Annotated in this window: 53 protein-coding genes; 39 read left to right on the forward strand and 14 right to left on the reverse strand. The window is 60.6% G+C overall.

Going from position 1 to position 46,540, the window contains the following annotated elements; translation table 11 throughout:
• From JNL55_RS03690 to JNL55_RS03720, 7 genes are all read right to left on the reverse strand, one after another.
• The coding region (locus tag JNL55_RS03690; protein ID WP_293849421.1) for an FHIPEP family type III secretion protein at positions 1-851 on the reverse strand (851 nt) is incomplete at its 3' end.
• A gap of 12 nt (positions 852-863) precedes the next feature.
• Positions 864-1,979 (reverse strand): flagellar biosynthesis protein FlhB, encoded by a 1,116-nt coding sequence (locus tag JNL55_RS03695; RefSeq protein WP_293849424.1) that lies wholly within the window; start codon positions 1,977-1,979, stop codon positions 864-866.
• Between the two features lie 3 nt (positions 1,980-1,982).
• A complete protein-coding gene (gene fliR, locus JNL55_RS03700) occupies positions 1,983-2,750 on the reverse strand; it encodes a flagellar biosynthetic protein FliR (protein ID WP_293849427.1) in 768 nt (255 codons plus the stop codon).
• Between the two features lie 10 nt (positions 2,751-2,760).
• Entirely contained in the window at positions 2,761-3,030 is a 270-nt protein-coding gene (gene fliQ, locus JNL55_RS03705) for a flagellar biosynthesis protein FliQ (RefSeq protein WP_293849429.1), read from the reverse strand.
• A gap of 13 nt (positions 3,031-3,043) precedes the next feature.
• Positions 3,044-3,796, reverse strand: a complete 753-nt coding sequence (gene fliP / locus JNL55_RS03710) for a flagellar type III secretion system pore protein FliP (protein ID WP_293849432.1) — start codon at positions 3,794-3,796, stop codon at positions 3,044-3,046.
• On the reverse strand, positions 3,793-4,158 hold the full coding sequence (locus tag JNL55_RS03715) for a FliM/FliN family flagellar motor switch protein (RefSeq protein ID WP_415923003.1): 366 nt from the start codon (positions 4,156-4,158) through the stop codon (positions 3,793-3,795). The genes fliP and JNL55_RS03715 overlap by 4 nt, the downstream gene beginning before the upstream one ends.
• Positions 4,159-4,173: 15 nt before the next feature.
• Positions 4,174-5,055, reverse strand: a complete 882-nt coding sequence (locus JNL55_RS03720) for a FliM/FliN family flagellar motor C-terminal domain-containing protein (protein WP_293849436.1) — start codon at positions 5,053-5,055, stop codon at positions 4,174-4,176.
• Between the two features lie 433 nt (positions 5,056-5,488).
• Here JNL55_RS03720 and JNL55_RS03725 point away from each other — a divergent pair, with 433 nt between their 5' ends.
• The 16 genes from JNL55_RS03725 to flgN all read left to right on the forward strand — a co-directional run bounded on the left by JNL55_RS03725 (position 5,489) and on the right by flgN (position 18,110).
• A complete protein-coding gene (locus tag JNL55_RS03725; RefSeq protein ID WP_293849438.1) occupies positions 5,489-5,842 on the forward strand; it encodes a flagellar hook-basal body complex protein FliE in 354 nt (117 codons plus the stop codon).
• Between the two features lie 127 nt (positions 5,843-5,969).
• The gene (fliF, locus tag JNL55_RS03730; protein ID WP_415923004.1) at positions 5,970-7,535 is read left to right on the forward strand and encodes a flagellar basal-body MS-ring/collar protein FliF; all 1,566 of its coding nucleotides are present in this window, start codon (positions 5,970-5,972) and stop codon (positions 7,533-7,535) included.
• Positions 7,519-8,544 carry a flagellar motor switch protein FliG gene (locus JNL55_RS03735; RefSeq protein ID WP_293849443.1) on the forward strand — a complete coding sequence of 342 codons (1,026 nt, stop codon included), beginning with the start codon at positions 7,519-7,521 and terminating at the stop codon, positions 8,542-8,544. The genes fliF and JNL55_RS03735 overlap by 17 nt, the downstream gene beginning before the upstream one ends.
• Entirely contained in the window at positions 8,541-9,257 is a 717-nt protein-coding gene (gene fliH / locus JNL55_RS03740) for a flagellar assembly protein FliH (protein WP_293849446.1), read from the forward strand. The genes JNL55_RS03735 and fliH overlap by 4 nt, the downstream gene beginning before the upstream one ends.
• On the forward strand, positions 9,254-10,564 hold the full coding sequence (fliI, locus tag JNL55_RS03745) for a flagellar protein export ATPase FliI (RefSeq protein ID WP_293849449.1): 1,311 nt from the start codon (positions 9,254-9,256) through the stop codon (positions 10,562-10,564). Before fliH ends, fliI begins: the two co-directional genes overlap by 4 nt.
• Positions 10,561-10,989, forward strand: coding sequence for a flagellar FliJ family protein (locus JNL55_RS03750; RefSeq protein WP_293849451.1), 429 nt, complete (start codon positions 10,561-10,563; stop codon positions 10,987-10,989). The genes fliI and JNL55_RS03750 overlap by 4 nt, the downstream gene beginning before the upstream one ends.
• 79 nt (positions 10,990-11,068) lie before the next feature.
• Positions 11,069-12,418, forward strand: a complete 1,350-nt coding sequence (fliD, locus tag JNL55_RS03755; protein WP_293849454.1) for a flagellar filament capping protein FliD — start codon at positions 11,069-11,071, stop codon at positions 12,416-12,418.
• A gap of 33 nt (positions 12,419-12,451) precedes the next feature.
• Positions 12,452-12,838 carry a flagellar export chaperone FliS gene (fliS, locus tag JNL55_RS03760; protein WP_293849457.1) on the forward strand — a complete coding sequence of 129 codons (387 nt, stop codon included), beginning with the start codon at positions 12,452-12,454 and terminating at the stop codon, positions 12,836-12,838.
• A gap of 25 nt (positions 12,839-12,863) precedes the next feature.
• The gene (locus JNL55_RS03765; protein ID WP_293849460.1) at positions 12,864-13,154 is read left to right on the forward strand and encodes a hypothetical protein; all 291 of its coding nucleotides are present in this window, start codon (positions 12,864-12,866) and stop codon (positions 13,152-13,154) included.
• Positions 13,151-14,260 (forward strand): flagellar hook-length control protein FliK, encoded by a 1,110-nt coding sequence (locus JNL55_RS03770; RefSeq protein ID WP_293849462.1) that lies wholly within the window; start codon positions 13,151-13,153, stop codon positions 14,258-14,260. Before JNL55_RS03765 ends, JNL55_RS03770 begins: the two co-directional genes overlap by 4 nt.
• Positions 14,257-14,721, forward strand: a complete 465-nt coding sequence (locus JNL55_RS03775) for a flagellar basal body-associated FliL family protein (RefSeq protein WP_293849465.1) — start codon at positions 14,257-14,259, stop codon at positions 14,719-14,721. Before JNL55_RS03770 ends, JNL55_RS03775 begins: the two co-directional genes overlap by 4 nt.
• A 35-nt stretch (positions 14,722-14,756) precedes the next feature.
• Positions 14,757-15,467: a FliA/WhiG family RNA polymerase sigma factor gene (locus tag JNL55_RS03780; RefSeq protein WP_293849467.1), complete on the forward strand. Its 711-nt coding sequence runs from the start codon at positions 14,757-14,759 to the stop codon at positions 15,465-15,467.
• Positions 15,468-15,485: 18 nt separating this feature from the next.
• Complete coding sequence (gene motA, locus JNL55_RS03785) at positions 15,486-16,415, forward strand: flagellar motor stator protein MotA (protein ID WP_293849468.1); 930 nt, start codon at positions 15,486-15,488, stop codon at positions 16,413-16,415.
• Complete coding sequence (locus JNL55_RS03790; protein ID WP_293849469.1) at positions 16,396-17,385, forward strand: flagellar motor protein MotB; 990 nt, start codon at positions 16,396-16,398, stop codon at positions 17,383-17,385. The genes motA and JNL55_RS03790 overlap by 20 nt, the downstream gene beginning before the upstream one ends.
• Positions 17,386-17,388: 3 nt before the next feature.
• Positions 17,389-17,685 (forward strand): flagellar biosynthesis anti-sigma factor FlgM, encoded by a 297-nt coding sequence (gene flgM, locus JNL55_RS03795; protein ID WP_293849471.1) that lies wholly within the window; start codon positions 17,389-17,391, stop codon positions 17,683-17,685.
• The gene (gene flgN / locus JNL55_RS03800; RefSeq protein ID WP_293849472.1) at positions 17,682-18,110 is read left to right on the forward strand and encodes a flagellar export chaperone FlgN; all 429 of its coding nucleotides are present in this window, start codon (positions 17,682-17,684) and stop codon (positions 18,108-18,110) included. The genes flgM and flgN overlap by 4 nt, the downstream gene beginning before the upstream one ends.
• A gap of 3 nt (positions 18,111-18,113) precedes the next feature.
• Here flgN and flgA read toward each other — a convergent pair whose 3' ends face one another.
• The gene (gene flgA, locus JNL55_RS03805) at positions 18,114-18,800 is read right to left on the reverse strand and encodes a flagellar basal body P-ring formation chaperone FlgA (RefSeq protein ID WP_293849474.1); all 687 of its coding nucleotides are present in this window, start codon (positions 18,798-18,800) and stop codon (positions 18,114-18,116) included.
• Between flgA and flgB the strand changes: the two genes are divergently transcribed.
• From flgB to JNL55_RS03900, 19 genes are all read left to right on the forward strand, one after another.
• Positions 18,799-19,164 carry a flagellar basal body rod protein FlgB gene (gene flgB / locus JNL55_RS03810; RefSeq protein ID WP_293849476.1) on the forward strand — a complete coding sequence of 122 codons (366 nt, stop codon included), beginning with the start codon at positions 18,799-18,801 and terminating at the stop codon, positions 19,162-19,164. The genes flgA and flgB overlap by 2 nt on opposite strands.
• A 15-nt stretch (positions 19,165-19,179) precedes the next feature.
• The gene (gene flgC / locus JNL55_RS03815) at positions 19,180-19,602 is read left to right on the forward strand and encodes a flagellar basal body rod protein FlgC (protein ID WP_293849479.1); all 423 of its coding nucleotides are present in this window, start codon (positions 19,180-19,182) and stop codon (positions 19,600-19,602) included.
• Between the two features lie 2 nt (positions 19,603-19,604).
• The gene (locus tag JNL55_RS03820; RefSeq protein WP_293849482.1) at positions 19,605-20,252 is read left to right on the forward strand and encodes a flagellar hook capping FlgD N-terminal domain-containing protein; all 648 of its coding nucleotides are present in this window, start codon (positions 19,605-19,607) and stop codon (positions 20,250-20,252) included.
• A 31-nt stretch (positions 20,253-20,283) separates the two neighbouring features.
• Positions 20,284-21,471 carry a flagellar hook protein FlgE gene (locus tag JNL55_RS03825; protein ID WP_293849485.1) on the forward strand — a complete coding sequence of 396 codons (1,188 nt, stop codon included), beginning with the start codon at positions 20,284-20,286 and terminating at the stop codon, positions 21,469-21,471.
• 8 nt (positions 21,472-21,479) lie between these two features.
• Complete coding sequence (locus JNL55_RS03830; protein ID WP_293849488.1) at positions 21,480-22,208, forward strand: flagellar basal body rod protein FlgF; 729 nt, start codon at positions 21,480-21,482, stop codon at positions 22,206-22,208.
• Positions 22,209-22,229: 21 nt separating this feature from the next.
• Positions 22,230-23,018 carry a flagellar basal-body rod protein FlgG gene (flgG, locus tag JNL55_RS03835; protein ID WP_293849490.1) on the forward strand — a complete coding sequence of 263 codons (789 nt, stop codon included), beginning with the start codon at positions 22,230-22,232 and terminating at the stop codon, positions 23,016-23,018.
• 5 nt (positions 23,019-23,023) lie between these two features.
• The gene (gene flgH, locus JNL55_RS03840; protein WP_293849492.1) at positions 23,024-23,692 is read left to right on the forward strand and encodes a flagellar basal body L-ring protein FlgH; all 669 of its coding nucleotides are present in this window, start codon (positions 23,024-23,026) and stop codon (positions 23,690-23,692) included.
• Between the two features lie 11 nt (positions 23,693-23,703).
• Positions 23,704-24,849, forward strand: a complete 1,146-nt coding sequence (locus JNL55_RS03845) for a flagellar basal body P-ring protein FlgI (RefSeq protein WP_293849495.1) — start codon at positions 23,704-23,706, stop codon at positions 24,847-24,849.
• Between the two features lie 19 nt (positions 24,850-24,868).
• Positions 24,869-25,162, forward strand: coding sequence for a rod-binding protein (locus JNL55_RS03850; RefSeq protein ID WP_293849497.1), 294 nt, complete (start codon positions 24,869-24,871; stop codon positions 25,160-25,162).
• A 64-nt stretch (positions 25,163-25,226) separates the two neighbouring features.
• Positions 25,227-26,606: a flagellar hook-associated protein FlgK gene (gene flgK, locus JNL55_RS03855; RefSeq protein WP_293849498.1), complete on the forward strand. Its 1,380-nt coding sequence runs from the start codon at positions 25,227-25,229 to the stop codon at positions 26,604-26,606.
• Between the two features lie 13 nt (positions 26,607-26,619).
• On the forward strand, positions 26,620-27,531 hold the full coding sequence (gene flgL / locus JNL55_RS03860; protein WP_293849500.1) for a flagellar hook-associated protein FlgL: 912 nt from the start codon (positions 26,620-26,622) through the stop codon (positions 27,529-27,531).
• 13 nt (positions 27,532-27,544) lie between these two features.
• Complete coding sequence (locus JNL55_RS03865) at positions 27,545-28,546, forward strand: hypothetical protein (protein WP_293849503.1); 1,002 nt, start codon at positions 27,545-27,547, stop codon at positions 28,544-28,546.
• A 40-nt stretch (positions 28,547-28,586) separates the two neighbouring features.
• Positions 28,587-29,123 (forward strand): GNAT family N-acetyltransferase, encoded by a 537-nt coding sequence (locus tag JNL55_RS03870; protein WP_293849506.1) that lies wholly within the window; start codon positions 28,587-28,589, stop codon positions 29,121-29,123.
• 60 nt (positions 29,124-29,183) lie between these two features.
• Positions 29,184-29,501: a hypothetical protein gene (locus JNL55_RS03875; protein WP_293849509.1), complete on the forward strand. Its 318-nt coding sequence runs from the start codon at positions 29,184-29,186 to the stop codon at positions 29,499-29,501.
• An 11-nt stretch (positions 29,502-29,512) separates the two neighbouring features.
• The gene (locus JNL55_RS03880) at positions 29,513-30,670 is read left to right on the forward strand and encodes a serine hydrolase domain-containing protein (RefSeq protein WP_293849512.1); all 1,158 of its coding nucleotides are present in this window, start codon (positions 29,513-29,515) and stop codon (positions 30,668-30,670) included.
• 133 nt (positions 30,671-30,803) lie between these two features.
• Complete coding sequence (locus JNL55_RS03885; protein WP_293849515.1) at positions 30,804-31,952, forward strand: hypothetical protein; 1,149 nt, start codon at positions 30,804-30,806, stop codon at positions 31,950-31,952.
• A 9-nt stretch (positions 31,953-31,961) separates the two neighbouring features.
• Positions 31,962-33,014, forward strand: coding sequence for a hypothetical protein (locus JNL55_RS03890; RefSeq protein ID WP_293849518.1), 1,053 nt, complete (start codon positions 31,962-31,964; stop codon positions 33,012-33,014).
• Positions 33,015-33,023: 9 nt separating this feature from the next.
• Positions 33,024-33,386, forward strand: a complete 363-nt coding sequence (locus JNL55_RS03895; protein ID WP_293849521.1) for a hypothetical protein — start codon at positions 33,024-33,026, stop codon at positions 33,384-33,386.
• A 65-nt stretch (positions 33,387-33,451) separates the two neighbouring features.
• Positions 33,452-33,742 (forward strand): hypothetical protein, encoded by a 291-nt coding sequence (locus JNL55_RS03900; protein ID WP_293849524.1) that lies wholly within the window; start codon positions 33,452-33,454, stop codon positions 33,740-33,742.
• An 8-nt stretch (positions 33,743-33,750) separates the two neighbouring features.
• Here the strand turns inward: JNL55_RS03900 and JNL55_RS03905 are convergent, their stop codons facing one another.
• Positions 33,751-34,122, reverse strand: a complete 372-nt coding sequence (locus tag JNL55_RS03905) for a hypothetical protein (protein WP_293849527.1) — start codon at positions 34,120-34,122, stop codon at positions 33,751-33,753.
• Positions 34,123-34,216: 94 nt separating this feature from the next.
• Between JNL55_RS03905 and JNL55_RS03910 the strand changes: the two genes are divergently transcribed.
• Both JNL55_RS03910 and JNL55_RS03915 read left to right on the forward strand, forming a co-directional pair.
• Entirely contained in the window at positions 34,217-34,714 is a 498-nt protein-coding gene (locus tag JNL55_RS03910) for a TspO/MBR family protein (RefSeq protein ID WP_293849530.1), read from the forward strand.
• A 19-nt stretch (positions 34,715-34,733) separates the two neighbouring features.
• Positions 34,734-35,345, forward strand: a complete 612-nt coding sequence (locus JNL55_RS03915; RefSeq protein WP_293849533.1) for an alpha-ketoglutarate-dependent dioxygenase AlkB family protein — start codon at positions 34,734-34,736, stop codon at positions 35,343-35,345.
• Here JNL55_RS03915 and JNL55_RS03920 read toward each other — a convergent pair.
• The 3 genes from JNL55_RS03920 to JNL55_RS03930 form a co-directional block, all read right to left on the reverse strand.
• Positions 35,338-35,763, reverse strand: coding sequence for a DUF1398 domain-containing protein (locus tag JNL55_RS03920; RefSeq protein WP_293849536.1), 426 nt, complete (start codon positions 35,761-35,763; stop codon positions 35,338-35,340). The genes JNL55_RS03915 and JNL55_RS03920 overlap by 8 nt on opposite strands.
• A gap of 48 nt (positions 35,764-35,811) precedes the next feature.
• Complete coding sequence (locus tag JNL55_RS03925) at positions 35,812-39,201, reverse strand: AAA domain-containing protein (protein WP_293849539.1); 3,390 nt, start codon at positions 39,199-39,201, stop codon at positions 35,812-35,814.
• 64 nt (positions 39,202-39,265) lie between these two features.
• Positions 39,266-40,657: an HNH endonuclease signature motif containing protein gene (locus tag JNL55_RS03930; RefSeq protein WP_293849542.1), complete on the reverse strand. Its 1,392-nt coding sequence runs from the start codon at positions 40,655-40,657 to the stop codon at positions 39,266-39,268.
• 258 nt (positions 40,658-40,915) lie between these two features.
• On the opposite strand from JNL55_RS03930, the gene JNL55_RS03935 reads away from it, so the two are divergent.
• Positions 40,916-42,871: an InlB B-repeat-containing protein gene (locus JNL55_RS03935; protein WP_293849545.1), complete on the forward strand. Its 1,956-nt coding sequence runs from the start codon at positions 40,916-40,918 to the stop codon at positions 42,869-42,871.
• A gap of 15 nt (positions 42,872-42,886) precedes the next feature.
• Here JNL55_RS03935 and JNL55_RS03940 read toward each other — a convergent pair whose 3' ends face one another.
• The gene (locus JNL55_RS03940; RefSeq protein ID WP_293849547.1) at positions 42,887-43,711 is read right to left on the reverse strand and encodes an SDR family oxidoreductase; all 825 of its coding nucleotides are present in this window, start codon (positions 43,709-43,711) and stop codon (positions 42,887-42,889) included.
• Between the two features lie 102 nt (positions 43,712-43,813).
• Between JNL55_RS03940 and JNL55_RS03945 the strand changes: the two genes are divergently transcribed.
• The gene (locus JNL55_RS03945) at positions 43,814-44,737 is read left to right on the forward strand and encodes an AraC family transcriptional regulator (protein WP_293849549.1); all 924 of its coding nucleotides are present in this window, start codon (positions 43,814-43,816) and stop codon (positions 44,735-44,737) included.
• Between the two features lie 458 nt (positions 44,738-45,195).
• Here JNL55_RS03945 and JNL55_RS37340 read toward each other — a convergent pair whose 3' ends face one another.
• Positions 45,196-45,759 (reverse strand): DUF3800 domain-containing protein, encoded by a 564-nt coding sequence (locus tag JNL55_RS37340; protein WP_415923005.1) that lies wholly within the window; start codon positions 45,757-45,759, stop codon positions 45,196-45,198.
• Positions 45,760-46,540: the final 781 nt, after the last annotated feature.

Raw genomic sequence — 46,540 nt, forward strand, 5'->3', positions numbered from 1 at the left:
AGCTGCGAGCTCACTTGCTTCTCGAAATCGCCGGAGTCGCTGATACGAGTGACGATGATGGCTGCTGCGGAGGACAACAGCAGCGCCGGGATTTGCGCCACCAGGCCGTCACCGATGGTCAGCAGGGCGTACAGCTTGAACGCCTCGCCAAACGACAGGTCGTGCATGATGGCGCCGATCAGCACGCCGCCCACCATGTTGATCAACAGAATCAGGATGCCGGCGATGGCGTCGCCGCGCACGAACTTGGACGCACCGTCCATCGCGCCATAAAAGTCCGCTTCGGCGGCGACTTCACGACGGCGCAGCTGGGCCTTTTCCTGATTGATCAAGCCGGCGTTCAAGTCGGCGTCGATGGCCATCTGTTTGCCGGGCAATGCGTCCAGCGTGAAGCGTGCCGATACTTCGGAGATACGCTCGGCACCCTTGGTGACCACGGCGAAGTTGACGATCATCAGAATGATGAAGACCACCAAGCCGACCACGAAGTTGCCGCCGATCACCACATGACCGAAGGCTTCGATGACGCGACCTGCAGCGTGCGTGCCTTCATGGCCGTTCAACAACACCACGCGGGTCGACGCGACGTTGAGCGCGAGTCGCATCAGTGTCGTGGCCAGCAGCACCGTCGGGAACACCGAGAAGTCCAGCGGCCGTCGGCTGGTGACGCTGACCAGCACCACGATCAACGCCAGCACGATGTTGAACGTGAACAACACGTCCAGCAGCAGCGGCGGCAGCGGCAATATGATCATTGCCAGCAGGGCCATCAGGAACACAGGAATGGCCGCGCGATGCTGGCGTAGCGCGTTGACTGTGCGGTTCAGGAAATTCTCAGGCGCGGCACTCATGCACGGCTCACCTTACATTCGGGGCAACGTTAATTCGCTGGGCAACGCCGGCAGTACACTGCGGCGGCCCTTGCGAAAGGCTTGGATTTGCAGCACATAGGCCAGCACGCTGGCGATGGCTTCGTACAGCGCCGCCGGAATCTGCTGGTTGACCTGGCTGGTGTTGTAAATGGCGCGCGCCAGCGGCGGCAACGTCACGACTTCGATGTCGTGCTCGATGGCCACGGCCTTGATGAACAACGCCATCTCATCGACGCCTTTGGCGATGACGAACGGTGCGTTGGCGCGCTTCTCGTCGTACTTCACGGCGACGGCGTAGTGCTCGGGGTTGACGATGACGACGTCGGCGGTCGGCACGGCTTTACGGACCGCGCCACGCGACATCTTCTGCTGGATCTGCCGGATACGCTGGCGGACTTCCGGTCGGCCTTCGCTGTTCTGATGTTCTTCTTTGACTTCGCGCTTGCTCATGCGCTGTTCGCGCATGAAAACGAACGATTGCACCGGCAGGTCGATCAGCGCGAACACCACGAACACCGCACACAGCGCCATGATGCCGGTGATCATCAAATCGGTGGCGCCGGCGATGGCCTCGGGCAACGGCCGCGATTGCAGCTGCAGGAAGTCGACGATGCTGCCGCGAGTCACCCACCACAACACTACTAACAGGGCGGTGGCCTTGATCATCGACGTCAGCGTCTCGATCAAATGGCGCTGGCCGAACATGCGCTTGAAATAGGACAGGGGATTGAGCTTGTCGAAGCGCGGCTTCATCGGCGTCAGGCTCATCACCCAGCCGCCCGGGAACAGCGAAGCAAGACCCACGAACAGCGGCACCACCAACAATGGCAAGATCATCTTGAACAGCAGCGTCATGCTGGTGGCGAACAAGGTCGAGTTGGCATTCTCCACATCGCCTGATTGGCTCATGGTCACGAAGCTGCGGGCGAACAGTTGCCGAAAGTCGTCCAGATAGCCCGGGACCAGAAAAATGGTCAGCTGCAGACACAGAAAGATGCCGACCGCAGTGGTCCAGTCGCGCGAACGGGCAACCTGGCCTTGTTCGCGACTCTTGCGCAGCTTTTGGGCTGACGCTTTTTCACTCTTGTCGTCTTTGTTCTCGGCCATGCGTCACCCGGTCTTCATACGCAACAGCTCGAGCACCTGCTGCGTCAGCCGCAGGTAATGATCCGGCAGCACGCGCACCAGGTAGCTCAGCATGTACAGGCCGAACACGATGATGGCTGCGAAGCCCAGTGAATACAGGTTGAGTGCCGGCGCGATACGGTTCAGCAGACCGAAACCGATTTGCACCACCAGCGTCGAGAACACCACGGGGATGGCGAGCAGCATCGCGGCCGAGAATACCCACGCGACGTTGTATGCGACGTCACGCAACGTGCTCAGATCCAGTGGCCCACCCACCGGCCAGGCGTGAAAGCTGGCGCCGATGACCTGAGCCAGCACCAAGTGGCCGTCGATGCCGAAGAACACCAACACGCACAGCAGATACAGCATGGTGGCGATGACGTCGGAGGAGGTGCCGCTCATCGGGTCGTTCATCACCGCCATGGACAAGCCCATTTGCGACGACACCACGAAGCCCAGCAACTGCATCACCGCCATGGTCAGATGGAACGCCAGGCCCAGCCCGAAGCCGAGCAATGCCTGATTGATAGTGACCACCAAGGCATGAGCCGACAACGGATCGATGGGAGTGACCGGCTGCGCGACTGGAATGAAGATCACCGCCAGCACCACGGACAGCAACACGCGCACGGTGATGGGCACCATGTTTTCGCCAATGATGGGCGCAGCGTTGAGCATGCCCAGCACTCGGCAGAACGGCCACCACACCGCACTCAGCAAGGTCGGCAGTTGTTGCAGCACCGTTTCCATGGCGGCGACATCACCCGACCAACTGAGTCGCGCCCTTGAAGACGGCGACACAGAAGTCCATGAGTTGTGCCGCCATCCAATGGCCGGTCAGCGCGATGGCCAGCAAGGTCACCAGCAAGCGCGGCAGGAAGCTGAGGGTTTGTTCGTTGATCTGGGTGGCGGCCTGGAACAGGCCGATGACCAGACCGACCAGCATGCCGGGCACGACCAGCACGCTGACCAGCACCATGGTGAGGCGGAGCGCGGAGCCGACCAGGTTGGCGGCGATATCGGCATTCATAGGTATAGGCTCGCTAATACGCTTGAATGCTGCCGACCAGGGTTTGCACCGTGAGCGTCCAGCCGTCCACCAACACGAACAACAACAACTTCAGCGGCAATGAGATCACCAGCGGCGACAGCATCATCATGCCCATGGCCATCAACACCGACGACACCACCAGGTCGATGATCAAGAACGGCACGAACAACATGCAGCCGATCTGGAAGGCGGTCTTGAGCTCGCTCAGCACGAATGCCGACAACTTGACCAGGAAGCCATGTTGAGTGGGATCGGTGATGTGCGACTCGCCGGCCAGCTGCGCCATCTGGGTCAATGCCCCTTTATGGGTCTGCGCCAACATGAAGCGGGACAGCGGCGCCTCGGCAGTCTTCAGCGCCTGTTGTAGCGTGATCTGCTCATTGTCGAACGGCACCAGTGCTTCGGTGTAGATCTGCTCGCCGACCGGTCGCATCACCAACAAGGTGAGGATCAGCGCCACGCCGGTGACGATCCGGTTGGGCAGACCTTGCTGCAGGCCCAGCGCCTGGCGCAACAACGCCAGGATGATCACGAAGCGCGTGAAGCAGGTCATCATCAACGCCATCACGGGCAACAGCCCGAGCAGCGTCATGATGATCAAGACTTGGGTCTTGATGGTGAATTCTGTGGTGTTGCCGTTGGCACTGGCGCCGATGATTTCGATGGGCGCAGCGCTCGCGACCGAGCCGAGTCCGAACAGCAACACCGCGGCCACTAGCCAGGGCCGCGCTTGCCGGAAGGTCATGGCGTCAGCGAGTCCAGATCCAGATCGCTGAGCTCGATCACCTTGAGGCCATAGTTCTCGCCGCTCACTACCACTTCGGCGCGGCCGATGGCGGTGCCATTGACCTTGATGGTGAGCGGTTCGCCGGCCAACGTGTCCAGTTCGACCACGCTGTTGCGTTCGATCTCGGCCAGATCCTGCAAGGACAGTTTGGCGGAGCCGACTTCGAGAGTCAGAGTCACGGGAATCCGGCGCATCATCTGGGCAAAGTTCCTTTTCACAGGGGCGGGAGCAGGCGCGGCGGCGGGCGCCTCGTCCTCGAGCACGTCGTCCAAGTCGGCCAACAAATTGTCGTCGGCGGGGCTAGTTACAGTAGTCACGATGGTCAATCCCTTCCGTCAATCGACGTCGGCTAACGAAGTGAGACACAGCTTGCCGTGGTGTTCGGCGATGCTGGCGGTGAACAGCTTGGAGTCGCCGATCAAGACATCGGCATCGCCCACGCTGATGGGTAGTACGTCCCCCTGTCGCAGATCGAGCAGTGTCCCGAGCGACACTTCCTTTTCCAGCAACCGGGCCCGCAAGGTGAGTTGCAGCCGGGCCGGAAACGGCTTCGTTGCCGTCATTTGCTTTTGTCTGGAGCGTTCGCGCTTGGGTGCCAACGCCTGCAACAGGCGAGTCATCCAAGCCGAGGAAACCTTCAAGAGCACCGTGCCGCTGACGTTCCAGCGCGTTTCGGCGACGTTGACGCTCAACAGCCAGTCGCCATCGCTGGCGTTCGCGCTGTTCAATGCGGCTTCGGTGAAAGCGATGCTGGCTGGTGTCTTGGGCGGCGTGCGTTGCGTCGATTCGATCCGACGCACCAACAACTCGACCAACTGTTGACCCAACATGGTGCCGAGGCGCTCTTCAGTAGCGGTCTCGGGTTCGTCGAGCGTCGGCGTCGCTGCAGGGTTTTCACCATCGATGGGCTCGGGCATTACCGAGCCATATCGATAACGCAGCAGGCATAACAGCAACGGACGTTCGATGGCGAAGTGAATGCGGCCGTCGTTGGCGTGATAGCTCAACCAACGTTGCGAGTCTGCTGACGCAGCGGCGAACGTAATTGCATCGATTTGGAACGAAGCTTTATAGCGTCGATTGATGCGCGTTCGTAAGAAATCGGCAATATCGTCGCGCAGTTGATTGGCGAATGCGCCGAGTAAGTGCACGGGTCGACCCATGGTGCGTGGATCGATCGGCGTGTACGCGCGGACGCTGGCCTGTTTACTCGTCATCGTTGCCACGTCCACTTCACCTCGTCTTCGTCCTTTGATACCGAAGGCGGTTATCGCATGTGTAGTTGAAAATCTTTAGCACCTAACCGCAGCCTGATCGCTACTTGTGATTCGTGTCACTAACTGAGTACACCAACTTAATGGTCAGTGCAGTCGCGTCGCTCACTCAACGTTGCCGCGGCAATAGCGTCTGCGATTCGTGTGTTGTTACACATCGGTTACACGATCATGCTGGATCTGATTTCGCGGTTCGGGTTTGCCCCCAACGCAGCGTGCGCGGATGCGCTGAAAGCATCGAAAAAAGTGTGCGTCGTGTAGCAAAAGATCGGACGCACACTTAACTGCAGCGGCTGCGTGTCCGATGCTGCAGCCTACGGATGGCTCAACGCACTGCGGCGTCTCGAGCGACCATGACGAGTGAAAGGACTAACAGATGCCCGTAACGCAGATTCCACACAGCCAGATGGCTGTCGCCATTGAAGCAATTCAATCGCGTATCGCTGATGACGCCACGTCGATGCGGCAATCGCTGCCGCTCTCCGCAGTCGACGCGCAGGCGCATCGAGTCGATGGTTTCGCCTCGCTATTCGAACGCGCTGTGCACAGTGTCGATGCACAGGATCGTCTGGCTGCCGACAAGATGGCAGCGGTCGATGCGGGTCAAAGCGACGATCTGGTCGGCGCCATGCTGGCCAGTCAACAGGCGAGCCTGTCGTTTTCCATGCTGATGCAGGCCCGAAACAAAGTAGTCGGGGCCATGGAAGACTTGATCAAGTTGCCGCTGTAGGCCCGACCCAGTGACCAATACGTTGAAAGCCGCAGTGGCCAGATTTTGGCCACGCAGTGGTGCTGCGAGCGTGTCTGACACACAAGCCGGCACACCGTTCGAATGGCCGGCATTACTGCGCGGCCTGATGCCGCTCGTATTGCTCGCGACAGTCATCACCGCCGTGGTGTTGATGTTCGCGTGGCGCGATCAGTCCACGTACAAGCCTCTTTTCGGTGCACGCGAGAAAGTCGCAGCCGCGGACATGATGACCGTGCTCGATGGCGCCGGCATCCCGTATCGCTTGCATCCCGACACCGGTCAGGTGTTGGTGCCTCAAGATCGACTCGGCGAAGTGCGCATGTTGCTCGCGTCGAAGGGCGTGGTGGCGCAACTGCCCGCCGGGTTGGAGCTGATGGATCGCAGCGATCCGCTCGGCGTCAGCCAGTTCGTGCAGGACGTGCGCTTCCGTCGCGGTCTGGAAGGTGAGCTCTCTCAGAGCATCATGACCATCGACGCGATCGAGTCGGCGCGCGTACACATCGCTATTGCCAAGTCGTCCTCCTTCGTAGTCAACACGACCGAGCCGAGTTCGGCGTCCGTGGTGCTCGGCCTGAAGCCGGGCCGCAAATTGTCCAACGAGCAGATCGCGGCCATCGTCAAGATGGTGGCCAGCAGCTCGACCGGACTCGATCCGTCGCGAGTAACGCTGGTCGATCAGTCGGGCAACCTGCTGTCGGCGCGAGTCGACCTGACCGACGGCTTCGAAGCGAACCAGGTCAACGACGCTTCCGGTCATTATCGAGATGAGACTCAGCGTAGCGCCGAGAATCTGCTCGCGCCCATCGTCGGCAACGACAACTTCAAGCTCAGCGTTACCGCGGACGTCGACAACGACCGCGTCCAAGAGACCCGCGAGCAGTACGGCGACACGCCGAAAGTCACCAACGAATCGACGCGCGCCGAATCGGATACCGATCCGCTCGCGCTTGGCGTGCCGGGTTCGCTCAGCAACCGACCGGTCGACATCGCGACCACTGCGCAGAACGCCGCCGAGAGCAGCAAACAGCGCAACGCCTCGACGCGCCAGTTCGCCTACGACCGTAGCGTCACCCAGATTCAGCGTAGCCGCGGTCGCTTGAAGAAGTTGAGCGTTGCCGTGGTTCTGAATGACACCGCATCACCGAGCGGTAACGCTTGGACTGAAGCGCAGCTCGCCAACATCGATCGCATCTTGCGTAGTGGTTTAGGCATCGACACCGCGCGCGGCGACAGTCTCGTGGTTTCTTCGCTGGGCTTCCCGAAACCGCTCGCACCGCCAGTGTGGTGGAAGCAGCCTGAACGCATCGTCGATATCGGCATGTGGGTTGTCTGGGCAGTGATCGCGCTGTTCGCCTACTTGCTGATCGCTCGGCCGCTACTGCGAGTGGCCAAGCAGCGCCTGGCGTTGCCGGCGCCGAGCCTGCAACAAGTTGAAGCGACGGCTGTGCCGGCCGCGGCCAGTGCCAGTGTCGCGGCGGCAGCTCTGCCGACGCCGAACGCCGCCAAGGAACCGATCCCGGTCGGTCCGTTGCTGGAGGATTACGACTTGCCGCCGCCGGGTTCGCCGGTGGACGTGATGGTCGATCATCTGCGCGCGTTGGCTGCCAAGGAGCCGGAGCGCGTCGCTGAAGTTGTCAAGCAGTGGGTACAGAAGAATGTCCGACGCGAGTAATGCAGTTCCCGCCGTGGCCGCGTCGGCTTCGCCGCTGGAGCAGGCCGCCATCGTGTTGCTGAGCATGGGCGAGGAGCCCGCAGCTGCCGTGCTTCGTTGTCTATCGCGCGAAGAGTTGCTCGAAGTCACTCAGGTGATGTCGCGCATCAGCGGTATCAAAGTCGAAGCGGTGAAGCATTCGTTGCAGCGGTTCTTCGATGAGTATCGTCAGCAGAGCGGCGTGCACGGTGCATCCCGGTCGTACCTGAAGCGTTCGCTCGATCTGGCGCTCGGCTCCGATATCGCCGACAGCGTGTTGAACAGCATCTACGGCGATGCCATTCGTCCCAAGCTGGCGCGTTTGCAATGGGCCTCGCCGAAATGGCTGGCCGAGCGCATCAGTCAAGAACACGTGCGCATGCAGACCGTGTTCTTGGCCTTCCTGCCGCCGGCACTGGCTGGGCAGGTCATCGGTGCTCTGCCTGCGGGCACGCGCGATCTGGTGCTGGTGAATTTGGCTCGCTTGAACGAAGTGGATCACGAGTTGTTGGTGGAGTTGGACGAACTGGTCGAACGCTGCCTGGCGAGCTTGGGTCTGCAGAGCACGAGCGTCGCCGGCGTGCGGCAGGTGGCGGAGATCTTGAATCGTCTGCCCGACAACCGCGCCAAGATGGTCGAAGTGTTGCGCAGTCACGATGCCGAAGTGGTCGCCGAGATCGAGCGCAGCATGTACGACTTCTTCATTCTGTCGCGTCAGTCCGAAGCCACGCTGTTGCGAATCATGGAAGACGTGCCGGTGGATTTGTGGGCAGTCGCGCTCAAAGGCGCCGAGCCTGCAGTTCGCGACGCAATCATTCGCGCCATGCCGCGTCGTCAGGCGCAGGGCTTCGAAGAGACCATGCGTCGGAGCGGTCCGGTGTCGCGCAGCCGAGTCGAGCAGGCGCGCAACGACATCATGGCGCAGGTCAAAGCACTCGCCGATGCGGGTGAAGTTGAAGTGCAGCTGTTCGCCGAGGCGGTATTGGAATGAGCCGCGTCTGGCGCTCACATCGTTTCATTGCACTGGCGCAGCTGGCCGACTCCACGGCGTGGGCCGGTCCGGGTGCAACGCCGGCGCAAGTTACGTCGGCCATGCACGATGGCTATCAACGCGGCATGGAACGCGGCTATCGCGAAGGTCACGAGAGTGGCTTGCGTGCCGGCACCGAGACTGGTCGCATCCAAGGTCGAGACGAAGGCCGTCAACAGGGCATCGATGCCGGCCGGCAAGAAGCACTGACCCGTTTCGAGCGCCTGGCCGCACCGGCCACTGAGATGTTGGAGCAGTTGCAACGACTGCAGTCGGATTATCAGACGGCCATGCGTAAGGAAGTCATCGAACTGGTGGCCAAGGTGGCCTATCAGGTCATCCGTAAAGAAATCCAGATGCAGCCCATGCAGATGCTGGCGCTGGTCGACGAAGCACTCTCGACCATGCCTCGCGTTACCGCCGATCAGATTGCGGTGTATCTGAATCCCGAGGATCTGGAACGCATCATCGAGCTCGATGCCGTGCAGGCCGAGCGCTGGAATCTGTGGGCCGACGACAAGCTCGAGCCGGGCGAGTGTCGTGTGAAAGCGGGGCATCGCGAAGCTGATGCGGGTTGTCGTCAGCGACTGGCCGCTTGCATGGAGCAGATCGAGGAACGGCTGTTACCGCATGCCGATTCGGCGGATGCCGAAGCAACGGTGGCGAGCGCATGATCGGCGCCGCGCTTCGCGACCTGGAGTTGGAGTCGGTGCCGATTGCGACGCCGACCGGTCGACTCGTAGGTGCTTCGGGTCTGTTGCTGGAAAGCCGAGGCTGTCCGCTGAGCACCGGTCAACGCTGCAGCGTCGAGACTGGCAGCGGCGATTGGATCGACGCGCAAGTGGTCGGCTTTCGCGAAGACATTTCTTATTTGATGCCGTTCAAGCGCCCTGAGGGCCTTGCGACCGGCGCGCGCGTACTGCCACAAACAGATCGCGACGTGCTGCGCATCGGTCCGTCCTGGCTCGGTCGAATCGTCAACGGCTTGGGAGAGCCGGTCGACGGTCGTGGTCGGTTGGGCGGCGAGCACGTGCTCGACATGCAACCGCCGCGGGTCAATCCGCTCAAGAAAAAGCCGGTGAAGGAAGCGCTCGATGTGGGCGTGCGTGCCATCAACGGCATTCTCACGCTCGGTAAAGGTCAACGCGTGGGCTTGATGGCGGGCAGCGGCGTCGGCAAGAGCGTGCTGCTTGGCTTGATCACTCGCCAGACCGTCGCCGATGTGGTGGTCGTCGGTTTGATCGGCGAGCGTGGCCGCGAAGTGCGCGAGTTCATCGACTTGTCGTTGGGTGAAGCGGGTATGAAGCGCGCTATCGTCGTCGTCGCGCCGGCCGATGAGTCGCCGCTGATGCGTTTGCGGGCCACGGAGCTGTGTCATTCCATCGCTGCACACTATCGCGACCAAGGCCGCGATGTGTTGTTGCTGGTCGACTCGCTCACTCGATACGCGATGGCCCGCCGGGAAGTCGCACTGGCTCTGGGCGAGCCTCCTGCAACGCGCGGTTATCCGCCTTCGGTGTTCAGCCTGCTGCCGCAGCTCGTGGAGACTGCCGGCAACGGTGAGCGAGAGGAGGGCAGCATGAGCGCCATCTACACCGTGCTCGCTGAAGGCGACGATCAACAAGACCCAGTGGTGGATACGGCACGCGCCATTCTCGACGGTCACATCGTGTTGACCCGACAGTTGGCCGAGCGCGGTCACTATCCGGCCATCGATATTTCTCAATCGGTCAGCCGTTGTATGTCGTTGGTCGTGAGCCAGCAACATCAACGCGCCGCTCGCGGTTTGCTGGCCCTCGTGGCCAAGCATGCTCAGGTGCGCGATTTGTTGCCGCTGGGCGCTTATGTGCCCGGCGCCGATCCGACCACCGACAAAGCCGTCGAGCTGTATCCACGTATCGAAGCTTTCCTGCATCAGGGCACGCGAGAAGCGGCACCGCTGACCCAAACTATCGCAGCACTCGAAGGATTGATGGCATGAGCGAACGTCAGCGTCTGCGCAGTTTGGGTCGCCTGGTGGACTTGCAGAGTCGCGAAGTGTATCGGCTCACCGCCGATGTCGCGGAGAAGCGTGTCACCCGCGAACGTTATGTTCGCAACTTGACCAAGCTGGAGACTCTGCGCGACAGCAGCGGTCCGGTCGCCGGCCTGCCTGCCTTGTCGCTGAACCGTGCCGGTTACAAGCAAGCCATGATGCGCATGGTCGCGACCCATCGGTTGGATTTGTCATTGCACGATTCGCAGCTGGCACTGACTCAGCGCGAGCTCATCGATGCCGCACGTCGTCACGAGGCTTTGGGCCAAGTCCTGCAACGTGAGCACTCGAATGTGCTGCACGTCACAAAGGTGCAGGAACAGAAACAGCAGGACGAGATGGCTTCCCAGGTCTGGTGGCGTAACAAGTAAAAAAATTCGACGCGGCACTTAATTTCCTCACGGTCTTTGTCGCCTTCCAACGACTGAAGGACTGCCCGAGGACGATTCCATGGCCACACTTGACCCAGTCACCACAGCGCAGAGTCTGGCGACCGCATACACGGAGCCGATGCAGACTCGCTTGACGACGCAGACGACGAATGCGCAGAAGCGCTCGACTGCGTTGAACACGCTGCGTTCGGCGCTGAGTGCGTTCGACACGGCGTTGGCGTCGTTGTCCTCCAGCAAGGGCCTGAAGACCTACACCGCTAGTTTCAATAACAGCGGCATTGCTACCGCCACGACCACGTCGAAGGCGCAGGCCGGCAGCTACCAGTTCCATGTGGAGCAGCTCGCCACCGCGCATCAAATCGTGTTCGAGGATTTGCCGGCGGTGCCGGTGTCGATGGGCGGACCGATTTCGGTGCAGCTCGCCGACGGCAGCTCGATCAACGTCAACCTGGTGGCAGCCGACTCCGATTCCGACGGCACCATCTCGCAATCCGAAATCGCGCGTGCCATCAATCAGGCCAACGACAATCAAGGCAAGGTGGTGGCCTCGGTGGTGACCAGCAACGGCCAGACTCAGTTGTTGCTCACGTCGAGCCAAACCGGCGCGGCCGGCGCGATCACCATCGACACCAGCAGTTTGCCGGCGGGCGATTTGCAGGATGCGTTGAGCACTTCGCGGCAGCTGACGGCTGCTCAAGATGCGGTCGTGTGGTTGGGCGGGCAGGGTGGCGTTCGCATGCAGCAGGCGTCCAACACCTTCAACAGCATCGAAGGCGTCAGCCTCACGTTTACTCGTGCCATGACCACGAGCGAGTCGCCGCTGACCTTGACGGTTGCCGACGATACTTCGGGCACGGCTGCCAATGTGCAGACCTTCATCAAGGCGTACAACACGCTACGTACCGCGCTCGACTCGTTGACCAAGTCGGGCAGCGAGACCACGACGGCCGGCATATTCGCTTCCGATGCCGGCGTGCGCGCACTCAGCAGTCGCCTCAACAGCATTCTGCGCACCGAGTACAGCGGCGTCAGCTTGAACCAGTTGGGCGTGAAAGCCGATCGCAGCGGCCAGCTGTCGCTGGATTCGTCGCGGCTGGAAAAGGCATTGCTGGCCGATCCCACGGCGCTCGACAAAGTGTTCGGCAAGGCCAGCATTTCTGCGCCCACCGGTTTGTTGGGCGACATGAGCAAGTACATGGATCAGTGGCTCACCTCCGGCAGCGGGCAGATTGCCTCACGCCAGAACAACATTCAGATCCTGCAAAAGAATCTCACGGTGCGTCAGACGCGCCTCGATGCCCAATACGACAGTTTTTATCAGCGCTATCTGCAGCAGTTCACCCAACTGCAGACCTTGCAGGCGCAGATGGAACAAACGTCGGGCTTGTTCACGACCAGCAGCTCATAAGCCAGTCGCGAAATCCAAGGAGCAAATTTAGTCGTGAATCACGAAGCCTACCGCAGCTACCACGCCGTCAACCTCGGCTCGCAGGTCGCGCATGCCTCGCCGGTGCAACTGGTGCTGTTGCTCACCGACGGGCTGCTCGAGGAACTGGTGCGAGCCCGTGCACACATCGAAGCGCATCGCTACGAATTGAAAGCGCGCAGCTTGGATCGCTGCGTGGACATGTTGAACGGCTTGTCGAGCGCGCTGGATTTCGAGCAGGGCGGCGAGACGTGCGAGAACCTCGGCCGGCTCTATGACTATTGCGCCGATCGGTTGTATCGCGCCGGTATCGATCTGGACCCGAGCCTGGTCGATGAAGTCACCGGCTTGCTGACCACGCTGCGCCGTGGCTGGCAGGGCATGCACCGCCGCCTGGGTTGATGCCATGGACCGATACGGACAACTCATGAGCATTGCTCGCAACTTGCTGAGCGCTTCCCAGCGCGGCGATTGGACGCTGTTGGAAAGCGTGGACCGCCAGCTTGCCGAACTGCTGACCCGGCGCACCGAGTGGGGGCAATGGTCGCAACAGGAAATGACGGCGCTAGCGACTGTGCAGCGAGCTCATGAGCAAGCTCGCGAACGTTGCGTTACTGAGACGCAAGCCATGCGCACGCGGCTCGGCCAGATGCGAGATCAGAAGGCTGGTTGGCTGGCTTATGCGGTGAACGGCGAAGTCGCTGAGGAGCGCGCATGACCGCCATCGCGTTCGGCGCCGCTGCGTTGGCCAACGACACTCCGATTGCGAGCTCGCAGTCGGCGTCGTCGCAGTTGCCGATTTCGCAGTCGCCGGCGTTGCCGAAGACCGCGCTGCCGGTGACGCCGATTCGCTTCGGCGAACAATTGCGTCAGTCCTTGGGTGCCGACGTGTTGAGCGTTTTGCCGGTGGCCGCACGTGGGCCAAACCAGGCCGCGACGGCTGACGATCTGGCGCTCGAACAGTTAGCCACGACTGACGAGGAAGAGGTCAGCGAAGCGCTGCCGACCTTCCCGGGTTTGATTACGTTCACTCAGCCTATCGCTGTGCCGCTCGAGTACGCGCAGCGTTCTTCGAGCTACTCGCAGCAACAGTCACAAGCCGCCCAGCCGATTGCAACGGTGTCGCAGCTCTTGCAGCCGGCCGTATCTCGCGATCAGCCATCGCTGAGTGTGCTCGCTGCGATTCCTGAAACCTCCGCGCTCGGGGCGATGACCATCAATGCGGCGACGATGTCGCTGGTGTCGAAAGCGACCTCGGCTGCCTTGGCTGCTGAAAACCAGTCTGCGCTGCCGGTGACACAGCTCGCGTCGCTGACTAACGCCGGGCTGGCCCAGGCTTTGGTCGAAGGCATGACTCAGCAGCCAGGCGTGTTGGCGCCGGTGGCCGCACAGCAAGCGCAGTCGTTGAACACTCAGCGCTCTGCGCTGGAAGTGGCGCTCGGCGATCGGCTTCAGCTGCAGATTACTCAGCGTAGCGAGCACGCCGTGATTCGGCTCGATCCGCCGTCCATGGGCAGCATCGAGATCGTGATTCAGCGTGAGGCCGGCACCATTCAGGTTCATCTGCGAGCCAGCCATCCGGAAGTCGCTCGCCAGCTACAAGGCATCGGCGATTCGCTGCGCCAGGATTTGATTCACCGGCAGAACGGCGATGTGTCCGTGCATGTGTCCGATAGCTCGCGTGAGCAGTACGCCAACCAGCAAGGCCAGCGTCAATCGCAGTCACAGTCTCAGCGCGAACAGCCGGGCCGTGCGCTGTCGGAATCGAATGAAGAGTCGGCCAGGACATTCACGCTGGCGGTGGATGAGGAGCGGGGCGCATGAGTTTTGGAAAGATGGCAGCCGCGTTGGTGGCCGTAGCGGTGGTGGCGATTGGCTTGGGTGCCGGCGCCACTTGGTGGTTCATGCATGGCGGTAGCGCTGTGTCCAGCGCCGAGGCAGCTCCAGTCCCGGATCCCGATCCGCGCTCCTATAAATATGTGAGCTTGGAAAAGGTCATTGTGATGTTGCGTGGGGTGGAAGGCGAACCGGCGCCGCACTACCTCGCTCTCGATCTGGTGTTCAAGACACCGTTGGAAGAAGAGAAAACAGCGCGTGAACACTTGCCGCTGCTACGTAGCGTGGCCGTGAAGGCGCTGTCGACGCTCACTATGGATGAAGCCAGCAAGATCACGGTAGATGAGCTGACCGCGACCATGAACAAGGCCTACACAGACAGCTACGCCAAGGACAAGGCAGGCCGTCCGTTCGCCGATGTGATGATCGGTAAGTTGATTGTCGAATAGTCGAAGTTGAACAGTCGAAGTTGAATAGTCGAACCATGCCAGCCGGATACGCCACCACGGAAGAGTTCGTCGCCGCGCCTTTGAGCGCAGCCGACGAGCAGCGTCAGTTGGTGACGTTCGCGCCTCTGGTGAAGCGCGTCGTCAAGCAACTGGAATTGCAGGCCGGTGGCGCGATCGATCGCGAAGATCTGCAGCAGATCGGTCTGATGGGATTGCTGGACGCGCTCCGTCGTTACGGCATGCCCGACGACAAGTTCCCTGCATACGCCAGCGTGCGTGTGCGAGGTGCGATTCTCGACGAGCTGCGTCGGCAGGACTGGCGGCCGCGCACTGTTCGCCAAGAGACTCATCGCGTGCGCGATGGCGTGCGGAATCTGGCTCGAAAGCTGGGTCGTGAGCCGACGGCGGCGGAGACGCAGCAGGCGCTCGGTCTCAGCGTCGAGCAGTATCAGGAATATCAGTTGGCCCAGAGCGCCGAGCAGCTGGCCAACTTCGACGAGTTGTTACAGCAGCTCACCGAGCAGTCCAGCGACCGGCGACATACGCCCGAGTCGCAGCTGCTGCTCCAACGCAGTATCGAGCAGGCGCTGAAGCGCTTGAACGATCGAGAGCAGCGAGTGGTGCAGCTGTATTACGAATTCGATTTGAGCTTGAAGGAGATTGCCCACGTGCTCGACCTGACCGAGGCGCGCGTGTGTCAGATCAACAAGCAGGCTTTGCGAAAGTTACGGGAGCTGCTGCAGTAGCAGCGGAAGGATCGATAGATGCAATCGCTAGTTGGCATTGCCACCATTCTGCTGTGTGTGTTCGGCGGCTTCATGCTGCACGGTGGTGACTTGGGTGTCATCTGGCAGCCGGTGGAACTCATCATCATTCTCGGCGCCGGCTGCGGCACCATCATCTTGGGTAATCCCCGGCACGTGCTCAGCGAAATGTGGCTGCAGGTAAAGGAAGTGCTCGGCCGTCGCAAGGACGGCGGAGAGTTTCAGCGGCAGTTGTTGCTGCTCATGTATGAACTGTTGCAGACCGCTGCCGGCGGTTTGAAAGCGCTGGACGCGCACGTCGAAGCCCCACACGAGAGCGAGCTGTTCAAGCGCTATCCGATGGTGTTGCACGAGCCCAAGCTGATGCATTTCATCGTCGACAATTTCCGCTTGATGGCCATGGGCAAGATCAGCGCGCACGAACTCGAAGGCGTGCTGGAGCAGGAGATCGATGCGATTCACGAAGAGATGTCGCAGCCGGCACGTTCGCTGAGCAAGGTCGGCGATGCCATGCCTGGCTTCGGCATTCTGGCGGCGGTGCTCGGCATCGTGATGGCCATGAACTCGGTGGCCGCCGGCGCCGACACCGGCGAAGTCGCGATGGCCGTGGCCGCTGCGATGGTCGGTACCTTCATCGGCATCTTCATGAGCTACGGCGTGCTCGATCCCATTGCCAACCGGATGCGTCAGTTGGTGGATGAAGAACGCACGGCCCTCGATTCGGTGAAGGTGGTGCTGGTCACGCATGTCGCCGGCAAGCCGCCGCTGTTGGCCATCGACGCCGGCCGCCGCTTGGTGCAATTGAACAGCAAGCCCAGCTTCGCGCGTCTGGAAGGCTGGATCGAGAAGTTGCGTAATCCGGATCAGGCCGAGGAGCCGGCTACGCCGCGACGTCGCAAGGGAGACTTAGGTGCTCAACAAGCAGCTTGATAAAGGCCAACAGGCCGTCGTCAAGCGCGTCACTCGTCGTCATGGCGAGGAGGGGCATGGCGGTTCGGCGTGGAAGGTCGCTTTCGCCGATTTTTGCTTGGCGTTGCTGTGCTTGTTCCTGGTGATGTGGCTGATGGCTTCACGTCAGCAGGAGCATTTGCAGGATCTGTTGAAGGCGGCCGGCGGCAGCTTGCTCGACGAAGGCCGCGGCAAGGTATCCATGTCGATGGGTGGACCGCGCGGCAGTTTGATCGCTCGCGAACCGCTGCCGAGCAATGGCGACACGATTGCCAAACGCAAGGCTGCCACCGGCGACAGCGAGCCCAGAGGCCCGGGCGAGGGCATGCGCTTGTCGAAGGCGCACTATGAGTCGCACGCCGACATGGTCGAGCTGTCGCAGATCCTGGCGCAGTTGGGCGCTGATGTCGGCCTGGCCAACAACATTCGCACCATCATTACTCCGTACGGCCTGCGCGTGCTGCTGCATGACACTGAGAAGCAGGGCATGTTCCAGCGAGGTAGCTCGGCGCCGAACGAACGTTTCCGCCGTTTGTTGAAAAACCTCGGCCCGCTGTTCAGCCAGATCGACAATCAGATGCTGATCGTCGGCCACACCGATTCATTGCAATACGCCGATCAGAGTTACAGCGCGTTCTCCAACTGGACCTTGTCCAGCGAGCGCGCCATGACGGCTCGCAGCTACTTGCTCGCCGGCGGCATGCCGTCGAAGAGCGTGTTGCAAGTGGTGGGTCAGGCCGATAGCGCGCCGATCAATCCGAGCGACACCACGGCTCACGAAAATCGTCGTATCGAACTGCTCATTCTCACTCGCGGCCAGGCACACGCCATCGTGCAGATGTTTGGCGCGCCGACGGACACCCTGCCGTTGCAAGACGATGTGAGCACCAGCCTGCCAAACAGCGAAGCTCTGGAAGAGCTGCGCGGCCAGCTGCACGACAGGGACTCATAAATCATGCGCACCAAGTCTCGAGGCTCGAACATGAAGGTCGTTCCGGGGTCTGCCACCACACCGGTGGCGGGCATTGCTCCAGCAGCGGAAATTCGCACGCCTACGGCGAGCACTACGACGAGCACCAGCACACTGCAGTCGGCCGTCTTGCAGCCGGCGGTGGCGGCTCTGCGTGAGCTGCCTGATATCGATCATGCCAAGGTATCGGCATTGAAGACCGCGTTGGAGCGGGGCGAACTGCCGTTCGATCCGGCCAAGCTGGCGGCATTGATCGAGCGCTATCACCGGAGCAGCAGATGACGGCGCGCGAGGCACTCGGCCGCCTGGTGAAAGGCGTGCATGCGGATCTTGGCGACTATCGCGCGTTGCGCGAGTTGCTGGATGCGCAGTTCGAGGCCGCACTTCAACATCGTTCGGCAGTCATTGGCGACGTTGCCAACCGTATCTCCGAGCTCACGACGCAGTTAGAAACTCGTCGTAAAGAACGCGTCGCGCTCGCCAAGGTGCTGATAGGCAAGCAAGCCAGCGTCACGATTTCAGCGGTTGCCGCTCGGCTGCCGAACAGCGCGCGGCCAGCGTTCAATGAGTGGTGGAACTCGCTCGAGAAGCTGGTCCAGGAGTGCAAGCGGCTCAATCAGCGCAATTGTAACTTGCTGATGAGTCAGCACGAGATCCTGCAGCGAGTGTTGCAGGTGGGCAGTGGAGGGACGTATGCGCCGTCCTGAATCCTATCGCGCCTCCACCGGCTCGACCGTGTCTTGCGCAATGACGCGAGCACGAATGACGGTGCCGTTCGCCGAATTCTTGACGGAGATGACCTCGCCACGCTTGCCGGCTTGCAGTGCTTCAGCGGCGACGTGCACTTCGACGCCGGCGTTGCGGGCGACGATGGTGACTTTCGAGTTACGTTTGACCAGCACGCTGTCGTTGAGCCAGCGTCGATCCACGACTTGGCCCGCTTTCAACACGCGGCGGCTGGTTTTGCCCGCGACATCTTCAATGCCTGCGATTGCGCCCGGTGTGTTGGTCACATCACGACGCTCGCGCTTGAGCGCTGACGCATCGATGGGTTGGCCGGCCTTGAGCTCTTCAGTCGCGACGACGACGTCGGCAGCAATAGTTGCTCGCACCACGACTTCGCGTTTCTCGCCATTACATAGTGCGGCGAAACGCATGCGCGACGGTTGTCGGACGTCGATTGTTTCTATTCGTGGATCGCTCGGACACCCACCGAGATTTGCTGTAGTGAATTTCAGCTTAAGTTGCGGTTCCACCCAGCCGATGGACTCCGCGTATCGATTGAGCTGCTCTCGCGCGGCACGTTCGATGGCACTGTCGAAGGTGCTGGCCGACCACGCACCGGAAGCGGGCAACGACAGTAACAACAGTAACGCGTAACAAGATTTCATAAGCATGGCCATCAACTTCGACAAAGCTCTGGGTATTCACGCCGACGCTCTGCGTCTGCGCGCCGAGCGCACTAAAGTGCTGGCGTCCAATCTCGCCAACGAGAGCACTCCCGGCTATCAGGCTCGCGACATCGATTTCGCCGCCAGCCTGGCGCGTGCCACTGCGGCGAGCGACGACGACGGCTTGGTGCTCGACACTGGTGCACCGGACGTCATGTATCGCGTGCCCAATCACCCGTCGGCCGACGGCAATACCGTCGAGCTGGGCGTGGAGCAGGCTGCATTCTCGCAGAATGCTTCGGACTTCCAAACCTCTCTGACCTTCATCGGCATGAAGTTGCGTGGTTTGGCCAAGGCCATCCAAGGATAAGGAGAGGGTTGAGTCATGTCGTTTCGAGATATTGCCAACATTGCCGGCTCGGCCATGAACGCACAGAGCGTGCGGCTCAACACTGTCGCCAGCAATTTGGCCAACGCCGATACCGCTGCCAGCAGCGAGGTCGAGGCCTATCGCGCTCGCAAGCCGGTGTTCGCCGCCGTGTTCGATCGTAACGCGACCGATGATGCTTTGGCCGGTGCACGCGTGCAGGTGTTGGATGTCGTGCAGAGCACGGAGCCAGTGCGTGAGGCTTACGAGCCGGACAACCCACTCGCCAACGCCGAAGGCGTGGTGTTCTACCCCAACGTCAATTCCGTCGCCGAGATGACCGACATGATGTCGGCCTCGCGCGCCTTTGAAACCAATGTCGAAGTCCTGAGCCGGCTCAAAGCCATGCAACAGTCGTTGTTGCGGCTCGGTGAGGAGTGAGCATGACCACCGCAACGTCCAGCGTCGCCAGCAGCAGCGCCAGTTCGTCCAGCTCGTCGATCGCCGGCAATGGCGAAATGACCCAGCTGTTCACCAAGCTGCTGATCGCCCAGATTCAGAATCAGAATCCGCTCGAACCCACCGACCCGAGTCAGTTCGTCAGCCAGCTGACCCAGCTCACGCAGGTCGAGTCGATGCAGCAGATGGTGACACAGACCAGTGCCAGCGCCGCGATGCTCGAGAGCATGCAAGTGATGGCGCTCGGTGCGCAGGTCGGTTCGGATGTCACCGCTGTGACCGATCGACTCGTGCTGAGCGACAGCGTGGTGTCGGGACAATTCACTTTGGCAGCGAGCAGCGCCTCGGTGGCGTTGGTGCTCGAAGATTCGAGCGGCCAGCAGCGTCGTATCGAGCTGGGCACGCGCTCGGCCGGCGACGTGAATTTCGACATCGATCCGCAAGCGCTGGGTCTCACCGCCGGTTCGTACTCCGTACGGGTCGAGACCGCGACCAGCGAGTCGCCTGAGGTCGAAGTGCAGGGCACCTTGCAGAGCGTGCGGATCTCGGCGACCGAAGGCGCGGTGCTCCAGGTGAGTGGCCTGGGCACCATCAGCGCCAGCGCCATCACGGCCTTCAACGGCCGGTCGTAAGTTTAATTCTTAGGAATTCCAGGGAGCGTCCATGAGCTTCAACATCGCCTTGTCTGGCATCAATGCCATCAACACCGAGCTGAACGCGATCAGTAACAACATCGCCAACGCCAACACCTATGGCTTCAAGTCCAGCCGCGCCAACTTTGCCGCAATGTACGCGGGCTCGCAGGCCATGGGCACGGAAGCGTCGTCACTGACTCAGAGCATCGATGTGGGCGGCGGCATTCTGACCACCGGCCGCAGCCTCGACGCATCGATTCAGGGTCGTGGCTTCTTCGTCACGCGTGATACGTCGGGCGCCGAAGTTTATACCCGCGTCGGCATCTTCTCGGTCGATAAGGACGGCTATCTGGCCGACAGCTTCGGCCGTCGCGTGCAGGGCTATGCGGCTCTCGCCAACAGCACGGCGCTCGGCGCGTTCGGTGACTTGCGCGTGCCGACCGGTCAGATTCCGGCTCAGGCCAGCACCACGCTAGACTACGTGGGCAACTTGTCCGCCGATTGGACGGTGCCGACGGTGACGCCGTTCGATCGCACCGATCCGCAGTCGTTCAACGGCTCGATGGTGTCAGTGGTGTACGACTCGCTGGGTGTTCAACACAGCGTTACGCAGTACTTCGTAAAGAGCGGCACCAACCAGGTCACCGTTCACTACAGCAGCGAAGGCGTCACTCTGCCGACGACCACCGTGCTCGATTTCAACACCAGCGGTCAGCTCACTTCGCCGACCGGCGCTGTGCCACTGGCTTTGGGCACGCCGACGGGCGCAGCAGCTCTGACCATCAACGTGAACTACGCCGGCACCACTCAATCGGCTGGTGAAGCGACTACGACCACCAACGCTACCAACGGCTACGCAGCGGGCACATATCTCGGCCTGCAGCTCGCTGAAGACGGCGGCGTGATGGCTCAGTACAGCAACGGCGAGAAGCAGCGTATCGGCACGATTGCTGTCGCGACATTCCCCTCGGAAGGCGCGCTGATTCAGGTCAGCGATACGGCCTGGACGACGTCGAGCGGGTCCGGTTCGCCGTTGTACTCCACGCCGGGCATCGGCATGGCCGGCACCTTGACGCCGGGCTCGCTGGAACAGTCCAACGTCGATATGACTCAGCAGTTGGTCAATCTCATGACCTCGCAGCGTAACTATCAGGCCAACAGCAAAGTCATCGCCGCCGAGAACGAGATGATGCAGTCGCTGATGCAGGCGGTCTAAGTTAGCTCATGGACGCGCTGATCTACACATTGATGAGCGGTGCCGAGCGCGGCTTGCGCGCTCAGCAGATTCACGCCAACAACCTCGCCAATCTGGAGACGGGCGGGTTCCGCGCCGATTTGGAATTGGCGACCAGCCGGGCTGTGGATACTGGCTACGGTTACGACGCGCGCCACATGAGTCAGCTGCAAGCGAACTCGGTGGCTTCACGCGAAGGTGTGTTGCGTGCGACCGGCCAGGATCTGGACGTTGCCATCGCCGGCCAAGGCTACTTCGCGGTTCAGTACGGCGAGGGTGAGGCTTACACGCGGGCGGGCCACTTCGTCGTCGATCAAGACGGTCAGCTGACGCTCGACGGTCGCGCCGTGCTCGGCGATGGCGGTCCCATCGTGTTACCGCAGTTCTCGAAAGTACAGATCGCAAGCGACGGTGTGATCTCCGTGCAAGCGCCGGGTCAGCAGGAAATGCAGCAGGTCGACAAGCTGCGTCTGGTGAAGCCGGACGCGGATCAAGTCACCAAGAACCCCGCAGGGTTGATCGTCGCGCGTAACGGCCAGCCGTTCGCCGGCGATGAAACAGTCACGGTACGCAGCGGTCATCTCGAAGGCAGCAATGTGTCTGCCGTCGAAGAAATGATCGCCGTCATGAATCTCACGCGTGAGTTCGAGATTCAGATGAAGTTGTACAAGGCAACCGATGCGATGGCCGAAGGCGGCAATCGTCTGGTCGGTGGCTAGTAGAAATATTTTGGAGCTCCCATGAATCCGGCAATGTGGATCAGTAAGACGGGCGTGCAGGCACAGGATGCCAAGCTGCAGGCCATCGCGAACAATCTGGCCAACGTGAATACCGTGGGCTACAAGCGCGATCGCGCCGTGTTCGCCGACTTGTTTTATCAGGTGGAGCGTCCGCCCGGGGCTCGCAACGACGACAACACAGTGTTGCCGTCTGGTGTGCAGCTCGGCAACGGCACGCGCTTGGTGGGCACGCAGAAAGTGTTTACCACCGGCAATCTGCAGACCACCGGCCAGACTTACGACGTGGCCATCGAAGGTCAGGGCTTTTTCCAGGTCGAACAGGCCAACGGCGAGTTCGCTTACACGCGCGCCGGTCAGTTGACCGTGAGCGATGAAGGCCGCTTGGTCACTGCGACCGGCATGCCGATTGCGCCCGAAGTCACCATTCCTGCCAACGCCACCAACGTGGTCATCGGCGAGAACGGCACCGTGTCCGCGACCATATCGGGTCAGACCGAGCCGGCGCAGGTCGGCCAGATCACGCTGGTGAACTTCATGAATCCCGCTGGCCTGCTGGCCTTCGGCGACAACCTGTATCAGGAAACTGTTGCGAGCGGCGTGCCCAACGAAGGCACTCCAGGTCAGGACGCCCTGGGCAAGCTCAAGCAGGGCGCGCTCGAAGGTTCCAACGTGCAGGTGGTCGAAGAGATGGTCGACATGATCGCCGCTCAACGCACCTACGAGATGAACACCAAGGTGCTGACCTCGGCCGACAACATGCTCCAGTACCTCGCGCAGGCCGTGCGGTAATGATCATGAACGTTCGCCGCTCTTGCACTCCGCTGTTCGCGTTGGCTGCGACGCTGCTGTTGTCCGGCTGCTCGATGCTGCCGAGGCAGAAGCCGGCGGAAGAACCGCCTGTGGTTCCCGAGTTCACGGCTTTGCCGAAAGGCACCAGCGGCGGCGTGTTCACAGCAGAGCGGCCTTGGGCGTTGGTAGCAGACGTGCGTGCGTTTCGGCCGGGCGATGTGTTGACGGTGGTCTTGCTGGAAACCACGCAGGCTCGCAAGAGCGCCGACACCAGCCTCGGCAAGAGCAGCAGCGTAGACATTCCCAACTTCACCATCGGCCATAGCAGCATCGATGCGAACACCAGCATTTCGGCGGATCGAGAATTCTCCGGCAGCGCCAGCAGCACTCAACAGAACGCGCTACAGGGTGCGTTGACGGTGATCGTGCAGGAAGTTCTGCCGAACGGCCTGTTGCGGGTCCATGGCGAGAAAAGTTTGCTGTTGAATCAAGGTGAGGAGTTCTTGCGAGTCTCCGGCTTCGTTCGCGCCGAGGATATCGATGCCGAGAACCGGATTTCGTCGCAGCGAGTCGCCAATGCACGCATCGCCTATTCAGGTCGCGGCAGTTTGGCCGATTCCAATCAGGCGGGCTGGCTGACACGTTTCTTCAGCAGTCCGTGGATGCCGTTCTAAGGACCTGACGCATGTTCATGCAACGACTTGCACTTCGACGAACACTGGGGGCGCTGACGTTGGTCTTGTCCATCGGCCTGCTGAGTGTGCCGGCCGAGGCCAATGTGCCGTCGTCGGCCACCAAGCCGTTGCGCTCGCTGGTCAGTGTCGAAGGCGTGCGTGAAAACCAGTTGCTAGGTTATGGCCTGGTGGTCGGCTTGCAAGGCACCGGCGATGGCACTCAGGTGAAGTTTGCCGGCCAGTCGGTCGCCAACATGCTGAAACAGTTTGGGGTGAAGTTGCCCGAAGGCACCGACCCTCGGTTACGTAACGTCGCTACTGTCATGGTCAGCGCGGTGTTTCCTCCCGGATATCGACGGGGCCAGAAGATCGACGTTACGGTCTCTTCCATGGGCGACGCCAAGAGCCTGCGTGGCGGCTTGTTGTTGCTCACACCGCTGCGCGCTGCGGACTCGGAAGTCTACGCACTCGCTCAGGGCAACCTGGTCGTCGGCGGCTTGTCGGCGCAAGGGGCGAGCGGCTCCAGCGTGACTGTGAATTCGCCGACCTCGGGTCGCGTGCCCAACGGTGGCACGGTCGAACGCGAGATCGAGACCGATTTCGACACTCGCCCAACCGTGTTGCTCAGCTTGAAGCTGCCTAGCTTCCAGACGGCCACTAACATCGTGCAAGCCATCAATAAGCGCTATGGCTCTGTCGCCACCACCCGCAATGCTACGAGCGTTGAAGTGATCGCGCCGATGGACCCGACCGCGCGCGTCGCCTTCGTCGCCGGTTTGGAAACGTTGCCGGTCGACACGGGCACGTCCCAGCCCAAAGTCGTGTTCAATTCGCGTACCGGCACGGTGGTCATCTCCGAAGGCGTGCGAGTGCGCTCGGCGGCGATTTCTCATGGTGGCTTGAAGGTGGTCATCAGCGAGACGCCGCAGGTAAGCCAGCCGAATCCGTTCAGCCAAGGTCAGACAGTAGTGACGCCACAGTCCGACGTGTCGGTCACGCAAGACGAAGGTCGCATGTTCCAGTGGCCGGAAGGGGTGAGCCTGCAAGCCATCATCGATACGGTCAACAGCACCGGTGCGACACCGGACGATTTGATGGCCATCCTGCAGGCGTTGGATCAAGTCGGTGCCATCGAAGGCGAGCTGACGGTCATCTGATTTCATTCAAGAGCCCGGCATGAACGTCACCGCCATTGCGTCGACCGCTGCGACTCCGGACGAAGACGCTGTTTATCGCGCCAAAGTTCAGCAGGCCGCCGAGAAGTTCGAAAGCTTTTTCATCTCGCAGATGCTGCGTCAGATGCGTAGCGCCACGCGTGAAATCGCCGGCGAAGACAGCGTCTACAGCAGCAACAGTCACAGCGACATGCTCGACTTTGCCGATACTTCCTTTGCCGACGCGATGTCGCAACAGCGCGCGTTCGGTATCGCCGACGTGATCGTGCGTCAGCTGCTGCCCGCCAGTAAATAACCTTTAAAAAATAACTGGGCAGGCACTTAATTGTTGGGCGCGGCTGGTCGCTTTCCAATCCAGCATGAGCATCATCTATAACGCACTCTCGGGCGCAATGGCGGCACAGGCGGCTTTGGCCACCACCAGCCAGAACGTTGCCAACGTGATGACGCCGGGCTATACGCGCCAGGGTGTCCTGCTGGCGTCCGTGCAGCCACTGCAGTCTGGCGCACTGAGCGCGGGTAGCGGTGTGAAAGTGCCAGCGCTGCTGCGCTTCAGCGACGGCTACAAGAGTTTGCAGTTGTGGAACGCCGCTTCCGAACTTGGCCAGCGCACCACCGCGCAGCCGTACCTGACTCAGCTCGAGCAAGTGATGGGCGATGAGCAGTCAGGTATCAATAGCGGTTTGGATGCGTTCTTCAGCGCGTTGAACGCCGCCAGCGTCGATCCGACGTCGAGCCCGCTACGACAACAGGTCATCACGTCCGCGGATGCGCTGGCGCAGCGCTTCAACAGCCTCACGCAGTTGTTGTCGAATCAGCGCGCGGCTGTCGTTCAACAACGCCAGACCACGATTACCCAGGTCAACGGCCTGTCCAAAGACATCGCCGAACTGAACCGTCAGATCGCCGCGACTCAAGGCACCGGCGTGAATCCGTCGGCGCTCATCGATGCGCGCGACAACAAGATCGATGAGTTGTCCGGCCTGGTGGCTTTGCAAGTCGTCGAACAGGCCGATGGCACGCGTAGCATCTCGTTGCGCGGCGGTCAGCCGTTAGTGGTTGGCGCACGTGCCGCGACGATGAGTGCGGTTACCAATCCCGACGGTTCGCAAACGTTGCAAGTGGGCTTCGCCAACGAAACGTTCATTTTGTCCAAGACCGGCTTGGGCGGTGAGCTCGGCGGCTTGGAGGATTACGAAGCCAACACGCTGGTGCCGATGATCCAATCCATTAGCGACATGGCCGAGCAGTTGGCCGACGCGGTCAACACTCAGTTGGCGGCTGGCTTCAAGCCCGACGGCACGGCTGGCACGCCGCTGTTCGAATTCGATGCCTCCACTTCGACCGGCACGTTGCGCGTTACCAGCGGAATTCTGGCCAGCGATCTGGCTTTCTCTGCGGATGCGACCGCGCCCGGCAACAGCGATAACCTGCTGGAATTGATCGACATCCGCACTCAGTCGGTGACGTTGACCGGACTCGGCTCGGTGTCGCTGGCGGATGCCTCGACACAGTTGGTTGCCAAGCTGGGCATGACCAGTCAGCAGAATCAGGCCGCGATGGATACAGCGCAGACCGTGCGGAATCAAGCGGAAGAAAGCTGGAAATCCACCAGCGGCGTGAATACCGACGAAGAAGCCATCAACCTGATGCAATACCAGCAGATGTATCAGGCCAACATGAAAGTGATCGCAGTCGCCAACGAGCTGTTCGACAGCACGCTGGCGCTACTGGGTTGAGGAGGGCGTCCGCATGCGTATCGCTAGCACCCAATTCCACACCACCATGAACACCGCCTTGCAGAAGGCATCCTCGCGGCTCGAGGACATTCTGCAAAAGATGGCGAGCGGCGAAAAGTATTCGTTGCCGTCGGAGCATCCGGTGACCACGGTGCGCATGTCGCGCTTGTATCGCGAGGAAGCGGCGCTCGATCAGTATCGCGACAACATCGGCGCTCTGCAGGCTCGCCTGACTCAGAATGAGGTTTATCTCAGCAGCATGTCCAATGACATGTTGAGCGCGCGCGATCTGCTGGTTTGGGCTGCGGACGGCAGCAACACTTCGGAGGACGTCTCCGCCATGGCCGAATCCTTGCAACCGCTGCTGGACAGCCTGTTTTACGTCACCAACAGCACCGATGCTGAAGGACGCTATATCTTTTCGGGCACGGCCGTCGCTACGCCGACCGTGACTTACGATGCCACCGCAGCGGTGGGGTCGCGTTATACATACACAGGAAATACTGAGGTTCAACGGGTGGTCGTCGGTCCAGGAGTCACACAGCCCGCCAACGTTTCGTTACCGGAAGTCGCGACGCTGTTGAATCAGCTGGAGCAGGTGCTGGCCACGCTGCAGACGCCGGGTGTCAACGTCAACGATGCGGCGGTACGCACACAAATTACTACCGCAATGGATGGGCTCGACGATGTCATCGAGAGCATCAGCGGTCGCATCGCCGGTCTGGGTGGCTCGCAGAATATTCTTGCGACGCTGGAGACCAGTCACGCCAATGTCAGTCTGTCCAATCAGCAGGCTGCATTGACGCTCGGGCAGCTCGACTACAGCGACGCGGCCGTCAAGTTGAGCGGCTACACGACAGCGGTGCAGGCGACTCAGAAGGCCTATGCCGAAGTCAGCAAGCTGTCGTTGTTCGATGTGATCTAACGGCTAGCGCTGAATGCAACTCTCGGTCGTAGATTCCGGCAGGCAAGTTACTCCGCGCAGCGCCGTCGAAGGCGTTGCGCTGAAGCGCACTGAATTTCCCGCGCCGGTGGGGAAGATTGAAGCCGTTGCGCCGGTCTCGTCACGCGGCGGACTGAAGACTTACGACGGTGAGTTGAATCGTCAGGTCTCCGGCGCACAGCAGGCGCTGCAGTTTCTTGCCGAAGCCGATGCTCGACTGCGTTCGCTACGCAAAGAACTGACCTCCGGCGATGCTGCCGCTGCCATCGAGAAGTTCAGCCAGTTCTGGCAGCAGCGTTCGGCCGCCAGCGCCGGCACGCTGGACGGCAATCTCAAGTTCAACGCCGATACTCAAGGCAAACAAGAGTTCGCGGTCCGCGGCCTGAGTTTCGAAACATTACGCAGTGGCGACACCGAAACCTTGAGTTTCGCGGTGGGGCGCTGGTCGCGTCAGTCCACGTCCATCACCGTGGATCCGAATCAATCCGAGTCTGCCATCGTTGGTGCCTTAGATCGTGCGCTTGCTCCGATGGGCGTACGAGCGACGCGTGATGCGAAGGGTGAGTTGGCGTTCAACGTCGCCGAAGCCGATTGGCCGCAGGTTCGCGATTCGCTGGCCATTCGTGGCGGCGGCCGTCGCTTTCCCACGGGCCAGTTCAATCAGGTGCGCACGGTCGTTGCCGAGCAGGCGATTCAGCCGTCGCAGTGGAGCAGCACCGATCCGCGCAGCGCGCTCAAAGACATCACTCAGGCTCAGCTGCTGATTCGTAAGTCGTACGGTGACGCTCGAGCGGTGCTCGACGAGGCTGCTCAGAACGTCGACGGCCGGTCCACAACGACTGTGCAAGGCGCCTACTGGCAGGATTTCGCCGAAGAGTACGCCGATACTTTGGGTCGCGGCGATGCCGCTGCCATCGCTGCCACTGCGCCCGCCGTTGCAGGGATTTCCAAGCGCACTGTGTCGGCTCTGCTGGCCGCCGCCCCAGCTACCCCGTGACTTTTGCTAGCATCGCTCCTCAGGCGATGAGGCAAGGCCCATGGATTATCGATTACGGGTGGCGACCACCGCCGACGAACCTTTTCTGCACGATTTGATCGGGCGCTCCATTCGAGAGTTGGGCGCGGGCGACTACACGCCGGCGCAAATCGAGGCAGCTCTGCTGGGCGCGTTCGGCGTGGATACGCAGCTGATTCGCGATCAAACCTACTTCGTCATCATCACTGGCACCGATGAGATCGTCGGCTGCGGTGGCTGGAGCCGACGCAAGACGCTGTTTGGCAGCGACACGCGAGAGGTCAGGGATAATTCGTGGCTCGACCCCGCAACGGATGCAGCTCGCATCCGTGCTTTTTTCATCGACTCTCGTCATGCACGCCGCGGCTTGGGTCGAATGTTGCTCGACCGGTGCGAATCCGAAGCTGCTGCCGCCGGTTTCACCCAGTTCGCGCTGATGGCCACGTTGCCCGGCAAGCGTTTGTATGAAGTCTGTGGCTATGTCGGAAACGAAGCTATCGAGCATCCGCTGCCTGGCGGGCTGCACATCACTTTCGTGCCCATGACGAAGGCCAAGTGATAGGATCGATGCGCTCGATATAACGTAGCGCCCGTCCATTCAGGACGGCATGGAGGCCGCATGAAGCGCAGATCGAAGCGCAAGTGGCAGCTGGTCGTCGCAGTGCTGGTGCTGCTGGCCGGTATTGGCGTGTGGAGCGGTAGGGATACATTCGCGACCGCACGCATCGGTACAACCTACCTCGCCAAACAAACTTGCTCTTGCCTATTTGTCGCAGAGCGCCCCTTCGAATCCTGTCGCGCCGACTTCGATCCTGAAGCCGTGCGCTCGCTCGATGTCGTTGCGTCTTCAGGCGCCGTGACTGCCTCCGCTCTGGGCGGACTGATTTCTTCCCGCGCTGTGTTTGAAACAGGATATGGCTGCCATCCGGTGAACTGAGGGAAGTCGCGATGCTGCGCTTTCTGCTGGCGACGACGCTGCTGATTCTGACCGTTGCGAGTGCTCATGCACAGTTGGTGCCGTTGCCGCCGCAGGCGCCGGATGTTCCCTGGCCGACGGTTGAGTGGCCGGTGGGGCCGCTGCCAGAAAAAATGGATGCGGCTGCATTTCGCGCGGCGATGAACGATGCCTTCGACGAACCTGCGCACGGTCTCGGCGAGACGCGTGCTGTCGTCATCATTCGCGGCGGCCGTTTGATTTACGAGCGTGCAGCGCCTGGCTACACGACCAGCATGCGATTGGTGTCTTGGTCCATGGCCAAATCGGTGACCCAAGCGTTGGTGGGTATCGCCGTGAAGCAGGGCAAAGTAAACATCGACAAACCGATGGGTAACCCGCACTGGCCCGCGGACGATTTGCGAGCTCAGATTCCGTGGCGGCAGTGGCTGCAAATGACCGATGGTCAGCACTATCTCGAGATCCAGGCCAAGTCCATTGCTGAGAGCGACGCGTCTCGCAAACTGTTCGGCCCGGGACGCTTGGACGTCGCCAACTATTGCGCCGGGCTGCCGCTGGCAGACGATCCGGGCAAGCACTGGAACTACAACTCTTGCGGCATCGTGCTGACCGCCGACGCGTTGACTCGCGCTGTCGTGCCTAAGCCCAAATCGCCTGACCAACGTCGCGCAGCCATGTCGACCTGGATGCACGCGAATCTGTTCGATGTCATCGGCATGAATCCGCAGCCCGAATTCGATGCCACCGGTCTGCTCTATGGCAGCGCTCTGATCTACGCATCGGCTCGCGACTTTGCCCGATTCGGGCTGCTTTATCTGCGCGACGGCGTCTGGGATGGCCAGAGGGTTCTGCCGGAAGGTTGGGTGGATTTCGCGCGCACACCGGGCACCAGCGTCAACGCGGATATCTATGGAGCAGGGTGGTGGATTGCGCCGAAACAGGGTGCCGGCCGGCCGTATCCCATCTACATCGATACCGGGCCCGAGCGCGACGGCTTCAGTGCGCAGGGTTTTGAAGGCCAATACACTCTGGTGGTGCCATCGAAGGATATGGTGATCGTGCGCTTGGGATTGACGCCCGAAAAGGATCTGCGCACCGGCGCTTTGAAAGATTGGCTGGGCCGCGTGGCGCGCAGCTTCCCAGCCTATTAGTAACAACACGACTCAACGGGCCCAGGAGTTCCATCGTCTCAATAGAGCTTTGAATCCTCACTGGGGGGGGCTTGAAGCCCGCATCGCAGCTGTCTACAGTCGCCGCGCCATAACAAAAACAACGCGAGGCTAGGTGGGCGCTTTCGTCCAAAACAATCTGGGTCTGGTCATCGTCGGCGCGATCATGCTGGTCGCCACGCTGGTGCTGACCGCTATCGGCCTGTTGATGCGCAACGCCGGTTTATCGTTGCGGCCCGTGGTTTTCATCGGTGTGTTCTTCGGGATCATCTGTGTGCCTCAGCTGCTAGGCCATGCGGCGCTGGCCCTTTGGCCTAAGGCAAAGCCCGCGCTCGATGAAACTGCCATTGCGGGTGTCGGTGGCTTTGATCGCCCGGAACTGATCTTCGGCCCTGATGTGGAGCGCGCGCGTTTGCAGGATGCACGGCCGATATTTTTGGCGGCGCTGGGTGGCGCAGAGGTCGCGCAGCTGCTCATTCGTTACAGCGGCGAGACTATCGTTGCCGCTCGCTTCGGCGACGAAGAGGCGGCACGAGTTGGCGGGGCTGCGTTATGGACGATGTTTGCTCCCCGCGGTACCTCGGGTGATGGCACGACGACCTTCGGCACCCGCACGCCCATCGGCGACAAGATCGCCTTGCAACGAGTAGGGCGAGCCGTGTTCATGTGGACGGGCCCTGATCGCGCCAGCATCGAGCAACGCATGCAGGCCGCTCACGTTCTCACCACGCCCGCGGACGTGCGGCCGAATTGGATGACTGCGTTCGACAGCTGGCGTGTGGCCGGTGCCGCCGTCGCTCTGCTGGTGATCCTTGCGTCACTTTGGTTTCTCAAAGGCGCTGCTTGGGCGTCCCGTGTGGAAGCCACTGCTCATGCCACCGCACCGTTGAGTGCAGCCGAACTCGACATGCGTATCGGCGCGCTGGCTTCGTCGTCGGTGCCGCTGACTCGCTTGAGCGATGGCCGATGGGAACTGCTCATTGAATATAAAGCGAGGCTTGAAGCGGGCGCGTACCGCTACGTGCTCGAGCTCGATGAGCCGAATCATCGCGTCAAGGTGCTCGAATATTTGTCGAGCCGGCGTTCGCGTGCCGGTGAGTACAGTTGGAAGCTGCAAATGGGCATCACCTTCTTCCACAAGGATTCAGCGGTCGATTTGCAGCAGGGCACGGGTCCATTGCAGCGGGCCGTGACCGAGGCCGGGTGGACCTGGCAGCCGATGTTGTTCGATGCGCCTCGCGCGCTGGCTTGGTTGGTTTCCTGACGAGGGCTCATGAATCTTTATTGGATCGCAGCCCTGATCGTCGGCAGCATTTCGGTGGCGAGCGCGGGCATCTTTTTCGGCGGCAGCGGCGCCAAGCGTCAACCGCTGGCGGAGTTGGGTTTCATTAGCGTGCCGACGCGCCTCGATCCCTACGCCACCCAAGAGGCGGACGGCTTCGCGGTGTTTTCGTTCGATAGCACGCCCAGCTCGATTTTTTTGATGGGCAGTAGCCGGCCGGTTTCCGAAGTGCTCGCGGTGTCCGTCTGGCGACCCGATGCACGCGCTGCTGCTTTGAAGGCGGTGACTAGCCGTGCAGTGGATCGAACCGACCAGATCACGTGGACCACCCGCGGCGAGTATCGAATCGGCGTAGGTGTGCACGAAGTGAATGCCAGCAAACACGACGCTCGCATCGTGGTGCGTGAGTTCCCGGATCGGCAACTCACGATCGGCCACATGAGTTGGATTAAGCGGTCGCTGTCCGAGGCGCGACAGATCGAGCTGATTGAAGCCAGTTTCACCAGCCTCGAACAGCGCACGCCGGTGGCCGAGTATTTGCTGATCGCTGCCGACCGTCCGCGCATGCTCACCGATCGTCATCGGGCAGCGTTGCGTAAGCTGCTGTCGGTGCGCACGGTTCCTTATAAAGTCGACGGCCCTATCGTCGAGCGGGACGGCACGTTCTACGACTGTTATATCCATTCGCATTGGGGCGAGATGATTACGGCCGTGCACCCTCTGGGTGACCTGCCGGCTGCACGCAGCTTTCGCGAGCTGAACCCAGCGACTCCGCCCGATGTGCCGAATTGGCCGTTCATCGTCACGTTCCAATGGAACGGTACCGAATGGGCCATGGAAGGTTCGCCGGAGCTGTCGACGCGGATGACTGCGCAGCTGAGCGACCGACATCAAGATCGTTCGCGCGCGTATTTCTATGCCGTCGCTTCCGATTCGCCGCAGCCCACTGAGCCGAGCGAGTTTCGTATCGATGTTTTATGGCGCGCGATTCCCGGGCTCAACGATCACTTCAAGCGCGGCACTTTGATTCAGCCGCTGAACTGAGGATTTGACGTGGCCGAGGCTCTCATCACCGATCCCAAAGAATGGCGCGCGGCCTTGAGTCGCGTCGTCGTGTTGGTGCGTGCAGGTGATACTGACAGTGCGCAAGCACAGGTCGCTGTGATGACTCGCTGGACGCCGCCGGATGCTCCGTATGAAGCGTCGGTTGCTGAGGCCTTTCAGGCAGCCGCGTCGGCTGCGGGCGCGGATCGCGATGTTGTTGCCTTCGAGTGGTTGTGGAAGAAGGCATTCAACTACTGGTACGCCTGGGGCTCAGGCGCCAGCAGCGGTGGCGAAGGTGCAGCCCGCGGCGAGCTGATTTCGCAGGCCGACGCTGCGTACCAACGCGAGCGGCGCCAGCTGGGCCTGGGCTAGGTCTGGACAAAGGCGGGTGGGGCGGGTACATCTGTCGTTATCGTAATTTACACGGTCCTACGACCATGAAACCTACCCAGCTGCTGCGTATCGCTGCCTTCGTGGCCCTGTTTGGCCTGGCCGCGCCGGGCTTTGCGGCCGAAGACTCGACCTTGAAAGAGGGCGCTCGTGAAGTCGGCAAAGCCGTCGGCACCGCTGCCCGTGAAGTCGGCGATGGCGCGAAGAGTGCGGCTCGCGAAGTCGGCGACGGTGCGAAGAAAGTGGGTAAGGCCGTCGGCGAGGCTGCTAAGGAAGGCGTCGAAGCGGTGAAGGAAGGCGCCAAAGAAGCCAAGAAGGCCGTGCAGTCGGATAAATAGCTCGGGCGCTACATCGTTGCCAGCAGGCGCTTCGGCGCGGTCATTCGATAGGCTTCGACCAGGCACAACTCGACCTGGCCCCAATCGACCTCGGGCACATCCAGCCACAGCCCGATCCAGCCTTTGCTCGCCACATACTTGGGAATATGGAGCTGCTTCGGCACCAGTGCCTGCAGTTGCCCGGCAAGCAGCGACGGCACTTTGCAACTGATGCTCAATCGGCCATCGCCATGATGGTCGGCCAGGTACCAGCCGAAACGTCGTTTACGCACTTCCAGACTGAGGTGCTCGCCCACGGGCTTCGCCTTACCTTCCGGCAGGCGCTCGACGATGGCGGCCACTCGTGCTCGGGTTTTCTCAGGAGAGAGTTTGCGGGGCATTGGCGTCGTTCCTCTCGGCCGGTTGCGACCTAGCATGGCTCAGTGGTCGGCAAGCTCGCAACTGACGGTGGGGTTCGTGCGTTAAGCCTCTCGAATGCCTTTACCCAAACAACAACAGATCTTCGGTCTCGCTGGTTGGCTTGCTGTCTGCTTCGCGGCGGCGGCCGTAGGTGCGGTGGCATCTGTTCAAGCCGGTTCGTTCTATTTGTCGCTGGTGCGGCCGTCGTGGGCTCCGCCGGCGTCGGTGTTCGGGCCTGTTTGGACGGTGCTTTACGCGTTGATGGCTGTGTCCGCTTGGTTGGTGTGGCGAGAGGGCGGCTTTCGACACGCTCGGACGGCGCTGACATTGTTCTTGGTGCAGTTGATACTGAATGCGTTGTGGAGCTGGCTGTTCTTCGCCTGGCATCTCGGTGCGGCGGCCTTCGTCGATATCGTGTTGCTGTGGGGCTTGATCGTCGCCACCGTGATCGCTTTCTGGCGTATTCGGCCGCTCGCCGGTGCGTTACTGATTCCGTATCTGCTTTGGGTGAGTTTCGCCACGGCCCTTAACTACTCTGTGTGGCAGCTCAATCCCCAAGCGCTTGGCGGCTGATTGAGCTAGCCTGCGAGCCGTGACTCTAGATCTATTTGCCAGCGGCGCCTTGGAGCGCGTCGACCTCCCCGACGCCGAGATTTACTACTCGCCCTCTGTCGACTGGGGCGCGAACCCCGATTTGTTGTTACAAGATCTGATCTCGCAGATTCCCTGGCGTACCGAGGTCATCAACCTCTGGGGCAAGGAGCATCAGCAGCCGCGTTTGGCTGCCTGGTTCGGCGACCCCGACGCGCGTTACACCTATTCGGGGTTGTCCTTGAATCCGCTGCCGTGGACCGATTTGCTGTCGTCACTGCGGAGTCGTGTCGAGGCTTTGTCGGAAGCTTCGTTCAACAGCGTGCTGTTGAATTACTACCGCGACCACCGCGACAGCATGGGCATGCACAGCGACGATGAGCCCGAGCTCGGCAAGAATCCCATCATCGCGTCGGTGAGCCTCGGCGAACGACGCACGTTCGTGCTGAAACATCGCTTCAAGAAAGATCTGAAGTCGGTGCAACTGCCGCTCGATCACGGCAGCCTGCTACTGATGAAAGGCGCGACTCAGCACCACTGGAAACACGGCATCAACAAGCTGAGCCAGCCCTGCGGGCCGCGCGTGAATCTAACGTTTCGGCGGATTATTTGAGTTCGACCGCTGGGTAGTGTTCGGCGTACTGCTCGTCATTGCAGCCGAAGTAGGTGACGGTGCGAGCGTTGAAGTCCACTTCGTAGTTCACTACACCCGCGAGCCAGGTGGCTGAAAGGAACTCGGGGAAGGTGCTTTCGCCGGCTTGATCTTTGCGCAGGGCTGCGATCAGTGCGACTTGGTTGAATGCCGGTATGTCGGCAGCACCGCTGAGCAACGGCGTGCCTTGCATGACGACGGGCCCTTGCTCTGTGTAGTAGCGACTTTCGCAAGAAGGCAGCGACCACACGTTGCGCGACACGCCGGCGCGTCGAAGCGTTTCCGCGAGATATGGGAAGCCGCCGACCTTCGGTCGGCTTGCCATGGCGCGCTGTTGGGCGGCCTGCAAGTTGGCGATGGCTTTGCTGACAGCGGTCATGTCGCTCACTCGTTGGGTGTTTGCGTTATGGGATGAGAGTCAGCCAGCTTACGCAGGATTCTGAGTGTTGGCACGTAGTGTTCCCTTACAGCTGGGATACTTCGAGCATCCCAGGAAGCGGCCGTAGGGGCCCTTCCGCTCGATCATTTGACCGCCGCATTCGGGACAGGTATGCGAGCTTGATGCTGCAGGTGAAGTGTCGACATTTTCCGGCTGCGGCATCTTGCGTCGAGGTGCTCCGCCGAGCGGCCTGCGCCAGCCGCAGAAGTCCTCACATCGGAACTGCTCGACATCGTCCACGCGGTCGAGATAAGTGCGAACGGACGTCTTGCAGCTGCCACAGCGTGGGTTCTCAGCCTTGGTGATGACTTCAAGCGCCTCTTCGAACTGAACACGCCCTTTGGCCAGCAGCGAGGCTACTATCCGCGCGAAGCCGGGGCCGACCGTGCGCATCATCAGTTCGTCAGCGTACTGGGAATAGCTCAGAGCGTTGAGCGAGCCGTGCCACACGATGTGACCGTCGATGATGACCACTTTCTGGTGAATGTGCTTCCGGCAATCGACGACGCAACCGATGGCCTCGAGTTGATTCAGTGCTTTCTTACCCACGCGTCTATCCGGCAGGTTACTGTGCGGTGGCCGTGTTACACAGCGTATTGGCACGCCGGCTTGGATGCGGGCACCGAGTAATTCGGTCAGCTCGTCGGTGCGCTTGGTGCCGATGAACCCAGAGAAAATCGCGATGCTGTGTCTGGCCCGACCGATGTCGACTGCGAGTGCACCGTCGAAGTCGGTTTGATCGAACAAACCGTAATCTCGCGCCAGCGCTTTTATGTCGACGCCGTCGAGCCCCTCCATATAGGCTGGCCCGAGCGCCAGCACATTTCGAGCTTGGATTACCGCGCCATGCGCTTGCATGTCGTGCAACACGCCACGAAGCATCGAAGTCGTCGGTAGCGTCCGGTCGAGATAACTCAGATTGGCGACGACGATCAGATGGCTCTGTGCGCGGCTGACCGCTACGTTGATCAGGCGGGCTCCGGTGTCGTTCGGTGCGGGGCCGCGAATCAGTTGGCCGGGTTGACTCCTGGCGCCGTCGCTCTCAGGTATGTCGAACACGATGGTATGACGTTCATCGCCTTGGAATGCATGCACAGTGCCGACTTGGGCGTGCTCGACTTCTGCGTCCGCTAGGAGAGTGCGTGTGAGATTTACCTGCGCTCGATAAGGGGTGATGATCGCGAGGCGCGTGGTGTCTTGCAAATACCCGCTTTGTTGGAGATGTCGCGCGATGTTTCTGGTCAGCAGGGCGTGTAGCAGATTGAAGCGCGACCCAGTCCGGTCCACGGCCTCGACGGGATGCAGGTCAGAGGTATCGACGATCGTCAAGGTTGCCGACCACGGCTGCGGTTTTGGTTGCGAATTGCGCACGGCCCAGAAGTCCATGTCATCGAGCGTGCGTAGTCGCCCCCCGTACATCGGTCCGGAGATCAGACCGCAAATGGCCGGTTGCATTCGGCGTTGCGTGTTCAACATTACGATGCGTCCGTCAGCCGAGTTCAGTTGAGTAACGCCGGCCGTATCGAAGACATCGGTGCCGATGAGCTCCTGAATCGCAGAATCTTTGGTGCTGAGGATGGGCGGCAGCTGGCGAAAGTCGCCGCAGATGACGACTCGAGTGCTAGCGATGCCTGCGATGAACCAGACGACTGGCAACAACATCATCGAGGCCTCATCGATGATGACTATGTCCACGGGCGAAATGTCCCGAACGCTTAGGTAAGCACGTGTGCCGGTGGCGCCGATGATGCGAGCATTGCGGATGACTTCGGCGTGGAGTTGCGCGACTTGCTTTTCCAGTGCTTGAATCTCGTCAAGGAGAGCTTGCTCGAGCCTCTTTAGCTCACGGCGTTGCTTGCTTTCGTCGATGTGCGCTAGCTCTGCCTCGAGCTGGTAATACTCGGTTTGGTGCTCTTGGTGTCGTAGTGATGCTGCATGATGATGCTGGTGGGCTTTGGCGATATCGCTTTCGCACTTACGAATGTCTTCGTCAGTTCGCTGGATATCAGCCCAGATTGCCTGCTTCGAACGGTGTAACAGCCAACCGATGAAACCTTGCGCTCGACTTAGTTCAGTATGCAGTTGGGCCCGTGAGCGCTGCTCGACTTTGATCTTAGTTTCGGCTTGCTGGCATCGTGTGATCAGACTTGCCAATTCGCGCCATGAATCGGCAGCGCCGCGCCGCTTTCGATCAAGTTCGTTGAAACAAGCGACCCATTCACGAGTCGTGCGGAGTTGAGCGGTCGTGTGCTGCCGTTGTGTCTGTTTCTCCGCAATGCGTGCATCAAGTTCCTGCGCGAGGCGCTTGCTGACAGCTTCGGCGCCGATTGCGTCCGCGAAATCAGTGCGTAGCTGCTCATCGACGATTTGACCCAAGCGGATCACCTGGCCGGCATCCAGGGCCGCCGCATGCCCGGTCTGCAGCTGCTTACATACCCCGTAAAGCACTTGATCCACGGCTTTGTTGGTATTGGAGCAGATCAGAATGCGTTGGCCCGCGACGAATGCCATGCGAACGATTTCAGCCAACGTGAAGGTCTTGCCGCAGCCGGGCGGGCCCCAGATGTAGGTTAGAGGCTGGATTCGCACACGCTCGCGACCGCGAAGTTGCGAGTTATCCAGCGTTGCGGTGAACGCGGAATCGTGGAGCGGTTGAATCTCTGCCAAGCGAGGGGCGCTGCTCACTACCGCGTCGGCCAATGTGACATTGAACCAGAAGTTATTGCCGATTTCTGCGATTCGCTCGCTCAACTGACTGAGCAGGGCGGTGTCATCCATCAATAAGCGCGCTTGTGGCAACTCGGAGCCGAGGTCGGCTGAGGTGCTCAGCAAGACGCTGTCGGGTTGCACGGAGGCGATGACGGCTTCGTGGACTACCTGCTCCACCTCGAGTTGCACCTTGGATTCGTCGACCAGCCCTTTGCTTTCCTCGGTTTCGAACGAATACAGCAGTGTCTGCCCACCGCTGGGTATTTGCCGGCCATTCGTCAAGAGGCGTGAACGTCCCTTGCTGGAGTGCCGAAGCTCGCTGATGTGGGCCTGAAGCGCGGCGACGTATTTTTGCGCCTGCGTTGCCTCGGGGGCGAAGTTCAATTCGGTGCGATTGCTAACTCGCGGCAGTATTGGTGGCGGTAACCCTGGTGCGCCTGGCGGGCGCATGCTGGCGTGATTGGTTGTGCTCGCCCGAGGCACTTCCGGAATCGGAGCGTGCAATTCACCGAGCCGGGCGATTATTTTGCCGCGCAGTTCGCTCGCACGCTGGGATTTGTGTCCGCTGAGGCGCCTCAGCATGTTCTGCAGCTTCACCGGGTCGCTGATGCCGCCTTGAAATGCGGCCTGCAGCTGTTCCACGCTGGCGTTGTCGTCGTTCCGTGGCATGCCCGCTCCGTTTTTCTTGCATGATGCCCGGAGGGAGCGGCTGCGACAATTTCGTTTCTCCGTACTATTGTTTGGTTGCTGAGGATTCTCCACGTGGAGGGTTTGCCGCGGCCCGGGTTCGACGCAACAGGCTGGCTACTGCCATGCCGAAGTCCATCGGGCCGCCGTCCCATCTTGTTACTGCTGTGCGGCTGCTGATGACGATACCTTCCTGTTCATGTTGTCTTGGGAGTTCGCGCCAGTCGCCGACGGGGTGATTGTGATTGGGCGCGACGCTGTCGAAGGTTTTGCCGTTGGGCTGTAGGAAGCGAATCGCACCGTCATCCAGAATGTAAATCTGGACTTTGCCTTCGTGCACGGAGCGGTGATGAAAGCGGCACAACGTCACTAGATTGGATAGTTTTGTCTCGCCGCCGTGTGCCCAGTGATGAATATGATGTGCGTCGGTGTATCGAGTGTTACAGCAGCCCGGGAAACGACAGCCTTTATCGCGTGAGCGGAGGGCGCGCTGCAGGGCAGGTGGGATGCTTCGTGTTTTGCGCCCGACATTGAGGGGTTCGCCGTGCTCGTCTTCAATGATGGCGACCACACTTGAGTCACACGAGAGGCGGCGGGCGGTTTCCGTCGCGATGTGCGTGCCGTCTTCGATCTCGCAGCGACCTGCGCAACCGGTTTGGAGTGCCTCAGCGTCGACGTGCACGACGATTTGATATTTGTCGCCACTGCTCAAGTTCGCGGCACCGTTTTGCAGGAAGCTTTCGGCGAGCAGTTCGAGTGCATCGGCTCGCTTGGTTCGAGTGGGCAGGAATTTAACAGTAGGCGTTCCAGCTGGAGTGTCTGACTCCACGGCCTCTGGCTCGGTCTCCCATAAATCCTCAACGGCTTTGTCGATGGCTTTTTTGAACAACGCGCCGACTTGCGCCGGTAGTCTCGCCTTGACCACCAACGAGCCATCGTGATCGTAGAAATATTGCAGTGTGCGATTCTGTTGCTGTTGTTCCTCTCGCGTGAGTTCTTCTGATTCCTTCGCGTGGCGATAGTAGCGAACCAACTGCTCCACGTGCTGTGCGGTGCCGTGGGTGGCGATCATTAAGAAGTAGTCTTCGGTGGCAGGGCAAGCGACTCGCGAGATCTCTCGCACCTTCGAGTAACTGATCTCGCCTCGCTCCATTGCCGCGGAGATCTTCGGTAAGTTCTCCAGCGCTCGTGCCGTGCGCACCTTCTCGCGCGCCGCGCAAAAGCTGATGCCGCACTTCCAATTCAACCAATGCGCGCATGATTGCGTGGAGCCATCGTTCCAGCCGCTGCGGCGGTCAAACTCGGCGACGAGAGATAAGAATCGATAGGTTCCGGCGTTGATGTGTCCGGCGAGCTCGGTGATCTGATCGCCGAGAGCGCGAGTCTCAGCGATGCGCGCGCTGCGGATAGCCTGATCGTCGGCGATTGAGATTTGCATCGGCACGACCTCGATAGAGGCTTCGAACTGAGGCCAATGCTACTTTCAATTCGCATAACTGTATATAAGATCAGTGCATGGAAATAACCGCTGGTGCCGTGGCACCGTCAACAGTCGGCACTTCAGTCGCTGCGGAGAGACTGACCTGCGCATTACGTCACATCGATAGCTGCGAGGCGTCCATAGAATCCGACGTCGAACGTGGAATTGGACGTCAACAAGATGTCGAGCACTCTCGGAAGAAGAGCAAGAACCCTGATGCGAGCCTGCCTCCCGATAGCGTTACTGCTGTCGCTGGCCGCGTGTAACGACGATACGAAGTCGTATGGCCTGGGTGGCCAGGTGAGTGAGCTGTATGGCAACGGACTGGTGCTGACCAATAGGAACGCGACGCCGTTATCGGTGTCCCCGGGCGCGAACTCGTTCGTGTTCCCGTTCCGCATTCGCAAGGGCAGTCAGTACAGCGTGACCGTTGCGACTCAACCTACGGGCCAGATCTGCACGGTCACTAACGGCTCCGGCACGGTGCGTAGTACGGTCGCCAACATTCGAGTTTCGTGTAGCGCCGAGACACACAGCATTGCTGGCTCCATCACGGGTCTCAGCGCCGGTGGGCTGGTCCTGCAGCTGAATGGCGCGGACGATCTGAGCATTTCCGCCAACGCCAATTCGTTCGAGTTCGCAACGCCGGTGGCGGCGGGCAGCGGCTATCAGGTCACCGTGCTGGCCCAGCCGAGCGGGTTGACTTGCACGGTCAACAACGGCACTGCCAGCAACATCAACGCGGACATCGCCAACGTGCAGGTCGTCTGTAGCGCGACGACACATGGCGTTGGCGGCACCGTCTCTGGTCTGTCTGCGACGGGACTCGTGCTCCAAAACAACGGTGCAGACGATCTCACGGTCGCGTCCGGTGCGTCGTCGTTCCAGTTCGCTTCGCCTGTTGCTGACAGCGGTACGTATAACGTGAGCGTGCTTGCGCAGCCGGCAGGGCAGACGTGCTCGGTCATGAACGGCAGCGGGACGGCGCAGTCGACTATCACGAACGTGGTCGTCACTTGCGCCAACGTTGCGACGTACTTCGTCACGCCAAGTGCGGGTGCGAACGGCTCGATCTCACCGAGCACGGCGCAAGCTGTGAATGAGGGCGGCAGCATCGCCTTCACGGCAACGCCGGACTCAAGCTACGCGGTGTCGCAGTGGCTGGTGAACGGTTCGCTGGCGCAGACGGGCGGATCCGTCTACTCGCTGACGAACGTTTCCGCGAATGCCACCGTGCAAGTTACTTTTGGCACCGTTGCGTTGACGCCCAGCGTGTCGACGCTCGCACTATCCGTGAACGATACGGCGACGAACGCGGCGCTCACAGGTACACCGCGCGTTATCACATTTACCAACACGGGCTCCCTGGCCGCCGACAACGTGAGTCTCAACGTGTCGGCACTGCCTGCGGGCACGTTTGTGTCTCCCGCTTCTTGCGGTACGACGTTGGCGGCGGGCGATTCGTGCGTGCTTACTTTGACGCCTGGGATCAACACCACATCGTCCTGCACCTCGGGCATCGCACCGACGCCGAGTGTGGTGACGCTGAGTGCGGACAATGCGGCTGATGCGGCGGTCGATGTGGTCGTGTTGAGCTACGGATGTATCTATCAGAGCGGTCATCTGTTCGCCGTCGACGATACGACGGCGTGGAGTTTTAGCATCGGTGGCAAAGTCGCGGCGACCGTCGATCAGGCGAATCCTTCCGGGAGCGGCGTCATCTGGAGTTCCAATGGGAATGGTGGATCCATCGGCGACGTTGACTACCAGAATCTCGGCGTAGCGCAATCCAGCACATCACCGTGTACCAGTGCATTCGATGGAGCATGCAATACGACGACGATACTGTCGTACTACGCTTCGACTCCGCGTGCGTACTTCGCTGCCGGTCAATGCGCGGCGACGATCAGCGGCTACTCGGACTGGTATCTGCCTGCAGACTGCGAGTTGGGTACGTGCGGCGTTGGGCAGCAGTCCATCCAAGCCAACTTGGTGGAGTTCAACAACTTGGATCTGTTGCTGGGACTGTATTGGTCGTCCACCGAGCACGACATCAACCCGCAAACAGCGGCTGCGGGCATCAACTTTGCCTCTGGCTATGGCAGCTCGCGCTTGTTCGCTGACAAACGTACTGGACTGGGCGTGCGTTGTGCTCGTGCGTTGAGTCCGTGAGCTGGGAGTGCGCGCTCAGGTTGAGCGCGCGCCGGTCATGATCCGCATGCGCTCCATAAACGCATGCTCCGGTAACGACTGCCGAAGATCAGCAAGCATTGCGCTGTCAGCGCCGGCTGGATAGCGCAGCTTGTCATCGTCGCTGGTTGCAGCGGCGTAAACAGCTGTCGCGACGTCGTCTGCCGTTGTGTATGCGGTGGGATAGTCCTGCATCGATTTCATATATCGACCAGCGAACTCTCCGTAGGCTGCAGGGATCGCACCGGGCGCTATGCCGCCGGATGTGCGAGCGAAGCTAGTGGTGGGCGCGAGGCCAGGCTGCACGATCTTCACTCGCACGCCGAATACTCCAAGTTCATAGGCGAGCGACTCCGAGAACCCTTCGATAGCGTACTTACTCGCTGTATATGCAGCGACGAGCGGCATCGGCGCGATGCCGACGCTCGATGTCACATTCACGATTGTCCCCGCGCCACGATTTCGCATGTGAGGGATGATGGCGCGTGCTGTAGCCATCACACCGAACGTATTCGTTTCGAACACCTGGCGGATCGCGTCATCCGATGTGGCTTCGGCCGCACCGAACAGCCCGACGCCGGCGTTGTTGACCAGCGCATCGAGGCGCCCGAAACGGGCAGCACCCTTTGCGATGGTGTTGGCGATGCTGTTTGGATCGGTGACGTCGAGAGCTGCGACTAGCAACTTCTCGCTTTCATCGAACAACGTTGAGCTTGGCGTTCGCATGGTCGCGATGACATTCCAGCCGCGGGCCAGGAACAGTTTGGCGGTTGCGAGGCCGAAGCCGGATGAGCAGCCTGTGATCAGTACGGTCGAGGTCATGTGTGTCTCCTTGGTGGTCGAAACAGTAGCTGCGCCGGTTCGGACCGGCTATAAGAGCTCGTCTGAGATTCATTCGAGATCGTCCGAACCCATGACCAACCCATGACCATGGATGCTCTGGCTGCCGTCGTTACTTTGCTCAAGCCTCAGACCCTGCTATCTAAGATCGTGCAGGGACGTGGGCGATGGGGCGTGCGTTATCCCGCGTATGGTCAGCCGAGTTTCGCCCTCGTGCTCGACGGATCGTGCTGGCTGGCCGCTGAGGGAATGCCGGCGACGCAGCTGTGTGCAGGCGACTTCATTCTCTTTTCGATCACGCCCGGTTTCACTCTGGCGAGTGATTTGAACGTGAAGCCCAAACCGATGCGCATTCCGCGCCCGGAGGATCACGTCGGTGAGGTCGTGCACGGCGATCCGTCGGCGGAATCGTCAGCGACGTTGCTCGGTGGTGGTTTCGCATTCGATCCGGTCAATGCATCGATGCTCGTGCACCTGCTCCCTAAGATGCTTCACATCCGCGCAACCGACCCTGCAATCGGTGGCGTCGCTCCCATTGTCGAACTGATCAAACGTGAGACGAGCTCGCAGCGCCCTGGACAGGCGCTGGTACTTACACGCCTCATCGAGATCATCCTCGTCGAAGCTCTTCGTTCGGTTCCACCAGATGTTCACTCAACCGGCTTGCTCGCGGGCCTTCGCGACGCTCAGCTTTCGGCCGCGCTGCGGAGCATACATTTGAAGACATCTCATCCGTGGACACTCGAATCGCTTGCTCGTCAGGCTGGCATGTCGCGATCATCGTTTGCTGATCGCTTCGCGCGAGTAGTGGGGGAGACGCCGCTGAACTATCTATTGCAATGGCGGATCGCCCTCGCTAAAAACAAACTCGTCCACGAGGAACTAACGGTCGCTCAGACGGCGCTCGCTGTCGGCTATCAGTCGGCGAGTGCTTTCAGCACGGCATTTAGTAGAGAGACTGGCAGGTCGCCGAAAGAGTTTGCGGAGCAACGCCGGGCGACGAACTGAGCTCAGCAACTGCTGCATTTGGTTGCCGCAGCGGCACGCGCGCGTATCGCCGCGCATTCGCCACGGCACGGACTATGCGAAAAACAAAAACGATAATGGCCCTGTCCTCTAGACAGCGCCAAGCCATCGAGTAGTATTGGCACCGGGCATCGCCCGTGAGGTCTTCGTAAGAGGGCCGCCGCAAAGGCTCAGACATTGTCTGGGCCTTTGTCGTTTCTAGCCGCCGCGCTGGTGTCGATACACGAGTTCGAAGCAACTGTATTTCGAACCGCCCGTCTCAATTTGTTGCCCAGAAAGCCGGTTCTCGATCAAGCGCCCAGAGGCTCGCAATGCGACATATGGTCGATTCCGAGGCTCATAGCCAGCGATAGCGATCGGCCATAAGGTATAGATCAGCGATCTGTGCCATCGGTGACGATTTGGTCTTGAACTGGATTTCATGAAGGGTCTCGCGGAACTCAGCGGCAGTGAGGGGGGAAGTAGTGAGCAGACGAAGCCGCTGCGAATGGCGGCCCGCTGTTTCGAAGATCGTTGTAGTACCGTAGTAGCTTCTCGTCATCTGCCTTGTTACTACACTCAGGCATCACGCGTAACTTGCGATCCGCGCTGCGTGCGTAGTTGGCGGCGCGCTCCACGGCGATGGAGAACGCAGTCCGGCACAGGTGCCACTGCTGGCGACCATACTGCTGGCGATAGCGGGCATCGTATCCGGGGCGATCGATCACACACGCTAGTCCCAAGGCGTTCAGCGAGAGCAGAACTCGACTCAGATCGCTCATAAATCTTTCCCGCTCAAGTCGGTCGCGGTTGAGCCAAGAGAACCGGTCTCTGCGATGTCGAATTTCGACAGACTGCAGCGGATATTTTATGGACCATCTCGAGCAGAATTCCGCGTATATCTTGCGGGCTGCTGCCTCATCCTCCTCATTGATCAAGATACCGCCAAGGGCGAAGAATTCACGGGCGTTGCGGCTATAGGTCAGGGGTTTTCGATTCGGAGAGCGTGTCCCGGAATCATCCATGTAGAAATTGAGAACGCGAGGCACGCAGAACTCCTAAGCTCAGACGGGTTGGTGGGGCCTGTCCAAGAGTAGTCCAGCGTTTAGTACGCACGTTTTCAGTTACGGCGATTTTTCCTGTTTATGTTGGTGTGGAACCGCATCGGATCCGTGTACAGCCCGCGCCATGGCGATACATCGATGCACGCGGTGGAGAGGCGCGCACGTGCCTAGGCCGTCTTGCTCAAGTCAGAAATTCGGAGGCGAATGCAAGAAGCGGGAGGCGGTCACTGCTGGCTGTGGCTGCTTGTTATGTCCAGAGACTCGACTTGCCGGCGTTCTTTTATTACATTGGTTGAGCCCAAAACAAATCAACAGCGGCCAATAACGGGCATTGGGGGAACGGATGTCTTCTGCGGCCATTCTAATGCGGTGCGTTGCCGCTCTGGCTTTGGTTTCTGCTTTGCTTGCCACGGCCGGCTGTTCAACGCATACCCTGCAACTCAGATACGAGCCGACTACGGAACTCGTTGCGCCAAAGAGCGTAACCCCACTCGTCGTGGTTGGGTCGATTCGAGACGATCGAGAGGAGGAATCGACGTGGTTCGGAGCCATTCGCGGGGGCTACGGAAACCCGCTGAAGAAGCTTCATGCGGATCAGGCTATCAGCACCGTCGTTGCAACGGCGCTCGGGGACGCGCTTCGGAGCAGAGGCTTGCTCGCCTCGAGCGAAGTTGCTGGCGTCCGTCTCGACGGGACGCTAACTCAGTTCCAATGCAACTATTACTGGAACCGAGACGCACAA

It is taken from the genome of Steroidobacter sp. (assembly GCF_016790065.1).
In the GTDB taxonomy this organism is placed as follows: domain Bacteria; phylum Pseudomonadota; class Gammaproteobacteria; order Steroidobacterales; family Steroidobacteraceae; genus Steroidobacter.

Excerpts from the sequence above, each read along its gene's own strand:
- JNL55_RS03695 (WP_293849424.1), bottom strand. The coding sequence starts at position 1,979 with ATGGCCGAGAACAAAGACGACAAGAGTGAAAAAGCGTCAGCCCAAAAG.
- fliR (WP_293849427.1), bottom strand. The coding sequence starts at position 2,750 with ATGGAAACGGTGCTGCAACAACTGCCGACCTTGCTGAGTGCGGTGTGG.
- fliQ (WP_293849429.1), bottom strand. The coding sequence starts at position 3,030 with ATGAATGCCGATATCGCCGCCAACCTGGTCGGCTCCGCGCTCCGCCTC.
- fliP (WP_293849432.1), bottom strand. The coding sequence starts at position 3,796 with ATGACCTTCCGGCAAGCGCGGCCCTGGCTAGTGGCCGCGGTGTTGCTG.
- JNL55_RS03720 (WP_293849436.1), bottom strand. The coding sequence starts at position 5,055 with ATGACGAGTAAACAGGCCAGCGTCCGCGCGTACACGCCGATCGATCCA.
- JNL55_RS03725 (WP_293849438.1), top strand. The coding sequence starts at position 5,489 with ATGCCCGTAACGCAGATTCCACACAGCCAGATGGCTGTCGCCATTGAA.
- fliF (WP_415923004.1), top strand. The coding sequence starts at position 5,970 with ATGCCGCTCGTATTGCTCGCGACAGTCATCACCGCCGTGGTGTTGATG.
- JNL55_RS03735 (WP_293849443.1), top strand. The coding sequence starts at position 7,519 with ATGTCCGACGCGAGTAATGCAGTTCCCGCCGTGGCCGCGTCGGCTTCG.
- fliH (WP_293849446.1), top strand. The coding sequence starts at position 8,541 with ATGAGCCGCGTCTGGCGCTCACATCGTTTCATTGCACTGGCGCAGCTG.
- fliI (WP_293849449.1), top strand. The coding sequence starts at position 9,254 with ATGATCGGCGCCGCGCTTCGCGACCTGGAGTTGGAGTCGGTGCCGATT.
- JNL55_RS03750 (WP_293849451.1), top strand. The coding sequence starts at position 10,561 with ATGAGCGAACGTCAGCGTCTGCGCAGTTTGGGTCGCCTGGTGGACTTG.
- fliD (WP_293849454.1), top strand. The coding sequence starts at position 11,069 with ATGGCCACACTTGACCCAGTCACCACAGCGCAGAGTCTGGCGACCGCA.
- JNL55_RS03765 (WP_293849460.1), top strand. The coding sequence starts at position 12,864 with ATGAGCATTGCTCGCAACTTGCTGAGCGCTTCCCAGCGCGGCGATTGG.
- JNL55_RS03770 (WP_293849462.1), top strand. The coding sequence starts at position 13,151 with ATGACCGCCATCGCGTTCGGCGCCGCTGCGTTGGCCAACGACACTCCG.
- JNL55_RS03775 (WP_293849465.1), top strand. The coding sequence starts at position 14,257 with ATGAGTTTTGGAAAGATGGCAGCCGCGTTGGTGGCCGTAGCGGTGGTG.
- JNL55_RS03780 (WP_293849467.1), top strand. The coding sequence starts at position 14,757 with ATGCCAGCCGGATACGCCACCACGGAAGAGTTCGTCGCCGCGCCTTTG.
- motA (WP_293849468.1), top strand. The coding sequence starts at position 15,486 with ATGCAATCGCTAGTTGGCATTGCCACCATTCTGCTGTGTGTGTTCGGC.
- flgM (WP_293849471.1), top strand. The coding sequence starts at position 17,389 with ATGCGCACCAAGTCTCGAGGCTCGAACATGAAGGTCGTTCCGGGGTCT.
- flgN (WP_293849472.1), top strand. The coding sequence starts at position 17,682 with ATGACGGCGCGCGAGGCACTCGGCCGCCTGGTGAAAGGCGTGCATGCG.
- flgB (WP_293849476.1), top strand. The coding sequence starts at position 18,799 with ATGGCCATCAACTTCGACAAAGCTCTGGGTATTCACGCCGACGCTCTG.
- flgA (WP_293849474.1), bottom strand. The coding sequence starts at position 18,800 with ATGCTTATGAAATCTTGTTACGCGTTACTGTTGTTACTGTCGTTGCCC.
- flgC (WP_293849479.1), top strand. The coding sequence starts at position 19,180 with ATGTCGTTTCGAGATATTGCCAACATTGCCGGCTCGGCCATGAACGCA.
- JNL55_RS03820 (WP_293849482.1), top strand. The coding sequence starts at position 19,605 with ATGACCACCGCAACGTCCAGCGTCGCCAGCAGCAGCGCCAGTTCGTCC.
- JNL55_RS03825 (WP_293849485.1), top strand. The coding sequence starts at position 20,284 with ATGAGCTTCAACATCGCCTTGTCTGGCATCAATGCCATCAACACCGAG.
- JNL55_RS03830 (WP_293849488.1), top strand. The coding sequence starts at position 21,480 with ATGGACGCGCTGATCTACACATTGATGAGCGGTGCCGAGCGCGGCTTG.
- flgG (WP_293849490.1), top strand. The coding sequence starts at position 22,230 with ATGAATCCGGCAATGTGGATCAGTAAGACGGGCGTGCAGGCACAGGAT.
- flgH (WP_293849492.1), top strand. The coding sequence starts at position 23,024 with ATGAACGTTCGCCGCTCTTGCACTCCGCTGTTCGCGTTGGCTGCGACG.
- JNL55_RS03845 (WP_293849495.1), top strand. The coding sequence starts at position 23,704 with ATGTTCATGCAACGACTTGCACTTCGACGAACACTGGGGGCGCTGACG.
- JNL55_RS03850 (WP_293849497.1), top strand. The coding sequence starts at position 24,869 with ATGAACGTCACCGCCATTGCGTCGACCGCTGCGACTCCGGACGAAGAC.
- flgK (WP_293849498.1), top strand. The coding sequence starts at position 25,227 with ATGAGCATCATCTATAACGCACTCTCGGGCGCAATGGCGGCACAGGCG.
- flgL (WP_293849500.1), top strand. The coding sequence starts at position 26,620 with ATGCGTATCGCTAGCACCCAATTCCACACCACCATGAACACCGCCTTG.
- JNL55_RS03865 (WP_293849503.1), top strand. The coding sequence starts at position 27,545 with ATGCAACTCTCGGTCGTAGATTCCGGCAGGCAAGTTACTCCGCGCAGC.
- JNL55_RS03870 (WP_293849506.1), top strand. The coding sequence starts at position 28,587 with ATGGATTATCGATTACGGGTGGCGACCACCGCCGACGAACCTTTTCTG.
- JNL55_RS03875 (WP_293849509.1), top strand. The coding sequence starts at position 29,184 with ATGAAGCGCAGATCGAAGCGCAAGTGGCAGCTGGTCGTCGCAGTGCTG.
- JNL55_RS03880 (WP_293849512.1), top strand. The coding sequence starts at position 29,513 with ATGCTGCGCTTTCTGCTGGCGACGACGCTGCTGATTCTGACCGTTGCG.
- JNL55_RS03890 (WP_293849518.1), top strand. The coding sequence starts at position 31,962 with ATGAATCTTTATTGGATCGCAGCCCTGATCGTCGGCAGCATTTCGGTG.
- JNL55_RS03900 (WP_293849524.1), top strand. The coding sequence starts at position 33,452 with ATGAAACCTACCCAGCTGCTGCGTATCGCTGCCTTCGTGGCCCTGTTT.
- JNL55_RS03905 (WP_293849527.1), bottom strand. The coding sequence starts at position 34,122 with ATGCCCCGCAAACTCTCTCCTGAGAAAACCCGAGCACGAGTGGCCGCC.
- JNL55_RS03910 (WP_293849530.1), top strand. The coding sequence starts at position 34,217 with ATGCCTTTACCCAAACAACAACAGATCTTCGGTCTCGCTGGTTGGCTT.
- JNL55_RS03920 (WP_293849536.1), bottom strand. The coding sequence starts at position 35,763 with ATGACCGCTGTCAGCAAAGCCATCGCCAACTTGCAGGCCGCCCAACAG.
- JNL55_RS03925 (WP_293849539.1), bottom strand. The coding sequence starts at position 39,201 with ATGCCACGGAACGACGACAACGCCAGCGTGGAACAGCTGCAGGCCGCA.
- JNL55_RS03930 (WP_293849542.1), bottom strand. The coding sequence starts at position 40,657 with ATGCAAATCTCAATCGCCGACGATCAGGCTATCCGCAGCGCGCGCATC.
- JNL55_RS03935 (WP_293849545.1), top strand. The coding sequence starts at position 40,916 with ATGCGAGCCTGCCTCCCGATAGCGTTACTGCTGTCGCTGGCCGCGTGT.
- JNL55_RS03940 (WP_293849547.1), bottom strand. The coding sequence starts at position 43,711 with ATGACCTCGACCGTACTGATCACAGGCTGCTCATCCGGCTTCGGCCTC.
- JNL55_RS03945 (WP_293849549.1), top strand. The coding sequence starts at position 43,814 with ATGACCATGGATGCTCTGGCTGCCGTCGTTACTTTGCTCAAGCCTCAG.
- JNL55_RS37340 (WP_415923005.1), bottom strand. The coding sequence starts at position 45,759 with ATGGATGATTCCGGGACACGCTCTCCGAATCGAAAACCCCTGACCTAT.